44 protein-coding genes and 1 pseudogene (1 of these 45 running past the window's edge) are annotated in these 57,671 nt (G+C 71.6%); 29 read left to right on the forward strand and 16 right to left on the reverse strand.

The features are described from left to right. The first annotated feature begins 886 nt into the window (after window positions 1-886). Together ACBR40_RS30875 and ACBR40_RS30880 are read left to right on the forward strand one after the other, a co-directional pair. On the forward strand, window positions 887-1,306 hold the full coding sequence (locus tag ACBR40_RS30875; RefSeq protein ID WP_371251033.1) for a hypothetical protein: 420 nt from the start codon (window positions 887-889) through the stop codon (window positions 1,304-1,306). A gap of 112 nt (window positions 1,307-1,418) precedes the next feature. After that, on the forward strand, window positions 1,419-2,741 hold the full coding sequence (locus tag ACBR40_RS30880) for a glycoside hydrolase (protein ID WP_371251034.1): 1,323 nt from the start codon (window positions 1,419-1,421) through the stop codon (window positions 2,739-2,741). A gap of 50 nt (window positions 2,742-2,791) precedes the next feature. Here the strand turns inward: ACBR40_RS30880 and ACBR40_RS30885 are convergent, their stop codons facing one another. From ACBR40_RS30885 to ACBR40_RS30900, 4 genes are all read right to left on the reverse strand, one after another. Further along, window positions 2,792-3,607: a carbohydrate ABC transporter permease gene (locus ACBR40_RS30885; protein ID WP_344204662.1), complete on the reverse strand. Its 816-nt coding sequence runs from the start codon at window positions 3,605-3,607 to the stop codon at window positions 2,792-2,794. Then, complete coding sequence (locus tag ACBR40_RS30890; protein ID WP_344204664.1) at window positions 3,600-4,502, reverse strand: sugar ABC transporter permease; 903 nt, start codon at window positions 4,500-4,502, stop codon at window positions 3,600-3,602. The genes ACBR40_RS30885 and ACBR40_RS30890 overlap by 8 nt, the downstream gene beginning before the upstream one ends. A gap of 1 nt (window position 4,503) precedes the next feature. Continuing rightward, window positions 4,504-5,757, reverse strand: coding sequence for a sugar ABC transporter substrate-binding protein (locus tag ACBR40_RS30895; RefSeq protein ID WP_371251035.1), 1,254 nt, complete (start codon window positions 5,755-5,757; stop codon window positions 4,504-4,506). A 70-nt stretch (window positions 5,758-5,827) separates the two neighbouring features. Continuing rightward, window positions 5,828-6,958 (reverse strand): ROK family protein, encoded by a 1,131-nt coding sequence (locus ACBR40_RS30900; RefSeq protein WP_344204666.1) that lies wholly within the window; start codon window positions 6,956-6,958, stop codon window positions 5,828-5,830. A gap of 72 nt (window positions 6,959-7,030) precedes the next feature. On the opposite strand from ACBR40_RS30900, the gene ACBR40_RS30905 reads away from it, so the two are divergent. Then, window positions 7,031-8,278 carry a Gfo/Idh/MocA family protein gene (locus tag ACBR40_RS30905; protein WP_371251036.1) on the forward strand — a complete coding sequence of 416 codons (1,248 nt, stop codon included), beginning with the start codon at window positions 7,031-7,033 and terminating at the stop codon, window positions 8,276-8,278. 6 nt (window positions 8,279-8,284) lie between these two features. On the opposite strand, the gene ACBR40_RS30910 is transcribed toward ACBR40_RS30905, so the two are convergent. After that, window positions 8,285-9,718, reverse strand: coding sequence for a long-chain fatty acid--CoA ligase (locus tag ACBR40_RS30910; protein WP_371251037.1), 1,434 nt, complete (start codon window positions 9,716-9,718; stop codon window positions 8,285-8,287). 65 nt (window positions 9,719-9,783) lie between these two features. Continuing rightward, on the reverse strand, window positions 9,784-10,641 hold the full coding sequence (locus ACBR40_RS30915) for a PaaX family transcriptional regulator C-terminal domain-containing protein (protein ID WP_364451523.1): 858 nt from the start codon (window positions 10,639-10,641) through the stop codon (window positions 9,784-9,786). Window positions 10,642-10,730: 89 nt separating this feature from the next. On the opposite strand from ACBR40_RS30915, the gene ACBR40_RS30920 reads away from it, so the two are divergent. The 7 genes from ACBR40_RS30920 to ACBR40_RS30950 all read left to right on the forward strand — a co-directional run bounded on the left by ACBR40_RS30920 (window position 10,731) and on the right by ACBR40_RS30950 (window position 17,559). Then, window positions 10,731-11,924, forward strand: coding sequence for an ABC transporter substrate-binding protein (locus tag ACBR40_RS30920; RefSeq protein ID WP_344204672.1), 1,194 nt, complete (start codon window positions 10,731-10,733; stop codon window positions 11,922-11,924). A gap of 3 nt (window positions 11,925-11,927) precedes the next feature. Continuing rightward, complete coding sequence (locus tag ACBR40_RS30925; RefSeq protein ID WP_371251038.1) at window positions 11,928-12,638, forward strand: ABC transporter ATP-binding protein; 711 nt, start codon at window positions 11,928-11,930, stop codon at window positions 12,636-12,638. Beyond that, window positions 12,635-13,297: an ABC transporter ATP-binding protein gene (locus ACBR40_RS30930; RefSeq protein ID WP_371251039.1), complete on the forward strand. Its 663-nt coding sequence runs from the start codon at window positions 12,635-12,637 to the stop codon at window positions 13,295-13,297. The genes ACBR40_RS30925 and ACBR40_RS30930 overlap by 4 nt, the downstream gene beginning before the upstream one ends. Beyond that, on the forward strand, window positions 13,294-14,154 hold the full coding sequence (locus ACBR40_RS30935; RefSeq protein ID WP_344204676.1) for a branched-chain amino acid ABC transporter permease: 861 nt from the start codon (window positions 13,294-13,296) through the stop codon (window positions 14,152-14,154). Before ACBR40_RS30930 ends, ACBR40_RS30935 begins: the two co-directional genes overlap by 4 nt. Next, window positions 14,151-15,125 (forward strand): branched-chain amino acid ABC transporter permease, encoded by a 975-nt coding sequence (locus ACBR40_RS30940; protein WP_344204678.1) that lies wholly within the window; start codon window positions 14,151-14,153, stop codon window positions 15,123-15,125. Before ACBR40_RS30935 ends, ACBR40_RS30940 begins: the two co-directional genes overlap by 4 nt. A 186-nt stretch (window positions 15,126-15,311) precedes the next feature. Continuing rightward, window positions 15,312-16,685: a hypothetical protein gene (locus tag ACBR40_RS30945; RefSeq protein ID WP_371251040.1), complete on the forward strand. Its 1,374-nt coding sequence runs from the start codon at window positions 15,312-15,314 to the stop codon at window positions 16,683-16,685. Window positions 16,686-16,713: 28 nt separating this feature from the next. Then, on the forward strand, window positions 16,714-17,559 hold the full coding sequence (locus ACBR40_RS30950; RefSeq protein ID WP_371251041.1) for an FkbM family methyltransferase: 846 nt from the start codon (window positions 16,714-16,716) through the stop codon (window positions 17,557-17,559). On the opposite strand, the gene ACBR40_RS30955 is transcribed toward ACBR40_RS30950, so the two are convergent. Both ACBR40_RS30955 and ACBR40_RS30960 read right to left on the reverse strand, forming a co-directional pair. Continuing rightward, window positions 17,536-17,805 (reverse strand): hypothetical protein, encoded by a 270-nt coding sequence (locus ACBR40_RS30955; RefSeq protein ID WP_344204685.1) that lies wholly within the window; start codon window positions 17,803-17,805, stop codon window positions 17,536-17,538. The two genes, ACBR40_RS30950 and ACBR40_RS30955, sit on opposite strands and share 24 nt — an antisense overlap. After that, a complete protein-coding gene (locus tag ACBR40_RS30960) occupies window positions 17,802-18,074 on the reverse strand; it encodes a hypothetical protein (RefSeq protein ID WP_344204686.1) in 273 nt (90 codons plus the stop codon). Before ACBR40_RS30960 ends, ACBR40_RS30955 begins: the two co-directional genes overlap by 4 nt. 232 nt (window positions 18,075-18,306) lie before the next feature. Between ACBR40_RS30960 and ACBR40_RS30965 the strand changes: the two genes are divergently transcribed. Continuing rightward, complete coding sequence (locus tag ACBR40_RS30965; protein WP_371251042.1) at window positions 18,307-18,777, forward strand: lamin tail domain-containing protein; 471 nt, start codon at window positions 18,307-18,309, stop codon at window positions 18,775-18,777. A 4-nt stretch (window positions 18,778-18,781) separates the two neighbouring features. Here ACBR40_RS30965 and ACBR40_RS30970 read toward each other — a convergent pair whose 3' ends face one another. Beyond that, entirely contained in the window at window positions 18,782-20,011 is a 1,230-nt protein-coding gene (locus ACBR40_RS30970; protein ID WP_371251043.1) for an MFS transporter, read from the reverse strand. 86 nt (window positions 20,012-20,097) lie between these two features. On the opposite strand from ACBR40_RS30970, the gene ACBR40_RS30975 reads away from it, so the two are divergent. The 3 genes from ACBR40_RS30975 (at window position 20,098) to ACBR40_RS30985 (ending at window position 24,530) form a co-directional block, all read left to right on the forward strand. Beyond that, a complete protein-coding gene (locus ACBR40_RS30975) occupies window positions 20,098-20,550 on the forward strand; it encodes a helix-turn-helix domain-containing protein (RefSeq protein WP_344204690.1) in 453 nt (150 codons plus the stop codon). 187 nt (window positions 20,551-20,737) lie between these two features. Continuing rightward, window positions 20,738-23,542, forward strand: coding sequence for a LuxR C-terminal-related transcriptional regulator (locus tag ACBR40_RS30980; RefSeq protein WP_371251044.1), 2,805 nt, complete (start codon window positions 20,738-20,740; stop codon window positions 23,540-23,542). A 97-nt stretch (window positions 23,543-23,639) separates the two neighbouring features. Next, complete coding sequence (locus tag ACBR40_RS30985; RefSeq protein WP_371251045.1) at window positions 23,640-24,530, forward strand: alpha/beta hydrolase family protein; 891 nt, start codon at window positions 23,640-23,642, stop codon at window positions 24,528-24,530. Window positions 24,531-24,583: 53 nt separating this feature from the next. Here ACBR40_RS30985 and ACBR40_RS30990 read toward each other — a convergent pair whose 3' ends face one another. Further along, on the reverse strand, window positions 24,584-25,306 hold the full coding sequence (locus ACBR40_RS30990) for a class I SAM-dependent methyltransferase (RefSeq protein WP_371251046.1): 723 nt from the start codon (window positions 25,304-25,306) through the stop codon (window positions 24,584-24,586). A gap of 336 nt (window positions 25,307-25,642) precedes the next feature. Between ACBR40_RS30990 and ACBR40_RS30995 the strand changes: the two genes are divergently transcribed. Next, on the forward strand, window positions 25,643-26,887 hold the full coding sequence (locus ACBR40_RS30995) for a hypothetical protein (protein ID WP_371251206.1): 1,245 nt from the start codon (window positions 25,643-25,645) through the stop codon (window positions 26,885-26,887). Between the two features lie 5 nt (window positions 26,888-26,892). Here ACBR40_RS30995 and ACBR40_RS31000 read toward each other — a convergent pair whose 3' ends face one another. Continuing rightward, the gene (locus ACBR40_RS31000; RefSeq protein ID WP_344204693.1) at window positions 26,893-27,357 is read right to left on the reverse strand and encodes an Lrp/AsnC family transcriptional regulator; all 465 of its coding nucleotides are present in this window, start codon (window positions 27,355-27,357) and stop codon (window positions 26,893-26,895) included. A 175-nt stretch (window positions 27,358-27,532) separates the two neighbouring features. On the opposite strand from ACBR40_RS31000, the gene ACBR40_RS31005 reads away from it, so the two are divergent. From ACBR40_RS31005 to ACBR40_RS31040, 8 genes and pseudogenes are all read left to right on the forward strand, one after another. Beyond that, on the forward strand, window positions 27,533-30,958 hold the full coding sequence (locus ACBR40_RS31005) for an indolepyruvate ferredoxin oxidoreductase family protein (RefSeq protein ID WP_371251047.1): 3,426 nt from the start codon (window positions 27,533-27,535) through the stop codon (window positions 30,956-30,958). Then, window positions 30,955-32,094, forward strand: a complete 1,140-nt coding sequence (locus ACBR40_RS31010) for an acyl-CoA dehydrogenase family protein (RefSeq protein ID WP_344204695.1) — start codon at window positions 30,955-30,957, stop codon at window positions 32,092-32,094. Before ACBR40_RS31005 ends, ACBR40_RS31010 begins: the two co-directional genes overlap by 4 nt. 213 nt (window positions 32,095-32,307) lie before the next feature. Continuing rightward, window positions 32,308-33,127, forward strand: a pseudogene (locus ACBR40_RS31015) (transposase family protein). A gap of 179 nt (window positions 33,128-33,306) precedes the next feature. Beyond that, a complete protein-coding gene (locus ACBR40_RS31020; protein WP_371251048.1) occupies window positions 33,307-34,206 on the forward strand; it encodes a hypothetical protein in 900 nt (299 codons plus the stop codon). A 7-nt stretch (window positions 34,207-34,213) separates the two neighbouring features. Next, on the forward strand, window positions 34,214-34,636 hold the full coding sequence (locus ACBR40_RS31025; RefSeq protein WP_371251049.1) for a hypothetical protein: 423 nt from the start codon (window positions 34,214-34,216) through the stop codon (window positions 34,634-34,636). Continuing rightward, the gene (locus ACBR40_RS31030) at window positions 34,633-35,151 is read left to right on the forward strand and encodes a hypothetical protein (protein WP_371251050.1); all 519 of its coding nucleotides are present in this window, start codon (window positions 34,633-34,635) and stop codon (window positions 35,149-35,151) included. Before ACBR40_RS31025 ends, ACBR40_RS31030 begins: the two co-directional genes overlap by 4 nt. A gap of 30 nt (window positions 35,152-35,181) precedes the next feature. Next, entirely contained in the window at window positions 35,182-36,897 is a 1,716-nt protein-coding gene (locus ACBR40_RS31035) for a hypothetical protein (RefSeq protein ID WP_371251051.1), read from the forward strand. Window positions 36,898-36,905: 8 nt separating this feature from the next. Then, window positions 36,906-37,454: a nucleoside 2-deoxyribosyltransferase gene (locus ACBR40_RS31040; protein WP_371251052.1), complete on the forward strand. Its 549-nt coding sequence runs from the start codon at window positions 36,906-36,908 to the stop codon at window positions 37,452-37,454. A gap of 5 nt (window positions 37,455-37,459) precedes the next feature. Here the strand turns inward: ACBR40_RS31040 and ACBR40_RS31045 are convergent, their stop codons facing one another. Further along, on the reverse strand, window positions 37,460-38,068 hold the full coding sequence (locus ACBR40_RS31045; RefSeq protein ID WP_371251053.1) for a hypothetical protein: 609 nt from the start codon (window positions 38,066-38,068) through the stop codon (window positions 37,460-37,462). Between the two features lie 385 nt (window positions 38,069-38,453). Between ACBR40_RS31045 and ACBR40_RS31050 the strand changes: the two genes are divergently transcribed. Continuing rightward, entirely contained in the window at window positions 38,454-41,177 is a 2,724-nt protein-coding gene (locus tag ACBR40_RS31050) for a hypothetical protein (protein WP_371251054.1), read from the forward strand. Window positions 41,178-41,195: 18 nt separating this feature from the next. Here the strand turns inward: ACBR40_RS31050 and ACBR40_RS31055 are convergent, their stop codons facing one another. Next, complete coding sequence (locus tag ACBR40_RS31055; RefSeq protein ID WP_371251055.1) at window positions 41,196-41,822, reverse strand: hypothetical protein; 627 nt, start codon at window positions 41,820-41,822, stop codon at window positions 41,196-41,198. Window positions 41,823-42,078: 256 nt separating this feature from the next. On the opposite strand from ACBR40_RS31055, the gene ACBR40_RS31060 reads away from it, so the two are divergent. Then, window positions 42,079-42,372, forward strand: a complete 294-nt coding sequence (locus ACBR40_RS31060; protein WP_371251056.1) for a hypothetical protein — start codon at window positions 42,079-42,081, stop codon at window positions 42,370-42,372. 183 nt (window positions 42,373-42,555) lie between these two features. Further along, a complete protein-coding gene (locus tag ACBR40_RS31065; RefSeq protein ID WP_371251057.1) occupies window positions 42,556-42,903 on the forward strand; it encodes a hypothetical protein in 348 nt (115 codons plus the stop codon). Here ACBR40_RS31065 and ACBR40_RS31070 read toward each other — a convergent pair. Beyond that, window positions 42,893-43,555 (reverse strand): adenylate kinase family protein, encoded by a 663-nt coding sequence (locus ACBR40_RS31070; RefSeq protein ID WP_371251058.1) that lies wholly within the window; start codon window positions 43,553-43,555, stop codon window positions 42,893-42,895. The two genes, ACBR40_RS31065 and ACBR40_RS31070, sit on opposite strands and share 11 nt — an antisense overlap. A 128-nt stretch (window positions 43,556-43,683) precedes the next feature. Between ACBR40_RS31070 and ACBR40_RS31075 the strand changes: the two genes are divergently transcribed. Then, entirely contained in the window at window positions 43,684-44,931 is a 1,248-nt protein-coding gene (locus ACBR40_RS31075) for a C39 family peptidase (protein WP_371251059.1), read from the forward strand. A gap of 152 nt (window positions 44,932-45,083) precedes the next feature. Beyond that, window positions 45,084-49,583, forward strand: coding sequence for a hypothetical protein (locus tag ACBR40_RS31080; RefSeq protein WP_371251060.1), 4,500 nt, complete (start codon window positions 45,084-45,086; stop codon window positions 49,581-49,583). Window positions 49,584-49,586: 3 nt separating this feature from the next. Here ACBR40_RS31080 and ACBR40_RS31085 read toward each other — a convergent pair whose 3' ends face one another. Then, entirely contained in the window at window positions 49,587-52,511 is a 2,925-nt protein-coding gene (locus ACBR40_RS31085) for an endo-1,4-beta-xylanase (RefSeq protein ID WP_371251061.1), read from the reverse strand. Window positions 52,512-52,705: 194 nt separating this feature from the next. Here ACBR40_RS31085 and ACBR40_RS31090 point away from each other — a divergent pair, with 194 nt between their 5' ends. Beyond that, window positions 52,706-54,964 carry a pectinesterase family protein gene (locus ACBR40_RS31090; protein ID WP_371251062.1) on the forward strand — a complete coding sequence of 753 codons (2,259 nt, stop codon included), beginning with the start codon at window positions 52,706-52,708 and terminating at the stop codon, window positions 54,962-54,964. A 47-nt stretch (window positions 54,965-55,011) separates the two neighbouring features. On the opposite strand, the gene ACBR40_RS31095 is transcribed toward ACBR40_RS31090, so the two are convergent. Beyond that, window positions 55,012-57,671 carry the 3' portion of a hypothetical protein gene (locus ACBR40_RS31095; RefSeq protein WP_371251063.1) on the reverse strand. The gene runs 574 nt beyond the window's last position, so 2,660 of the gene's 3,234 nt are visible here — the last part of the coding sequence; its start codon lies off the right edge, out of view; it ends in the stop codon at window positions 55,012-55,014.

A 57,671-nucleotide genomic window follows, 5' to 3' on the forward strand; every position in this document is an offset into this window, starting at 1 on the left:
GCCCAGCCCTCCGTCTCAGCCCAACCCTCACCAGCCCAGTTCCCCACCTCAGCCCGATCTCCGCCTATCCGAACCACCGCCGCAGCCCAGCCCTCGCCACCCCAGTCCCCGCCAGCCCGGATCACTGCCGCAGCCCGGCCCTGGTCAGCCCGGTCCGCCGCCGCCTGAACCCGACGACCCCCGTTGGTTCGGGCCGCCCCCGTCCGGGCCGCGCGCCTCCGGGGCGGGCGGGCCTCGGTCCGGCACGCCGTCGGTGGAGCCGTCACCGCCTGGAACTCGGCCCTTGGCGGGCGGCCTCGGCCCGTCGCGGGCCGGCTCGCCTCGGCCGGGTCCGTACCCCTTCCAAGGGGCGCCTCGGTCCGGGCTGTTCGAGGCCCGGCCGGCCGCGCCTGGTCTCGGGCAGGCTGATGGGGGCGCGCCTCCGGACGATCCCCGCGAGGCCGAGGAGCCGGTGGAGGGGCAGCGAGGGTGGTGGCGGCGGGCGTCCGTGCTGGTGAGTCTGGCTGCGGCGCTGGTCGCGGCGGCGCTCACCTGGTGGGTGGTCACCGAGGGAGGGGCCGCCCCGAAGCCGATGATCGGTGCTGGGGACTCCAGCACCATCGCGTCCCAGCCGGGCGAGGGGGCCGCGGCTCCCGGCGCGACCGCGCCCGCCGCACCCACGGCATCGGCCGAGCCCAGGGCATCCGCCGACCCGGCGGAACCCACGGCATCCGACGAACCCAACGAACCCACCGAATCCGCACAGCCGGCCCAGCCCGCCCGGTCCGCAGAAGCCGCCCCATCCGCACAGCCCACCGAACCCGCCCAGTCCGCCCGACCTGACCAATCCGACGGTCCCGTTCAGCCCTCCCAACCCACCGGGCCCGCCGCCGCGCAGGCGCGGGCCATGAACGACGTGCTGGCCAGTAGCAACGCCTCCCATTCGGGTCTCACCGACGCCATCGTCGCCACCTCCCAGTGCCGCCGCAGCGGCCTGGACAGGATCGTGGACATCACGGCGGGCCGCCGCGACCAGCTCGCCGCCGCCCGCGCGCTCGCCGTGGACGCGCTCCCGGACGGGGCCGCCCTGCGGAAGTCCCTGGTGGCCGCGCTGGACGCCTCGTTCGACGCCGATGCCGCGTTCCTGTCCTGGGCGCGCCGCCACCTCGCCGGCGACTGCTCGGGCCCGGTGGCCGAGGACCGTGACTACCGGCGCGGCCTGGCCCGCTCGGAGGACGCGCGGAAGGCGAAGGCCCGCTTCGCCGACGCCTGGCGGACGGTCGCGAAGCGGCACGACCTTCCGGCGTGGCGCCCGGACCAGATCTGACCGCGACCCCAAAACCATGAGATGGGTGTTGACGGGAGGTGTTTGCGACATCTAGCGTTCCGGGCGGATCGGTGAAACATATCGCCATATGTCCGAAACTTTCGGAGTCGCCATGTTACGCGGGATTGTCGCGATCGCCCTGCTCGGCCTCCACCCTGTCCACCCCGCGCCGCCCCCGGCCGTCACCCTGGACGAGCACGTACGCCACCAGCAGATCGACGGCTTCGGCATCTCGCAGGCCTTCCGCCGCAACGAGCTGCTCAAGGCCCTGCCTGCCGAGCAGCAGCGGGAGATCCTCGACCTGTGGTTCGACCGCAAGAAGGGCGCCGGGCTGAGCATCCTGCGCCTCGGCATCGGCTCCTCCCCGGCCGGCAGCCCGTACGACCACATGGTCTCCATCCAGCCGGAGAACCCCGGCGGCCCGGACGCCCCGCCGAGATACGTGTGGGACGGCGACGACAACAGCCAGGTCTGGGTGGCCAAGGAGGCCCAGCGCTACGGCGTGCGGCGTTTCTTCGCCGACGCATGGAGCGCCCCCGGCTACATGAAGGACAACGGCGACGACAAGAACGGCGGCACCCTGCTGCCCGAGTGGCGGCGGGCCTACGCGAACTACCTGGTGGCGTACACGAAGTTCTACGCCAAGGAGGGCATCAGGATCACCGACCTGGGCTTCACCAACGAGCCCGACTGGACGGCCACGTACGCCTCCATGCGCTTCACCCCGGAGCAGGCCGCCGAGTTCGTCAAGGTGCTCGGGCCGATCGCGCGCGACGTCGACGTGGCGTGCTGCGACTCCTTCGGCTGGAACGAGGCCAAGGCGTACACGGCGGCGATCGAGGCCGACCCCGAGGCCCGCCGCTGGGTGAAGACCCACACCGGCCACACCTACGCCAGCCCCGTGGACGCGCCGCTGCCGACCGGCCGCAGGACGTGGATGTCGGAGTGGAACCCGAACGGCGACCGCTGGAACACCTCCTGGGACGACGGCAGCGGCTTCGACGGCTTCACGATCGCCTCGGCCGTCCATGACGCGCTCACGCTCGGACAGGTCAGCGGCTACGTCTACTGGCTCGGCGCGTCGCGCGGCGCGACCAGGGCGCTGCTGCAGATCGACGACGTGGCGAAGACGTACAGCGTGTCGAAGCGCCTGTGGGCCCTGGCCGCCTACAGCAGGTTCATCAGGCCGGGCGCGGTCCGGGTCGGCGCCTCGGCGGCCGACCCGGCGCTCAAGGTGTCGGCCTTCCGCAACCCGGACGGCTCCCGGGTGATCGAGGTGCTCAACACGGGCACGGCCGCGGTCGCCTGGAAGGGCGTGCCTGGCCGGGCCACCGCGTACGTCACGAACAACGACAACTCCCTCACCCCGTCACCGGTGGCCGGCCGCACGGTGACCCTGCAGCCGCGGACGCTGACCACGGTCGTCGTCCGCTGACGGACCGGCGAGGGCCCGGACCCGGGTCCCCCGGGCCCTCGCCGCAACACTCAGCCCTTGCTGCCCGTGTGGGCGATGCCCTGGATGAACTGGCGCTGCAGGAAGACGAAGACGGCGATCACCGGCAGCGACGCGATGAGCGAGCCGGCCATGAGCACCGGGTAGTCCGTCTGGTACTGCCCCTGGAGCGAGGCGAGCCCCGCCGACAGCGTCATCTTCTCGGGATCGGTGTTGACCACGAGCGGCCAGAACAGGTCGTTCCACGCCCACAGCAGGCACAGCACGGCCAGCGCGACCAGCCCGGGTCGGGCCAGCGGCAGCATGATCGACCAGTAGATCCGCACCGGCCCCGCCCCGTCGAGGCGGGCCGCCTCCTCCAGCTCGCGCGGCAGCGCGAGGAAGAACTGCCGCAGCAGGAACACGCCGAACGCGCTGAACAGGCCGGGCACGATGATCGCCTGGAGGCTGTTGAGCCAGCCGAGCCCGGACATGATCTGGTACTGCGGGATCACGAAGAGCTGCGGCGGCACCATGAGCACCGACAGGAACACCGCGAACAGCACGTTCTTGCCGGGGAAGCGCAGCCGGGCGAAGGCGTAGGCGGCCATGGAGCAGAACAGCACCTGCCCGGCCACCCGCCCCGCGGCCATGACCGCGGTGTTGAGGAACTGCTCGCCGAACGGCAGCAGCTCGAACACCTTCGCGTAATTGTCCCAGCGCCCCTCGGGCAGCAGCGACGGCGGCACCCGGGTCGCGGAGCTGAGCGTCTTGAGCGAGGTGATCACCTGCCAGGCGAACGGCGCCACCATCGCCAGGGAGGAGGCGATGAGCACCGCGTGCACCCCGAGCGGCCCGCGTCTAGACATAGTGCACCCACCTGCGCTGGAGCCGGAACTGCAGGATCGTCAGCGCCGCGATGAGCACGAGCAGCGCGATCACGACGGCCGCCGCGTAGCCGCGGTCGTTGGTGACGAAGGCCCGCTCGTAGAAGAGCTGCACGACGGTCTGCAGCCGCCCGTAGGCCGGGTTGGCCCGCGCCGCCTGCCCCGACCCGGTCATGACGAAGACCAGGTCGAACAGTTGCAGCGAGCCGATCACCGAGACGATGGAGATGAAGAACGCGGTCGGCGACAGCAGCGGCAGCGTGATCGAGAAGAACTGCCTGACGCGGCCCGCGCCGTCCAGCGCGGCGGCCTCGTACGTCTCCTTGGGGATGGCCTGCATCCCGGCGAGGAAGATGATGAGGTTGTAGCCGACGCTGGTCCAGACGCCCACGACGACCAGCGCGTACAACGCGGTGTCGGGGTCGGCGATCCAGTTGGGGCCGTCGATGCCGACGACCGCGAGCACCTGGTTGACCAGGCCGTAGTCGCCGTTGTAGAGCCAGCGCCACAACATCGCGACCGCGACCGGCATGGTCACCACGGGCAGGAAGAACGCCGTCCGGTAGATCCCGGCGCCGCGCAGCCCCGGCACGTTCATCAGCGCGGCGAACACGATGGCGACCGGGATGCCGAGCAGGCCGAGCACGGTGTAGGTGACCGTGTTGAGCACCGCCTGGCGCACCTCGGGGTCGGCGGCGAGGCGGGCGTAGTTCTCCAGCCCGACCCACGTGTGCCCGCCGAACACCCCCCACTCGGTGAAGGAGAAGTACGCGGTCTGCAGCACCGGCCACAGGTAGAAGACCGCGAGCCCGAGTCCTGTGGGGGCGATGAACGCGTACCCCCACAGGGCCTCGCTCCTCGGCTTGCGCGTGGTCACGTCACTCCTTGGCCAGCAGGTCGTTCATCCCGGCCGCGAGGTCGGCGGCGGCCTTCTCGACGGGCACCTCGCCGGTCCACGCCTTGGTCAGGTGGGTGAGCTCCTGCTCCTGCCAGGCGGCGGTGTTCTTGGAGACGGGGTACGGCACCGCGTACGCGACCGCGTCCAGGAAGACCTTCAGCTTCAGCTCGGGGTGGGCGGCCACCCAGTCGTCCTGGGTGCCGTTGTAGGCCGGGATCGGGCCCTTCTTGCCGAGGATGTCGGCGGCCTGCTTCGAGCCGAGGAACTTGACGAACTCCCACGCCTCGGCCGGGTGCTCGGTCTTGGCGGACATCACGTTGGCCACGCCGTGGATGATGGTGGCCTGCTTCTCGCCCTTGGGCAGCGGGGCGACGTCCACCTTGTCCTTGGTGTAGTCGTTCTTGGTGAACTCGGCGACGTCCCAGGAGCCGCCCCAGTACATCGCGAGCTTGCCGGCCTCGAAGAGCTGCAGCGGCGCGGTGTCGGTCATGGTCTTGAGGTCGGGCGAGTGCCCGGCGGCGATGAGGTCGGTCCAGAAACGCAGGCCCTCGATGGTCTTGGGGTCGTCGTAGCCGGACTTCTTGCCGTCGGGCGAGATGACGTGACCGCCGGCCTGGTAGATGGTGTTGTACTGGTATTCCTGGAAACTCGTGAGCTGCGCGCCGATGGCGTGGACGCCCTTGGCGGGGTCGGTGAGCTTGGCGGCGGCCTTCTTGAAGTCGTCCCAGGTCCAGTCGTCGGCGGGATAGGCGACCTTGGCCGCGTCGAAGAGCTCCTTGTTGTACCAGACGCCGACCGTGTCCATGTCCTTGGGCAGGCCGTACAGCTTGCCCTCGTAGGTGTAGAGGTCGACCAGCGCCTTGGGGTAGACGGAGGAGTCGACCTGCTCCTCGATCGGCTTGATCACGCCGTTGGAGGCGTAGAGCTGGAAGTTGGGGCCGTTCATCCAGAAGACGTCGGGCGCGGCGCCGCCGCTGACGGCGGCCTTGAGCTTGGTCCAGTAGTCGGCCCAGGGGGTGAGCTGGACGTTCACGGTGATGTTCGGATGCGTCTTGGTGAACTCGGCGGCCAGTTCCCGCATCGCGTCCTGCTGGGTCGCGTCCCAGACGCCGTACGACAGCGTCACCTTCCCCTGCGCCTGAGCGCCCGTGCCGGCCTGCTCACCACCCGCGCAGGCGGAGGCGAGCAGCGCCGTGCAAAGGAGCGCCACGACGCTCCGTGCCGACTTCCACATCTCCCAGTCCTCTCCTCGAACGTGGGAGTAATCATGGAGTCCACGATAATTTTCTTCAAGGGGCCCTTTGTTACAGATGGCTCACGAGCGGTGTGCGGCCGTCGAGCACGCGCTCCTCGACGTGGTCGAGCGCCAGCCGCACCGCCCCGAGCACCACGGCCTCGTCGCCGAGCGCCGACATGCGCACCTCGGGCGTGCGGATGCACCAGCGGTCGAGCTCGCGCCGCAGCGGCTCGATGAGCACGTCAGCCGAGCGCGAGTAGCCGCCGCCGACCACGACCATCTGCGGGTCCAGCGCCAGGACCAGCGCGGACGCGCCGAGCGCGAGGTCCCTGACGTAGCGGCGCACGGCGGTGACCGCCGCCCGCTCGCCCGCCCTGGCCGCGGCGAACACGTCGCCGGCCTCCCCGCCCGCGGCCTTGACCAGGTGCTCCTGGGCGCGGATCCAGCCGAGCGCGGGCAGCGCGCCGATCTCTCCCGAGGCGCCGGCGAAGCCCCGGTGCAGCTTGCCGTCGATCACCAGGCCCGCGCCGGTGCGCAGGCCGGCCAGCAGGAACACCATGTCCTTGGCGTAGCGGGCCACGCCGCGCCAGCACTCGGCGAGCGCCGCGAGCTTGCTGTCGTTCTCCACCAGGACGGGCGCGGGGGCCAGCCGGCGCACGTGCGCGGCCAGGTCGACGCCGGTCCACTCGGGCAGCGCCTCCGACAGCATGACCTTGCCCGCGCCGTCCACCAGCCCGGTGGTGCCCACGCCGGACGCCCACACGTCCGCGCCGGTCAGCCCGGCCTGCTCCAGGCAGGCCAGCACGGCCCGGTCCACCGCCTCCAGCCGCTCGGCGCGGCCCATCTCCGGCGTGACGGCGACCCGGACGGCGGACGCGACGTCGCCGTCCAGGTCGGCGAGGGTGGCGCGGACGTTGTGCCCGCCGATGTCGAGACCGAGCACCCGGCCGGCCTCGGCGCGGAAGCGGTAGCGGCGGGCCGGGCGGCCCACGCCGCCGGGCGCCGGCTCCGCCTCGGCCAGCCAGCCCTTGCGCAGCAGCTCGCGGGCCACGTCCTCGGTGGAGGCGCGCGACAGGCCGGTGCGCCTGGCCAGCTCGGTGAGCGTCAGCGGCGGCCGCCCCTGCAGCGCCCTGATCACGGCGAGCGCGTTGAGCTGCCTGAGCCGCGACAGGTCGCCGCCGCTCACGTCCTCGGCCATCGGCCCCCCTTGCCGTCGACTGTCCAGAGCCGAATAATGATGGTCTCCATGAAATATAGCGGGGAAGGTTCCATGACTGAGGTGACTCTAGCCGTCGTGGGCGGCGGCCTGCGAGGGCTTACCTACGCGCGCCACGCGCACGCCACGGGCGCGGGGCGCGTGGTGGCGGTGGCCGAGCCCGACCCGGAGCGGCGCGCCGCGTTCGCGGCGGAGTTCGGCCTGGAGCCCCGGCAGGCGCACACGGACTGGACGGAGCTCGTGGCGGCCGGGCGGGTGGCCGACGCCGCGGTCGTGGCCACCCAGGACCAGCTGCACACCGGGCCCGCGGTCGCGCTGGCGGACCTCGGTTATCACATTCTCCTGGAGAAGCCGATGGCGACGAGCGAGCCCGAGGCGACCGAGATCGCCGAGGCCGCCCGCCGCAACGGCATCATGCTGGCGGTCTGCCACGTGCTGCGCTACACGCCGTACACGCGGGCGGTCAGGAAACTGCTGGACGAGGGGCGGATCGGGCGGCTGATCGGCGCCCAGCACCTGGAGCCGGTCGGGTGGTGGCACCAGGCGCACTCGTTCGTCCGCGGGCACTGGCGGCGGCAGGACACCTCGGCGCCGATGCTGCTCGCCAAGGCCTGCCACGACGTGGACTGGCTGGTGCACCTGTTCGGCAGGCCGCCCGCACGGGTGTCGTCGTTCGGCTCGCTGTCGCACTTCCGTCCCGAGGAGCGGCCCGAGGGGGCGGCGGACCGGTGCCTGGACTGCCCTCTGGAGCCGTCCTGCCCGTACTCGGCGCCGCGGCTCTACCTCGGTTGCCTCGGGGACCCCGACCGGGAGTTCTGGCCGCTGTCGGCGGTCACGCCCGGCCGGACCGAGGAGGAGGTGCGCGAGGCGCTGCGCACCGGTCCTTACGGGCGGTGCGTGTACGCCTGCGACAACGACGTCGTGGACCACCAGGAGGTGACGATGGAGTTCGACGACGGCGCGACGTGCTCGTTCACGATGAGCGCGTTCACGCCCGTGGAGCACCGCCGCACCCGGCTGTTCGGCACCCACGGCTACATCGAGGGCGACGGGCGCACGCTGCGCGTGGTCGACTTCCGCACCGGCGGCGAGGAGACCGTGGACACGGTCGGCCAGGCGGGCCCGTCGGCGGCGGACGGGCACGGCGGGGGCGACGAAGGGCTGGCCGACGCGTTCCTGGCCGCCGTCGCCGCGGGCGATCCGTCCCTGCTGAGCACCGACGGCGCCGAGAGCCTGATGACGCACCGGGTGGTGTGGGCGGCCGAGCGGGCCCGCCTCACCGGCACGGTCGTCACGCTCTGAGCGCTGCTATCCGTACATCTTCCTGAGCGGGGCCTTGAGCAGCTTTCCGGCCGCGTTCTTGGGCAGCTCGGGCACGATCTGCAGATATTTCGGGATCTTGTAGCGGGCCAACCGCCCGTCCAGGTGCCGCAGCAGGTCGCCGGGCTCGGCCGCCGCGCCCGGCCGCGGCACGACGAGCGCCTTGCCCACCTCGCCCCAGCGCTCGTCGGCCACGCCGATCACCGCGCACTCGGCGACCGCGGGATGGCCGTAGAGCACGCTCTCGACCTCGGCCGGGTAGATGTTCTCGCCGCCGGAGATGATCACGTCCTTGATGCGGTCGGAGATGGTCACGTAGCCGTCCTCGTCGGCGATCCCGACGTCGCCGGAGCGGAACCAGCCGTCCGCGTCGAGCACCTCCGCGCTCTCCTCGGGGCGGCGCCAGTAGCCGGGCATGACGTTGGGGCCCTGGACGTACACCTCGCCGGGCTCGCCCGGAGCGGCGGGCGAGCCGTCGGGCGCGACGAGGCGGACGTCGGAGAAGAAGCACGGCACCCCGGCGCTCCCCGCCTTCTCGACCGAGCGCTCGGCCCCGAGGAACAGCGCGCCGGGCGCGGTCTCGGTCATGCCGTACCCCTGGAGGAACGTCAGCCCGCGCTCCTGGTACGCCCGGATCAGCGGCAGCGGCACCGGCGCGCCGCCGCACAGCAGGTGGCGCAGGCTCGACAGGTCGGCCCCGGCCCAGCGCGGTGAGCGCGTGAGCATGCCGAACATCGACGGCACCCCGAACATCACCGTCACCCGCTCGCGCTCGACCAGCTCGAACGTGCGCTCCACGTCGAACGACGGCTCCAGGACGCACCGGCCGCCCTTGAGCACGGTCGGGACCAGCGTCTGGGCCAGCGCCGCGATGTGGAACAGCGGCGCGCTGACCAGCGTCACCTCGTCGGGCCCGAGCGGCACGTCGACCAGCAGGTTGACCGCGTTCCAGGTGAGGTTGCCGTGGGTGAGCATGGCCCCTTTGGGGCGGCCGGTGGTGCCCGAGGTATACATGATCAGGCAGACGTCGCCGCGGCTCACCGGCTCGTCGATCGGGGCGGCCGAGCCGGTGGCGAGCAGGCTTTCGTACGCCGCCGCCGGCACGTGCCGGCCGGGCAGCCCGTCGCCGTCTCGGCCGGAGCCCAGCAGCAGCGCGGCCGGGTCGGCGTCCTCCAGGACGAAGCGCAGCTCGGGGACGGTCAGACGGGTGTTGAGCGGCACGAACACCGCCCCGAGCAGGCCCGCCGCGAAGAACGTCTCGACCAGCGCGGGCTCGTTCGGCCCGAGGTAGGCGACCCGGTCGCCGCGCCGCACGCCGAGCTCGCCCGCCAGGGCGGAGGCCAGCCGGTAGGCGCGCTCCCGCAGCTCGCCGTAGGTGCGGTCACGTCCCTGGAACGACAGCGCGACCCGATCGGGCGTCATCCTCGCCCTGCGCGCCGGCCACGAGCCAATCCCCTGATTCCGCATCGGGCCTCCTCGACCTCAAGTTAGGCCACGATGTGATCGCTGTCACCGTCCCGCCCGCGATCGAGACCCGCCAGGGAGTCGTCGGGGACGGTGTCGAGCAGCCGCTCCGCGACCGCCGTCGCCTCCGGCCTGAACCGCTCGTGCAGCGCGTGGCAGACCCGCTGGGCCTGCTCGGCCGGCCAGTCGCCGGGCAGGTGGCGCAGCGGCAGCCGGGGGTCGGTCCTGATGATCTGCAGCCAGCCGGTCAGCAGCGTCAGCGAGCGGGCCAGGTCGTCGGGGGCCTCCGGCGCGGGGTCGGGCCGGTCCCAGCGGCGCAGGAACTCCCGGTAGCGGCGGCCCAGGCCCTCCAGGTCGTACGCCTCCCGCACCAGCGCCTGCATGTCCGTGGGGCGGCGCGGCTCGGCGGCGAACACCTTGACGTTCGCGCCCAGGTCCGCGCGCAGGTCGTCGATCACCTCCGTCACGTCCACCTCGCCGGGGGCGATCCACAGGCCGTTCTGCAGCGGGCCGAAGCCGGACCAGACGAGCCGGGAGCGCAGCTCGTGCCGCTGCCGCTGCCACGACTCGGGCAGCGAGAAGCCGATCAGCGTCCAGCGGTCCTCGGCGGCGTCGTTGACGACCCCGCTGTGCCAGATGCGCCGCTCACCGTCCCGCAGCACCTCGTCGCTGGTGGGCGTGAGCCCGAAGTACATGCGCCGGCCGGAGCGGCGGCGGCGCAGCAGACCGCGCCGGACCATGCGGGTCAGGGTCGAGCGGGTGGCCTCCTCCGAGATGCCGACCTTGGCGAACGCCTCGATGAAGCTGCGTGAGGAGACGCAGATCCCGCGCCGGTACACGTGATCCCCCAGGAAGGTGAGCATCACCGACTGAGGCCGCATGGACCCCTCCCCCACATCTTGGGCACTCTCTTGACAGCCGTAATGTACCTGCCTACATTCAGGGCCTCATCGCAGTCAGGAGGTCCTGAATGCGCAAGGTGCTGCCCGCCCTGATGGGCGTGGTCCTGGCCGTGACCGCCTGCGGCTCCGGCGGCTCAGGCTCCGGAGGCGGCGGCGGGGATCCGATCAAGGTGGGGCTCATCGTCTCGCTCACCGGCAACTACACGCCGCTCGGCAGCGAGGACAAGAAGGCCGTCGAGCTCGCGGTCGAGCAGGTCAACGCGGCCGGCGGGCTGCTCGGGCGCAAGGTCGAGCTGGTCACCCGCGACGACAAGACCGCCCCCGACCAGGGCATCGTGGCCTACAACCAGATCAAGGGCGACATCGACGCGCTGATCGGGCCGGTCTTCTCCAACGCGGCGCTCGCGGTCGAGCCGCTCGCGCAGCGCGACAGGATGCCGTACCTGTCGCTCGCGCCCGCGCAGGAGCAGGTCGAGCCGATCAAGTCGTACGTCTTCGTCACCCCCGCGCTGTCCAGCATGTACGCCGAGCGCTACCTGCAGTACATCCAGGCCGAGGGCATCAAGACCATCGCGGTCGCCTGGGACTCCAAGAGCGCGTACTCGGTCTCCGGCCACCAGGCGATGACCGCGCTCGCCGGCAAGTACGGCGTCACGATCGCCGTCGACGAGCCGTACGAGACCACGAACTCCGACTTCAGCGCCCTGTTCCAGCACGTGCGCGACTCCCGCGCCGAGGCGCTGGTGTTCTGGGGCTCCGGCGCGCCCGGCGTGACCGCGGCCAAGCAGTACGTCGCCTCCGGGCTCAAGACGCCGCTGTTCCTGACCGCGTCCCAGGCCAGCAAGCTGTGGCTGGAGCCGATGGGCGCGGCGGCCGAGGGCATGACCGTGCAGAGCGCGATCGGCGTCATCGGCGAGCACCTCCCGGCCGGCAAGCAGAAGCAGGTCATCGAGCAGATGGCGGGGCCGTACCGGCAGAAGCACGGCTATCCGCCGCCGCAGTTCGCCCAGGACGGCTACAGCGCGAGCCTGCTGCTGTTCGAGGCGATCAGGAAGGCGAACAGCACCGACAAGGAGAAGGTGCGGCAGGCGCTGGAGTCGATGGACCTGGTCACGCCGAACGGCCGCTTCCGCTACTCCGCCACCGACCACTCCGGGCTCTCCCCCGAGTACATCTCCGTCAACACGGTCAAGAACGGCGCGTTCGTCCCGACCCCGTGGGCGGCCGAGCAACTGGCCAAGACCGTCGGCGCGCTGGGGTAGCGGGTGCTGGCCGTCCAGGGGGTCTCGCGTTCCTTCGGGGGCGTCTACGCCGTCATCGGCCCGAACGGCGCCGGCAAGTCCACGCTGTTCAACCTCATCACCGGCCACCTGGCCGCCGAGCGGGGCGAGATCTCCTTCCTCGGCCGCCGGGTGGACCGGCTGGCCCCGCACCGGCGGGCCAGGCTCGGCATGTCGATCGTCTTCCAGGCGGCCCGCGTCTTCCGCGGCATGACCGTGCGCGAGAACGTCATGGTCGGCCTGCACGGCGGCACCTCGGCCGGGTTCGTCGCGGCGGCACTGCGGCTGCCCCGCCACCGGCGCGACGAGCGCGAGATCGCCGCGCGGGCCGGCGCCGCGCTGGAGCGGGTCGGCCTGGCCGACTGGGCGGACCGGCCGGCCGACCGGCTGCCGATCGGGCAGCAGCGGGCGCTCCAGCTCGCCCGCGCGCTGTGCGCCCGGCCCCGGCTGCTGCTGCTCGACGAGCCCGCCTCCGGGCTGCGCGGCCAGGAGCGCGAGCGGCTGGCGGAGCTGGTGGAGGAGCTGCGCGCGGACGGCCTGACGATCCTGCTGGTCGAGCACGACGTGGCGTTCGTGACCCGGCTCGCCGACCGGATCGTGGTGCTCGACCTCGGCCGGGTCATCGCCGACGGCCCGCCCGCCGAGGTCAGGAACGACCCCCTCGTCCTCGCCGCCTACCTGGGACAGAGCGCATGATGATCGAGGTGACGGACCTCGTCGTCGCGTACGGCGCCGCGACCGCGCTCGACCGCGTCACCCTCAACGTCGCCGAGGGCGAGATGGTCGCCCTGCTCGGCCCGAACGGCGCGGGCAAGTCCACCCTCGCGGGCGCCCTCGCCGGGCTGCTGCGCCCCGCCTCCGGCACGGTCACGGTCGGCGGCCGGCTCGCGCTGATCCCCGAGGGACGCCAGCTCTTCCCCGACCTGTCGGTCGCCGACAACCTGGCGCTCGGCGGCTGGCGCTCCGGCGTCCGCGACCCGTCCGCCGTCTACGACGTGCTCCCCCGGCTGGCCGAGCTGGCGGACCGGCGGGCCGGCGTGCTGTCGGGCGGCGAGCAGCAGATGGTGGCGTTCGGGCGGGCCCTCATGTCCCGGCCCGACGTGCTGGTCGTGGACGAGCTGTCGCTCGGCCTGGCCCCGAACGTGACCGCCGGCCTCGCCCGGCACCTGGCCGAGCTCAACCGCTCGCGCGGCCTCGCGGTGCTGCTCATCGAGCAGAACGCCCGGCTGGCCTTCGAGCTGTGCCGGCGGGCGTACGTGCTGGAGTCCGGCCGGCTGGTCACCGAGGGCGAGTCGGCCGCGCTGGCCGGCGACCCGCGCGTGGCGGGCGCCTACCTGGGCGGGGCGATCACGTGAGCGCCTTCCTCACCTACCTGCTGAACGGGCTCGCGGTCGGGTGCGCGATCGCGCTCATCGCGAGCGGCCTGGTCGTCATCCACCGGGTGACCGGGGTGGTGAACTTCGCGCAGGGGACTTTCGCGGTGGTGGCGGGGTTGTGCGCGTCCTCGCTGCTCGGGCTCGGCCTCCCGCACGGCGCGAGCGAGCTGGCCGCCGTGCTCGCGGCGGCCGTCGCCGGGCTGCTGACCGGTCTCGCCGCCGTCGGGCGGCCGGGGACCACGCCGCTGTCGTCGCTCATCGTCACGCTGGGCGTGGGCGTGCTGGCGTACGCGGTGGAGATCGTGCTCTGGGGCGACCAGCCGCGCTCCGCGCCCGGCCTCGCCGGGTCCGTCACCGTCGCGGGGGCGCGGATCCAGACCCAGCACCTGCTGGTGATCGCGGTGACGGCGGTGGCCTTCGTCGCGCTCGCGCTGTTCTTCGGCCGGACGTACCTGGGCAAGGCGCTCACCGCCTGCGCCTCCAACCCGTACGCCGCCCGCGTCGTCGGCATCGACGTGCGCCGGATGGGGCTGCTCGCGTTCGCGCTGGGCGGGCTGCTCGGCGGCCTCGCCGGGGTGCTGGTGACGCCGATGCGGCCGATCTCGTTCGACACCGACGTCACGCTCATCGTCAACGGCTTCGCCGCGGCCGTGTTCGGCGCGCTGACCCGGCCGGTGATCACGCTGGGGGGCGCGCTGCTGCTGGGCGTGGCCGAGACCATGGCCGCCGGCTACGGCTACGGCTCCCACCAGCTGGAGATCGCCCTCGGGCTGATGCTCGTCGTCATGATCGTGCAGGCCGGCCGCCGCCCGGCGATCTCCCAGGAGCCGACATGATCGTCCGACGCGCCCTGGGGCCGCTGGCCGCCGCCGCCGTCACGCTCGCACTGCCCGCCGTGCTCGACGACAGCGCACTCGCCGTCTACGTCCTGCTCGGCCTCGCCGCCATGGTCACGGTCGGGGTGTCGCTGCTCATGGGGTACGCCGGGCAGGTCTCGCTCGGGCAGGGCGCCTTCTACGGCCTCGGCGCGTACACGGCCGCGCTGCTAGCGCTGAACGGCCTGCCGCCGCTGCTCGGCCTGCTCGCCGCGCCCGTGGCGGCCGCCGCGTTCGCCCTCGTCGTCGGCCTGCCGCTGCTGCGCCTGCGCGGCCACCACCTGGCCTTCGCCACGCTCGCCATGCAGCTCATCCTGCTCTCCCTCGCCGGGCAGCTCGAATTCACCGGCGGGGACATCGGCCTGCAGGCCATCCCGCCGTTCTCCGCCTGGTCGTTCGAGGCGGGCGGGGTGACCGCGTACGCGTATCTGACGTGGGCCGGGCTGGCGCTCGTCATGCTGGTCACGCGGAACGTCATCGCCTCCCGCCCCGGCCGCGCCCTGCGCGCCCTGGCCACCAGCGAGACCGCCGCCGCCTCGTCCGGCATCCCGGTGGGCCGCTACAAGCTCGCCGTCCTCGCCCTGTCCGCCGCCTTCGCCGGTCTCGCCGGGGGCATCTACTGCTTCTACACCGGGTACGTGGCGCCAGGGTCGTTCCCGGTGCTGATCTCGATCCAGTACATCGTCATGGCCGTGGTCGGCGGGCTCGGCACGATCTGGGGGGCGGTGGCGGGGGCGGCCGCCATCACCCTCCTCGTCCAGGGGCTGGACCAGCTCGCGAACCTGCCGGGGATGCCGTCGTACGCGCCGGGCGTGCTGTCGTACGCGGTGTACGCCCTCGTCCTGATCGCCGTGGTCCTCTTCCTGCCGAACGGCCTCGTACCGGCGATCAGAAGACTGCTGTCCAGGGAACGCCCCGTGCAGACCCGCTGACCTGGCACTCCACGTCTCCCGTCATACCGCACTACCAGGTCACCGCCGACGTGGCCGCTGGGACACGGTCAAGGCGCCGGCTTGAGCTGATTCAGGCGTCCAGATCCGGGACACCCTCCGCCCGCTGAGCCGATCCTTCCCCTGGGGCGCTCGCTTGTGCTTCCCTTGAGAGGTGAGGCTGGTCCGATGAGGCGCGGTGACGACCGCTCCATCCACGCCCTGCGCGCCACGTCGCAATTTGCCGCTTTGGAACCCATATGGGCCGGCATCAGCTCGACCATCCAACTGCGCGCACTGCTCGTCTTCGGAGCGCTCTTCAACGAGCGCGTCTACGTGCACGACACGCAGCTCGTCGACAACCCCCGCGTGGTGGGCGACTTCAGCAGGTCCGACCTGCGGGAGAGCAACTTCTACCGGCTCCTCAGGGAGCTCATCGCGGCGGGCGTCGTCGCGGTCGGGCTCCGGGAGCACAACTACCTCTACCGCGAGGACCGGCTCGATCCCTGCGACTCCCTGGCCGACGTGCTGGGGAGCTGGAAGAAGAACAGCCCGGACGGCAAGGGCTGGGTCATCTCGCCGATCTCGCAGGCACGCGACCGGATGATCACCGAGCTCGACGGCGTTCTCACCGGCGACGGTTCCGTCGTCGTCCGCTACGACTACGCGCGGACGAAGGACGGATTCATGCGGCAGGTCCGCGACGCCGCGAACTCGCCGGACTCGGTGCTCGCGGGCCTGCTGTCCCAGCAGCCCGCCGAGCTGCGCAGACGGTACGACGCCATTCTCGCGAGGCCGCGTTTCTCGCACACGCCGATCTTCGCGTTGCTGCACGATTCCGGTCTTCCGGTGAACGACCAGCTGATCCAGATCCACGGCCTCTTCGACGAGATCGCGCACGCGAACGCGTTCAACGCCCGGCTGCTGGGGTCCGACTGGGACTCCGGCCCAGGCACGGGCCTCGCCGAAGCCGTACTCAGCGATGGGCCGTTCGAGCAGAGGGATGCCACCCCACGGTTGCGGGCGGAAGAACTCGTGGAGGCGGCCTATCGCATGGTCGAAGGGCCGTCACCCGACCTGCTCGCCATGCTGCGCTTCGAGGAGATCCTGGAGCTGCGCGGGCGGGCCAGAGAGCTGTTCGAGATCCAGTCGTACCTCGAACTGCCCGACACCCGCGACCCCGACGACGCGCTGTCCGCCGCCCTGGCCGACTGCGCGGCCGACTACTGGCAGCACATCTGCGACCACATCCGATCGACGCGCCCGCACCTGACGGTGAAACCCTCCAAGATCGGCATCTTCCTGCGCAGAAGGATGCCGAAGCTCGCCAGGGCGGCCGAACGGTTCGCCACGACCGGCCTGTCCACGCTCACCGAAGTGGCCTTCAACGCCGTGCCCCTCATCGGCGGGATGGTGAGCGAGGAGTCGAAGCACAGCATGCTGCGGCGGGCCAACCTGGAGTTCGTGTTCTTCACGGAGTCCGCGCGCATGCGCGAGCTGCGGGACTTCCTTCCGCACCGAGGCTGGATCTCCTCCGACATGAGATCGAGCACGAGCCGATGAGGGCCGCGTTCACCTTCTGGGGGCTCTGATGCCCGCGGCAGCTTCTCTCCTCGAGCGCGACGGGCTCACCTGGTCCGTGAGGGCCGGCAGCGGCGACCGCGTCGGCCCGGGCCCGCACGAGCAGGACATCTGGCGGCTCGCCCGGTCGTTCGGTGGCACCGGGGCGGCGTTCGTGGACGTCGGGGCGCACGTCGGGCACTTCGCCCTCCGGCTGGCCGCGACGTTCGCGAAGGTCATCGCCATCGAGCCGAACCCGGCCGCCCTGACCACGCTGCGGACGAACCTCCGGCTCAACGGCATCGGCAACATCGATGTCCAGCCCGTCGCGGCGCACGACCGCACGGCGCGGCTGCGGCTCTGGGACCCCTACGACGTGGTCGCCGGCCCCTGCACCCGCACCCTGGACCTCGACGAGCCGGTCACCGTGCCCGCGGACTGCGAGGTATCTTTGCTCCACTGTGGACCGGACGGTTACGGCGCCTTCCTGGGCGACGTGGACGCGCTCCCGATCGACCTCATCGCGTCCCGGTCCGAGGAGACCGTCCGGCTGATCAAAATCGATGTCGAGGGGCACGAGGACAGGACGCTGGCGGGCGCGAGCGAGACGATCCGGCGCCATCAGCCGGCGATCCTGATCGAGATGCACGACTCGATGTACGGCGAACGGATCAAACAGGAAGTGGTGCGGCAACTGTCGCACCACGGCTACCTGTGGTGCGACTTCTCCCTCTATCAGCGATCGAAGATGACGACGTCGGACATGTGCCCGTACATCTACGCCGAGCCGGAAAGCATCGGCCGCCGACAGGAATTCCTCGATTACGCCGAGCAGGTCAACGTGGACGCCGCCTCACGCTGGCTGACGGTGCCGTGAAACAGTCAGTATCACCACGTCCATCTCCTCGCGCCGAACCCAGCACAACGCCTCGAAGTCACCCACCGCCGCCTTGAACACCCCCGCACCCTCGTCGATGACCCGCAGCGCGCCGGACTCCAGATCGGTGGAGAGGTATTCCAGCGAGTCGACGATGTGCTTGGCCGCCACCGGATCGTCGGCGTGAATCGCCCGGATCTCCCGCACGGCGGGCGCGGCGAGCAGGATCTCGTAGTAACCCTTCACAGGGCGATCTCGCGCCGCAGATCACCGAGCCGCATCGTCTCCATCCCCGCGCCGAGCTCCGCGATCAACCTCACTCCCAGCAACCGGTCGGCGGCATCCTCGGTCGCGGCGAGCGCGCTCATCCCTGCGGCGGCCACCTCGTAGGGAACCATGGCGGCCACCACCTCACGGCCGTCCTCCAGGAGAACGACCTCTCCCGCGACCGCTTGCTCGACCGCCTCCTGGACCGCGGCGGCGGTGGCGGGAAGGCGCAACGTACGGTTTCTCATGCCCAGGCGGCTCTTCCTGTCCGAGAACGGCGCGACTTCCCCAGCCTAAAGCCCTTTACCCTGCCACGACCTCAGCAACCCAGCAGGTCAACGGCGACTTTCCTGTCACCCTGAGGTCACCGGGACGCAGGCGCGACAGGCGGTGCGCATCTTCCGCGAGGGAGGCGTGAACGCCAGCCATTCATGAGGCGTCATACACACGAACTGCACATCAAACCTCAAAGGATTACAAGTGCGCCTCGTCGCCCCTGTCGCCGCCCTGGTGGCCGCCGCCGTCGCTCTCACGCCGGCGGCTCCCGCTCAGGCCGCCGCCCCCACGGTGAAGATCTCCCGGATCTGGTACGACTCGCCCGGCTCACCGGACTTCGGCGCGAACAGCAGCCTCAACGGCGAGTACGTGCAGATCGAGAACACCGGCCGGAGCGCGGTCAAGCTCAGCGGCTGGACCGTCCGCGACGAGACGGCCCGAGCGGACCACGTCTACACGTTCGGCGATGTCACCCTCAAAGCGGGCAAGACGGTCACCCTGCGGACCGGCAGGGGCCGCGACACCGCCACCACGCTGTACTGGGGCCGGAGCGGCGGCACCCTCGCCTACATCTGGAACCAGGTCAAGGACACCGGATACCTCCGCGACGCCCGAGGCCGGCTCGTCCACAAGTGCTCGTACAACAGCAGCCGCACCGCCTACAAGGACTGCTGATCGCTCATCCACATCGGGAACCCGTCCGGGGCGGAGACGACCTGGACGTTGCCGCCGTGGCGGGAGGCAGAGCGGTGAGACGTCGGGTCGAGATGGCGACGAGGAGCCCGAGTGCGGCGTAGGCCGCGCCGAGCAGGCTGGCGGCCGGCCATCCCATGGCGCTGTAGGCCCAGGTGGTGGTGATCGCGCCGAGCGCGGAGCCGAGGGAGTAGAAGGCCATGTAGGCGCCGATGACGCTGCTGCTCCGGTCGGGGCGGGCGGTGGTGAGCAGGTGCTGGCTGCTGACGTGAACGGCTTGCACGGCGAAGTCCAGGACGATGACGCCGGCGATCAGCGGCCACAGCGATGACCGCGCTTGAGCGATCAGCAGCCAGGAGACCGTGAGCAGGGCCAGCGACCAGCCGGTAACCGAGGGCGCCAGGCCCCGGTCGGCCCATCGGCCGGCCCGGGCCGCGCCCAGCGCCCCGGTCAGACCGGCGAGTCCGAACAATCCGATCTCGCCGGTGCCGAGGTGCCACGGCTCGTCACCGAGCGGGAGCGCCAGTCCGCTCCACAGCGTGCCGAAAGAGGCGAACAGGAAGAACGCGACCAGTCCCCGGCTGAGGAAGAGCCGGTCGCCGACGACCAGACGACCCAGCGATGACAGCAGGTGCCCGTACCGGGCTCGGGGGCGGCGGATGTCGGCCTCCAGGGTGAAGCGGGCGGCGAGCGCGAGCATCGCGCAGAACCCGGCGATCACGAGGTAGACCGTGCGCCAGCCGGTCAGCTCGCCCAGTGTGCCCGCCACCACCCGTACGCCGAGTATCCCGATGACCACGCCCGAGGTGACCGCTCCGATGTTGCGGCCCCGCTCGCCGGCCGGTGAGACGGCGGCGACGTAGGCCACCGTGATCTGGACGACCACGGCGAACAGTCCGGCCAGGGCCAGGCCCGCGATCGCGATGCCACCGCTGGGTGCGGCGGCAGCCACCCCCGCACCTCCTGCGGTGAGCAGCAGGTGCACCGTGATGAGCCTGCGGCGGTCGAACAGGTCGCCGAGCGGGACGAGCAGCACCAGCCCCGCGAGATAGCCCATCTGGCCGGCGGCGACCAGCCACCCCAGCGCTCCTTCCCCCAGTCCGAGGTCCTCGCCCGCGGCCTCGAGGACCGGCTGGATGCCGTAGATGGTCGACACCGCCACCGCGCACACCAGCGCGAGCACGATCCGCTGCCTCCCGGTCAATCCTGACGGCACATCACCCTCCAATAGGTTTCAAAATGCAACCTATCCAGGATAAGGGCATAATGGTTTCAGATTGCAACTCATCTACGGAGGGGTCAGTGGACGTCACACTCGCCGCAGGAGGCGCCTGGACCGACCCGGCCTGCCCGGTCGCGCGGACCGTCGACCTGATAGGTGACCGATGGAGCCTGCTGATCATCCGCGACGCGATGGACGGGGCGACGACCTTCACCGAGTTCCATCAGCGGCTGGGGATCGCCCGCAACATCCTCGCCGACCGGCTCCGCAAACTCGTCGAGCACGGCATCCTCGACAAGAGCGCCACCGCCGACGGCAGACGGCACACCTACCGGCTCACCGCGGCGGGGCAGGATCTCTTCACGGCCGTCGTCGCCCTGCGTCAATGGGGCGAGCGCCACGCCTTCGCCCCGGACGAGCCGCACTCCGTTCTCGTGGACGGCCGGGGGCGGAAGCTTCCCGAACTCCACCCACTCGACCAGGACGGCGCGCCGCTCTCCGCCGAGGCGTCGCACGTCCGGAAAACCGCCTGAGCCCAGCCGCGCCAGTCGCCCCGGCCGGACGAGTCCTGGCATGGACGTGCCCCTGCGGCGACACCGTCCACGAGCTCCGTCAGGTGAGCTGATGGGGCACCTGCGCTGACGACGCATATCCGGAAATCACCAGCCTCCTGACCGGGGGCCCTTTCAGAGATGACATGTCCGGGTAACACTGGTGGGCGTGTCATCGGGCCAGGATCATCCGCGCCTGCCCCTGCCCCTGCTGCGCGGGCGCGACGACGAGGAGAGCGTGCTGCTGCGGCTGCTCGGCGACGCCCGCGACGGGCGGGGCGGCGCGCTGCTGCTGACGGGCGTGGCGGGCATCGGCAAGACGGCGCTGCTCGACCTGGCCGTGGCCCGCGCCACACCCGATTTTCTGGTGCTGCGGGTGTCCGGTGTGACGGCGGAGTCGCGGCTGCCGTACGCGGGGCTGCACGGCCTGCTCGGCCCGATCGCCGCAGCGGCGGACGGGCTTCCCGAGGCGCAGGTCCGCGCTCTGCGGGAGGCTTTGGAGTGCGGTACGACGGCTCCCGGCCTGGCGCTGCCCGCCGCCGTGCTCGGGCTGCTGTCGGCGGTCGCCGCCGGCAACAGCCCAGTGCTCGCGTGCGTGGACGACGTGGACCGCCTCGACGCGGCCAGCAGGGACGCGCTCGCGTTCGCGGCCCGCCGCCTGGGCCGGGCGCGCGTCGCCCTGCTGTTCGCCGCCCGGTCCCCGTCCGGGCTCGACGGGGTGCCGGCGCGGGCCGTCGGAGGGCTCGGGCAGGACGCCGTACGGGAGCTGGCCTCCGACCTGACCCCCGAACGGCGGCTGCCGGAAGACCTGGTCGCGGCCCTCGACGCCGTCGCCCGCGGCAACCCGCTCGCGCTCACGGAGCTCGTCGGCTCGCTCACCCCCGACCAGCTCGCCGGGGTCGCCGCCCCGCCCACGGCGCTCCCGCGAAGCGGCCTGCTGTGGCGCGAGCACGCCGCGCTGCTCGCCGCGCTCCCCCGCGAGACCGGCCGCCTGCTGCTCCTGATCGCCGCCGACCCCGCCCTGGACGTGGCCACCCTCCTCCGGGCCGCCCGCCCCGCCTGCGCGCTGACCGCGCTCGAACCGGCCGAACAGGCCGGGGTCCTGCTCGCTGACGGCGACCGGTACGCCTTCCGCGACCCGGCCGTACGCGCCGTGGCCTACCAGGACGCCTCCCTGTCCGAGCGCCGGCACGCCCACCGCCTTCTCGCCACCCTGCTCACCGAGCCCCCGTCCCTCCACACCGCTGACCCGTCCTCCGGCATGCGGCTGCGCCGGGCCTGGCACCGGTCATGGGCGCTGGACGCCCCCGCCGCGCGCGTCGCCGACGACCTGGCCGCCGCCGCCCTGGCCGCACGCCCCCTGGACGACCATCCGGAGCCGTACCTGGCGCTGGAACGCGCCGCCGACCTCACCACGCACCCCATGCTCAAGGCCGAACGCCTGGCCGCCGCCGCCCGCCTCGCCTGGACCTCCGGCCGCCCCCAGGCCGCCCGTTCCCTCCTCGCCCGGCTGCGTGCCCTGCCCGCCCCCGGCCTCGCCCCGCCCGACGAGCTGCGTGGCCGCGTACAGTTCCTGAGCGGCAGCCTCGAACTGCTCGGCGGCGAGACGGGCAGCGCCCGCGAGGAGCTGCTGGCCGCCGCCGGCCGGCTGCTGGACGGCGAGCAGCGCATGCTCGGCGTCCGCGCCCTGGTCCGGGCCGCCGACGCCAGCTACCGCGCGGGCGACATCAGGGCGTTCATCGCGATCGCCCGCCACGCCGCCGCGCTCCGCCGCCCGGACGAGAGCGCCCCCACGGAGCTGATGTTCGAGTACCTGGCGGGCATGGCGGCCACGCTCAGCGGCTCGCACGAGGAGGCCGCGGGCCCGCTCCGGCGCGTGGTCGAGCTGGCCGGATCCGTACAGGACCCGTCCGTGCTGGTCTGGGCGTGCGTGGCCAGCATGCTGCTCGGCGAGGGCGCCATCGCCCACCGCCTGTCGGCGCGCGCCGTCGAGTCCGCCCGGGTCCGGGGCGTCGCCTCCGCGATCCCCCAGCTCCTGGAGTACATGATCTACCCGGACTACTGGACCGGCCGCTACGCCTCGCTCGCCGAGACCGCCGCCCGCGGGCTGCGCCTGGCGCAGGAGACCGGGCAGCTCAACACGGCGGCCCAGCATCTCGCCTGGCTGGCGATCACCGCGGCCGTGGAGGGCGACCAGGAGGCCTGCCGGGTACGCGCCGACGCCGCCATCGACCTCGCCGACGCCCACGACCTCGGCCTCGCGGGCGCGATCGGCAACTGGGCGCTCGCCTACCTCGACCTGGCCGCCGGCCGCCCCGCCGACGCCGCCCAGCGGCTGCGCGCCGAACGCCGCAACAGCCACGTCGTCATCCGGGTCATGGCGACGCCGCACCTGATCGAGGCGTGCGCGCGTACCGGCGACCGCGAGCGGGCCTCCGCCGCGCTGCGCGTGCTCGAACGCTGGGTCGGCAGCACCCGCAGCCCCGATTTGCGCGCTCTCGTGGCCCGCTGCCGCGCGCTGCTCGCCCCGGCGGGCGAGGGCGACGAGCTGTTCCTGGAGGCGCTGGAGCTGCACGGGCAGGGGTTGTGCGAGTTCGAGACGGCCCGCACCCGCCTGCTGTACGGGAGCGCGCTGCGCCGCGAGCGCCGCCCCGGCGCGGCCCGCACCCATCTGCACGCCGCCCTGGAGACGTTCGAACGGTACGGCGCCCGTCTGTGGACCGGCCAGGCGCGGGCCGAGCTGCGCGCCTCCGGCGACACGACCCACCCCACCGCCGCCGCCCCGGGCACGGCCGCTCCCCTCACCGCGCAGCAGCTCCAGATCGCCAGGATGGTCGCCGGGGGCGCGACCAACAAGGAGATCGCCGAGCAGCTCTTCCTGAGCCGCCGCACCGTCGAGCACCACCTGCGCAACATCTTCAGCCGGCTCGGCGTACGCTCGCGGGTCGAGCTGACCCGCCTGTTCATTTCCTGAACGTGAACCGGTGATTACACCGATGCGCGCCTGACTGCCGCTCCCAACAATGACGAGGTACGGCAGTAACCCCCCGACGAGCAGGGAGTATGACGACGTGCAGCTCTCCACCCCCCACCGCGGCGCGCGAACGTTGACCAAACTCGCCCTCGCCCTCGCCCTCGCCGCCGGCGGCGTCGCGACCGCCGCGCCGGCCCAGGCCGCGAGCCCGTACGAGCGCGGCCCCAACCCCACGGACTCCCTGCTGGAGGCGAGCCGCGGCCCGTTCGCCACCGCCCAGCAGAGCGTCTCCTCGCTCAGCGTCAGCGGCTTCGGCGGCGGCGTGATCTACTACCCGACGGACACCAGCCAGGGGACGTTCGGCGCGATCGCGATCTCCCCCGGCTACACCGCCACCTGGGCCAGCCTGGCCTGGCTCGGCCCGCGGATCGCCTCGCACGGCTTCGTGGTCATCGGCATCGAGACCAACACGATCTACGACCAGCCCGCCAGCCGCGGCCGTCAGCTCCTCGCCGCGCTCGACTACCTGACGCAGCGCAGCTCGACCACGATCCGCAGCCGCATCGACAGCTCACGCCTGGCCGTCGCCGGGCACTCGATGGGCGGCGGCGGCACGCTCGAAGCCGCGAACAGCCGCCCGTCGCTGCAGGCCGCCGTACCGCTCGCGCCGTGGAACCTCACCAAGTCGTGGAGCGGCGTCCGCGTCCCCACCATGATCATCGGCGGTCAGGCGGACACCGTCGCCCCGGTCGCCACCCACTCCCAGCCCTTCTACACCAGCATCCCGTCCTCGTCCGAGAAGGCGTACCTGGAGCTGGCCGGCGCCAGCCACTTCTTCCCGCAGACCACGAACACCACCATGGCCAAGTCGATGGTGGCCTGGCTGAAGCGCTGGGTGGACGACGACACCCGCTACGACCCGTTCCTCTGCCCGGCCCCGCGCGGCCTCGCCATCTCCGAGTACCGCGACACCTGCCCGAACGGCTGACCCGCCGAAGAACGACGACGGCCGCTCCCGGCGACGGGGGCGGCCGTCCGCCGTCAGTCGCCCTTGACGCACCTGGCGACGAGGAAGACCGGGTGCCGGGCGGCGTCCCGGCGTTCGGCGGTCCAGGTCTCGGGCGGCTCGGGCTCGGCGAGGACGTCCAGCCGAAGTCCGTGGCGGCGGAACGTGTTGAGGTAGGTGGAGAGCGTCCGGTGATTGGCGCCGACCTGGCGGCGGAGCGAGGAGAGCTCGCCGTCCGCCCGCCACCAGCCCTCGTCGTGGTAGCGGCCCCCTTCCGGCCAGGACCCCGAGACGTGGTGGCCGCCGGGGAAGCAGGGATGCAGGATCGAGCAGACGAACGTCCCCCCGGGGCGCAGGGCGCGGGCCGTCGCGTCGAGGGCGGCGTCGAGGTCGTCGATGTCGGAGAGGCCGAAGTTGCAGGTCACGACGTCGTACGGGGACGCGGACAGCCAAGGCTGGTCCGGCGCCGTGAGGTCGGCGTGTACGTAGGTGATGCCCAGGGCGGATTCGCGTTCGGCCTCGCGGGCGACGGCGAGCAGGGCGGCGGAGACGTCCACGCCGGTGACGGTGGCGTGGCGGCGGGCGAGCTCGCGGGTGACGCGACCGTGGCCGCAGGCGAGGTCGAGGGCCCGGCGGCCGGCGATGGGCTCCGCGAGGGAGAGCAGGCGGAGTGAGGCCGGGTCGTCGATCGCGTCCGTCCAGCCGGACGCGTAGAAGTCGGCGACGGCGTCGTAGCGGGCGGCCTGGCGGGGCGACATGCGTACGACGGTATGCGCCGGCCGGCGGGGCGGGCCAGGGTTGTTCACGCTCGGCAAAGAGTGCTTCATGGCGGGGCACCGATCGGGTCTCGGCGGGGGTGGGGGCGGGGCCGGTTGGAGGAGGATCGCCAGCGGGTCGGGCACGTACGCCACGTTCGTGCGGGGGGACGGGACGGAATGGGCATGCCGGGGATCGCGGCGGTCGTCGCGCTCGCAGTGCTGGGGGTCGGGGGCGGCGACTGTGGTGAGCGGCCGGCCCGGCCGGGCCGGATCGGCGGTGAGTGGTCCTGGACGGCTGATCGGCTGGGACCGCTGGCCGCGGGAGAGCCGGAGGAGATGGACGACCTCACCGGCGAGCCGGGAGCGAGCGGACCTCAACCGGCCGGGCCGCAACCAGCCGGGCCGCAACCGGGCGGGCCTCAACCGGGCGGGCCTCAGCCCGGCGGATCAGGGCCAAGCGGATCAGGGCCAAGCGGGTCAAGGCCAAGCGGGTCAAGGCCGAGCGCGTCAGGCGCCGGCGCGCCGGGGACCGAACGCGAGGTCCGGTTGCGCGTCCGGCAGGAGGCGATGCCCGCGACGCTGCTCGCCGGGGAACGGGCGACACTGCGGGTGACCGTCACCAACACCGGCCCCGCCGAAGCCGCCGACGTCACCGTCACCGACACCCTGGACCCCGCCCTCACCCCGGACCTCGCCGCCCTCCCCGACGGCTGCGACCGCGCCGGCCGGGCCGTCACCTGCGGCGGACCGGGCACGACCCTCCTCCCCGGCCAGAACCTGACCTACGACCTCCCCATCACCGTGGACCCGTCGCTCCGGGACGGGGTGGAAGTCGTCGCCCGCGCCGAGGCCGCGGCCGGCCCCGAGACGGCGGAGGTCGCGCTGCTGGCCGCCCCGGTACGGTCGTTCGCCGACGTGGAGCTCGTCCTGGCCGCCCCGCCCGCCGTGCACGCCGGCGACGTCATCGGCTACCTGCTCACCGTCACCAACCACGGCCCGGCCAAAGCCGCGGACGTCACGGTCCGGAGCCGGAACCGCGACCCAGGGGCCACGGTCACCGACCGCCCGGCCGCCGAGTGCCCCGGCAGCGGCCGTACGGTGGCCTGCGACCTCGGCGACCTGGCTCCCGGCGAGGTGCGCACGCTCGCGCTCGCCATCGCCCCCGGCCCCACGGTCCCGTTCGAGAACTGCGCCACGGTCCGTACGGCGGGCCGCGACCGCGACCGCGCCGACAACCGCTCCTGCGCGTCCACCACGGTGGAGCCCGCCCCCGCGCCCGCGGAGCTCCCTGCTCCCCCGCCCGCCCGGCCGGAGCGCCCGGACCACCCGGAGCCGCTCGCGGAGGCGTCGTACGACGAGCCGCCACGGCAGATGGACGAGCCCTTCGCACCCGCAGCGGCGAAGGGCGGCCACGTGGTGATGGAGGAGGAGCCGGGGCCGGCCGGCGAGGAGGTGCCGGCCGGCCTCCCGATGACGGGTGTGTCGTTGTGGATGCTGGTGCTCGGTGTCCCGGTCCTGCTCGCGATCGGCCTGATGGTGCGCTTCCTCGACAGGCAGGGGCGCGCGGGAAGGGCCCGCTGAGCCCGTCAGCGAGGAGTACGCGGCGGCGCGAGGGCGTCGCGCGTCCACGACCCGAGCACCAGCAGCGTCTTGGTGCCCGTCACGTCCCCGGCCCTGCGCAGCCGGTCGATGACCTGCTGGAGGTGGCCGAGGTCGCGTACCCGGACGTGGATCAGCGCGTCCGGGTCGCCGGCGATCGTGAAGACCTGCACCACCTCCTGCACCTCGGTCGCGGTCCTGACGATCTCGCTGACCGGCGTCGTCCCCGGGTAGCGCAGCTCGGTGAACGCCTCGATGCCCCAGCCGAGCTTGGCGTAGTCGATCTGCACGGTGAACCCGGTGATGACGCCGAGGTCGCGCAGCCGGTCGACGCGCCGCTTGACGGCGGCCACGGACAGCCCGACCAGCTCGGCCATCTCGGAGAACGTCCTGCGCCCGTCCTCCCTGAGCAGCCGCAGCACGTGGTGGTCGATCTCGTCCACCTCAGGCACGCCCGATCCCCTCCCTACGGCGCAAAGATGACCCGCTCTACGGGCGGTCTCCCTCATATTGTTTGCGTCTTCGGCGCACCTTCTCATCTAATACTTGCGCATACCAGTCCAGCTTGCTGTGCTGGGCGTCACAGCTGGGCATCACAACAGAACGGTTCAAGCCAGGAGGTAGCGCGTGGGCGCGAGCGTGACTCCCACCCCGGTGTCGCTCGACGACAAGTACACGGCGCGGGACGGCCGGGTGCTCATCTCGGGCGTCCAGGCCCTGGTCCGCCTGACCCTGGAGCAGCGGTGGCTGGACCGGGAGCGCGGGCTGGACACGCGGGCGTTCGTCTCCGGCTACCAGGGCTCGCCGCTGGGGGGCGTGGACCTGGAGATGGGGCGGGCCGCGCGCTTCCTGGACGAGGCGGGCGTGGTCTTCCGCCCGGGGCTGAACGAGGAGCTGGCCGCCACGTCGGTGGCCGGCACCCAGTTGCTCGGTCAGGTGCCGGGCCGCCGCCACGAGGGCGTGACCGGCTTCTGGTACGGCAAGAACCCCGGCCTCGACCGCGCCGCCGACGCCCTCAGGCACGCCAACGTGGCCGGCACCGCCCCGCTCGGTGGCGCCGTGGCCTGGATCGGCGACGACCCCGGCTGCAAGTCCTCCACGCTGCCCAGCTCGTGCGAGCCGATGTGCCAGAGCCTGTCGCTGCCGCTGCTCGCGCCCGGCTCGGTCGCGGAGATCGTCGAGTTCGGGCTGCACGCGGTGGCCATGTCCCGCGCCACGGGCCTGTGGACGGGGCTGAAGATCGTCGCCGACATCGCCGACGCCTCGGCCACCGTGGACCTCGGCCCGCTGCGCGCGGGCGTCCCGGTGCCGGAACGCGTACCGGCCAAGCCCGCTCCCCTCCTGCTCGGAGCGGCCGCGCTGGACGCCGAGCACGACATGCTCACCCGCCGCCTCGACCTGGCCCGCGCCTACGCCCGCGAGCACGGGCTCAACCGGGTCATGTCGGGCGCGAACCAGACCCGGCTCGGCATCGTGGCCTCCGGCACCACGTACGCGGTGGTGCTGCGCGCCCTGGCCGACCTCGGCCTCGACGAGCGGGCCCGGGACGACCTGGGGCTGCGGCTGATCCGGCTGGCGATGCCGTTCCCGCTGGCGTACGACGACCTGGCGGCCATGACCGCCGGGCTCGACCGGGTGCTGGTGGTCGAGGACAAGGTCCCGTTCCTGGAGGGGCAGGTCAAGCAGGCCCTGTACGACGTCGAACGCCCCCCGGCGGTCTCCGGCCGCGACCTGCTGACCGCGCGCGGCACGCTGACCGCCGACGACGTGGCCGAGGCGATCGCGACCTGCGTGGGCCCCGACCGGCTGCCCCGGCAGGCCGTCACCATCCGGAAGGCGGGCCTCGCCGGGACGCGGCTGCCGATGGTGGCGGCCCGCACGCCGTACTTCTGCTCGGGCTGCCCCCACAACACCTCCACCCGCGCCGCCGACGACACGCTGGTCGGCGTCGGCATCGGCTGCCACGCGATGATCGCCCTGGACGGGCACGGGCGCGGCACCCAGGTCGGCCTCACCCAGATGGGCGGCGAAGGGGCGCAGTGGATCGGGCTGGCGCCGTTCACCGAGGACCGGCACTTCGTGCAGAACCTCGGCGACGGCACCTTCCACCACTCCGGCTCCCTCGCGATCAGGGCCGCCGTGGCGGCCGGGGTGACGATGACGTACAAGTTGCTCTACAACGACGCCGTCGCCATGACCGGGGGCCAGCGCGCCGAGGGGCGGCTGGACGTGCCGGCGCTCACGCACGAGCTGGCGATCGAGGGCGTACGCCGGATCGTGGTCACGACGCCGGAGCCGGAGACGTACAAGGGGGTGCGGCTGGCGGGGATCGCCTCCGTACGGCACCGCGACGAGCTGGCCGCCGCCGAGCGCGAGCTCGCGGCGCTCGACGGGGTGACGGTGCTCATCCACGACGACCGGTGCGCCGCCGAGGAGCGGCGGCTGCGCAAGCGCGGCAAACTGCCCACGCCCACCCGCAAGGTCGTGGTGAACGAGCGGGTCTGCGAAGGTTGCGGCGACTGCGGCGAGGCGTCCACCTGCCTGTCCGTGCAGCCCGTCGAGACCGAGTACGGCCGCAAGACCCGCATCCACCAGGCGTCCTGCAACTCCGACCTGAGCTGCCTGAAGGGCGACTGCCCGTCGTTCCTGCTGGTGGAGCCGGGTGCCGGGCCCGCCGCCCGTGAGCTGCCCGCGCTTCCCGTCGATCCGCCCGAGCCGGACCGGCCGCATGGCGATGTGCTGATCAGGATGCCGGGCATCGGCGGCACCGGCGTCGTCACCGTCTCGCAGATCCTCCAGATGGCCGCCCACCTCGACGGGCTGCACGCGGCCGGGCTGGAGCAGACGGGCCTGGCGCAGAAGGGCGGGCCGGTGGTGAGCGACGTACGCATCTCCGCCCGCCCGGCGGAGGGCTCGGTACGCGCCTCGCGCGGCCTCGCGGACGTGCTCATCGGCTTCGACGTGCTCGGCGCGGCCTCCGAGGCGAACCTGGCCGTGGCCGCCCCCGACCGTACGGCCGCCGTGCTCAACACGGCCGTCGTGCCCACCGCCGCCATGGTGACCGGCCGGCTGCCGGTGCCGGGCCACGCCGCCGCCGTCGCCCGCGTGCGGCAGGCGGCCCGCGAGGTCTTCTGCCTGGACGCGCACGAGCTGGCCGAGGCGCTGTTCGGCGACCACATGCCGGCGAACCTGCTGCTGCTCGGGGCCGCGTACCAGCGGGGCCTGCTGCCGGTCTCCGCCGAGGCCATCGAGCGGGCCGTCACGCTCAACCGGGCCGCGGTCGAGCAGAACCTCGCCGCCTTCCGCTGGGGCCGGGCCGCCGTCACCGACCCCGAGGCCGTCCGCCGGGCCGCGCTGCCGCCCGCCGAGGAGCCGGTCGAGAAGCTGGAGGAGGTGGTGGCCGTCCGCGCCGCCGACCTGACCGGCTACCAGAACGCGGCCTACGCCCGCTCGTACGCCGACGAGGTCCGCAGGATCGCCGAACGGGCCACCGAGCGGGCCGGCGAGGAGGCGGGCACGGCGATCGCCCTCGCCTACGCGCGCGGCCTGCACAAGCTGATGGCGTACAAGGACGAGTACGAGGTCGCCCGCCTCCACCTCGACCCCGCCGAGCGGGCCAGGCGTGAGCGCGAGCACGGCGCCGACGCGAAGGTGTCGGTGCTGCTGCACCCGCCGGTGCTGCGCGCGATGGGCATGAAGCGCAAGATCGAGCTGCGCCGTACGGCTCCGGTGCTGTTCCGCGGGCTGCGGGCGGCGCGGGTGCTGCGCGGGACGGCGTTCGACGTGTTCGGGCTGGCGAAGGTGCGGCGCGTCGAGCGCGAGCTGGTCGGCGAGTACCGCGAGCTGGTGCGCGCCGCCCTCGACCGGCTCACCCCCGCCACCGCCGCCGCGGTCACGGAGGTCGCCGGGCTGCCCGAGCTGATCCGCGGGTACGAGGACATCAAGCTGGCCCGCGTCGCCGAGTTCCGCGAACGCGCGGCGGCCGCGCTGGCCCGCCTGCGGGAAGCACCCGTCCCGAGCCAGGATTCCGCCCCTCGTCAGGAGGAAGTGTGACAGTCGAGCGCCTGCTGCCGAACCAGGACGCCGAGGACCTCATCGAGCTGACCCGCGAGATCGCCGACAAGGAGCTCGCCCGCCGGGTCGACGAGCACGAACGCGCCGAGACCTACCCGGAGGGGCTGTTCGCCACGCTGGGCGAGGCGGGGCTGCTCGGGCTGGCGTACCCGGAGGAGCAGGGGGGCGGCGGCCAGCCGTACGAGGTGTACCTGCAGGTCATCGAGGAGCTGGCGATGCGCTGGGCGTCGGTCGCGGTCGCGACCAGCGTGCACACGCTGGCCTGCTTCCCCGTGGCCACGTACGGCAGCGCCGAGCAGCGGGCGCGCTGGCTGCCCGACATGCTGGCCGGGCGGATCATCGGCGGCTACAGCCTGTCGGAGCCGCAGGCCGGCTCGGACGCCGGCGCGCTCACCTGCAAGGCCGAACGGGTCGCGGACGGCTACCGGGTGACCGGCAACAAGGCGTGGATCACGCACGGCGGCATCGCCGACTTCTACGCGCTGTTCGCCCGCACGGGGACGGGCTCGCGCGGCGTCTCCTGCTTCCTCGCGCCCGGCCACGCCGACGGCCTGACCTTCGGCCGGCCCGAGGAGAAGATGGGCCTGCACGCCGTACCGACCACCGCCGCCCACTACGACGGCGTCCTCCTGGAGCCCGACCGGCTGATCGGCGAGGAGGGCCAGGGGCTGCAGATCGCCTTCAGCGCCCTCGACAGCGGCCGCCTCGGCATCGCCGCCTGCGCGACCGGCCTCGCCCAGGCCGCCCTGGACGAGGCGGTGGCCTACGCCAAGGAGCGCCACACGTTCGGCAAGAAGATCATCGACCACCAGGGCCTGGGCTTCCTGCTCGCCGACATGGCGGCCGCGGTGGACAGCGCGCGCGCCACGTACCTGGACGCCGCCCGCCGCCGCGACGCCGGCCTGCCGTACAGCCGCCAAGCGAGCGTCGCCAAGCTGGTCGCGACGGACGCGGCGATGAAGGTGACGACGGATGCGGTGCAGGTGTTCGGCGGGTACGGGTATACGCGGGAGTTCCGGGTCGAGCGGTACATGCGCGAGGCCAAGATCATGCAAATCTTCGAGGGCACCAACCAGATCCAGCGGCTCGTCATCAGCCGCCATCTGGCCAAGTAGCCTCTGACGTGCGCGAACTCCGCTTCCCAGTGCTGGGAAGCGGGGTTCTCCAGGGGCTCGTTGCCGCCCGCTCCAGGCCGGACAGAGGTGCAAGCTCATCGCCGTCCCACTGACTGCCGAAGTCGCGAAAGACAGGATCAGGCTCAAAGCAAACAAAGCGACTGCCTATCCGCAACTCACAGAGATCACATCACAACCGCCGAAAGGCCGCACGTGATTGCTCATCGCGCCACGCTCGACGTCTCCCGCGCGCTGATACACCACGTTGCCGGGTCGCTGCGGGACGAACGGCGCCGTCTCGGCACCCCGCAGGGCAGCCGCGCCTTACTCCGTTCTGGCAAGCGGTGCTGATCCTGCGCTGGTTCCGGGGCGAGCACGACATCCCCAAGCTCGGCCGCGTTCACCGCATCTCGCGGGCCACCGCCTACCGCTACATCGCCGAGGGCGTCCTGGCAGCTCAGGTCCCTGACCTGCACGAGGCGCTCGACCGTGCCCACGCCGAAGGGCTGGCCTTCGTGACCCTGATCCCCATCGATCGCTGCCCGCCGAGCAGAGCCTCAGCGTCAAGGGCGAGATCATCGACGCCTGGTATCCGGGTAAGGCTCGCCGGCACGCCGGCAACCTGCGGGCCCTGTCAGCCCCCAACGGACTGCCGTTGTGGATCGCCGACGTCGAACCCGGCTCCGTCCACGATCTGACCGCCGCCCGCGCCCACGTCATCGGCGCGCTGTACGCCGCGGCCGCAGCAGGACTGCCCACCCTGGCCGACGGTGGCTACGAGGGGGCCGGGATCGGCATCCACATGCCGATCAGACAACCCGACGAGGGCCAGGTCCTCAGCCCGGACAACCGCACCTACAACCGGCTCCTCCGAGCCCTCCGCTGCCTCGACGAACGCGGCTTCGCCCTGTTCAATGGCCGCTGGCGAACCCTTCAGCACATCACCGTCAGCCCCAGCAGAATCGGCGACATCGCCCGAGCAGCGCTTGTCCCCACCCATTTCGAGCATGACTATCTACAAAGACTTCGCTGAGATCACGTCATTGACATCCCGCGCGCACGCACGATATGGACGCGCTTATCAGAGCGTGCTACACCTGAAGACACCGATGATGCACGGGAGCATCTATGCCCGAAAATATCTGGACTGACGTCCTTAATTTGGTACGGCAAGCATGTGATCGCTTTCACCTTATCCCGCAGCATCGGCCGGTGGCTGTGGCCTTCTCCGGCGGCAAGGACTCGTTGCTTCTTTCCCTTGCCCTTCGGGAACTTGGCGTGCCGATCGTCTGCATCGCGGTGGACATGGGTTATGAAGCAGATTGGGGACGCCGTGTCGCCGCATTGGGCGAGCGATCTCATCTGCCTGTCGAGGTGATTGACGTACGGCGTGGAATCGTCGCCGAGGAGCAAGAAGATCGGCAGCGAATCAGCCGGAGCCTGCGCGCACTCGAGGTCATCCAGCCTGGCGCGACTCCATGTACGCACTGTTACAACGTGAAGGTCGCCGCGCTGGAGAACGCCGTACGCGCCCATGACGTATCGACCGTCGCCTTCGAGCATCACCGTACGGACGCCATGGCCTCGCTGGTCAAAGAGGCGCTCATGTACGTCGACAGATGGGACCGCGGCCACCCGGTGTTCGTCCGGGATCACTTCAGTGAGCTGGTGGCACAGCTCAGGAGAGAGGCGGAGGCCCCGCCTGACGCGGAGCACGCGCTGACCGACAGGATCACCGAACTGGTCCACACGGACATTGTTGACACAGACGAACCGCCTCGGCAGCCGTTGAACAGAGATAATCCGGGTATCACTGCCGTCAGACCACTCTTTTTCGTCGATGAGATATTGATCGCCGAAATGGTGGCGAACCGGCTGGCCGACGTCGAGGGACCAGGGTGTGGACACGGTTTGACGGCGAACTACCTGACGCCGCGAGAGATGGTCCACTATCGTGTGCTGCAAGCCGCTCACCATCCATGGTTCGATGCGCATTTGCAGCGCTTGCTGATGCATGGGATAGATGCGCAAGGCAGGGCGCGCCTGGAGGCGCGACGTCGCCGGATCGCGTTGCTCGGCGACCAATACAAGCCAGGTATCAACAAGTCTTAGGATTGCCGTGACCACCGTAACCATTTGCGGAAGCGCAAGGCACCGCGACGCCATTTATCAGACCGCCGAGCTCTTGGAGGAAGCGGGATTCATCGTCCTCAAGCCTCCGTTGCACCGCATCGACGAACTCACGGGCGACAGCTCGTCCGAGGTCAAGGAACTGGCCTGGAAAGGCGCGACCTTCGCGCATCTCAACCGCATACTCAAGGCCGATGTCGTCTTCATCGTCAATCCTGACGGCTATGTCGGATCCAGCACCACCCTTGAGCTGGGGTACGCGGTGGCACATCGCAAGCTCATCGCCGCGATGATGCCCGACGCCTACGAGCTGGCCAGAAGCGTTCTCTTCGACCTGCTGCTGCACTGCACCGACGTCGAGAAGGCCGTGAGCGGCCTGTCGAAACGACTTGCACCCGTGGCCGGATCATGAAGGGGGATCTCGGCTCCGGGTTAGCCGACAGGTGGAACGACCTGCGAGACGATCCGTCCGCGGCGCCGGCGGATTTCGCCCCGGTCCTGAGAATTCTGGCGGACGCGGGACTCGTCAAGGGCGACGAGGAGGCACTGACGACGCTCCAGGTTGGACCGTTCCGCGTCGCCGCGACGCCGTATGAGACTGCCACCAAGGACTTCGTCGACGTCCTGCTCCCGTCGCTGATCGTAGGACTCGGGGACGGGATGCCCGTCCACGGCGCTGTCGCCGGGACGCTGGCCGGAGCCACCCGGTGCTTCATCAATGCGCTGCGCTGCGGAGTCGTCTTCGGCCGGTCGCCGGTCGATCGCCTTCGGTGGGCTGTGCTCATGCACATCAAACAGCGGCGCCCGACTGTGGCGGAGACGGCTGCGGCGTTCGGGGAGGAGCCTGTCACCGAGGCGGTCGCGTGGCTTGAGGCCGCATCGTTGATCAGGCGGAGTCCCGACGGAACGCTCGAGAGCCTGGCGTGAGGGCCCATGCTCGGCAGCGCTACTCACCTCATGACCGATGGGGACGGCGCGGTGCTCGGTGTCGCTTTTCAGGTGCCCGTGCTCGACGCGCAACGCCCTGGCAGCTTCCTGCTCACCGCCGCGCACTGTGTGAGGCCGTTGTTCGACCGGTCGCAGCATGTGCGGATCTGCTCGCCGAACGGCACCGAAAGCGATTGCGGCATACTTTTCTGCGCCGCCGAGGATGTCGCGCTTCTCTACCACGCCGATCGGCTCGGCGAGCCCCTGCCCTGCGTCGCGGACCGGACAGAGGGCGACGTGCTCGTACGAGGCGCCCCATACGGGGTGGCCAGCGGCCAGGCCACGTTCGATGCCTGCCTGGCCGGCGTCGAGGGGGGTCTGCTCGATATCGTCCTGAGATCGCTGACGTACGTGGAGCCGGAAGCCGGGCACGATCCGCTCGTCCCGCTTCCAGGCAGCCCGGTCTACCGGGCGCTCCGCGGGCTCTCAGGCGCACCGGTCATGCGCGTACGGGCCGATCGAAGCGTGCAGGTCATAGGACTTGTCACACACCGCAACACGAGAGGCATCGCCAATCGGATCTACGGGATCCCGACGGATCGGCTCGTGGAAATCTTGGCGGCCCAGAACTTCACCCTGCAGGTGACGACGGATCCCCGGCAGACGAGCTCCGACAGGACCATCCTCACTGGCCTGCTCCGCGAGTTGATCACGGAGCCGGGCGGTGACCTGATGCTGTGGACACGACTGTCGGGGCTGTTCTACTCCGGCGAACCGATCGACCGCATCCTCGAGGCCATGCTGGCGGAGCCGCAGCGCTACGGCTTGGACGACCTCGCGCTGGCGCGAGCCGGGTTCGTACACGCTCGGCTGCGGCTCAAGCGCGAGGCGGGCGCCGCGTCGCTCGTCCGGTTGCGAGAGGCCAAGGCGCGTGCTGACCGGGCCGACCCTCAGGACGAATCCGGATTGTCCGCCCTGATGGGTCTCAGATTGCTGATGGAAAGCTCTCGAAGTGGCGACCCGAAGAACCACGCCTATCTTTTCGAGCAGGCGATCGGGAAAATCTCCGGGGCGAGTTCCTTGACGGACCGGCAGAAAGCCTATGAGATGGCCTCCGCTTTGGGCAGGGAGGCCGTGCTGGCGTATCTCAGCGATCCGCCGCCCTGGCCTGCGGACAGCGTCACCGCCGGCTACTACAAGCGGCTTGAGAACCAGCACCTGTCACTTCTCCAGGAGTACGGCGCGGCGCTGCGGGACAAGCAGGAAGTGGTTCACATCGGGCTGGCCATCGCGCCGGCCATTTGGGAGGTCTCGACCAAGGCAGAACAGGTCGATGCATTGGTCATCACGGGCAAGAACGCTGCTACACAGCGATCGAACGCCATTTTCTACTGCCAGATGCTGCTCGTCGAGGCGATGCTGTGCCGACGAAAGCAGAGTCATCTCCGCGCGTTCACGCTAGCCTGTCTGACCACGCAGGCTCTCAACAACGCCGGACTGCTGCTCTCCCATGAGGGTGTCGCCGCGATTCTTCGATGTGTCGAGGTCGTCGACCCCTCGCTCCATCGCCTGGTCACACTGGTGCACAAGTTCGGCATCAGGAAGGGAGTCGAGATAGTGAAATGCGTGTCGACCGAGAACGTGGAGGTCATCGACAGGGCCGGCCGGATCGCCGTGCCCTACTCCGAACAGGTGCGGGATCTCAAAGACATCATGACACTTCAGTTGGACGTGCTGGGGGAATAGGGGGAACGATGACGATCAGGGTCTATCTCGCCGGCCCCTTCACGGCCGTCGCCGCGTCGGCTTCCGGCATCATCGATGTCCACTCTCCGTGGCGTCACGTGTTGGAGGACACGGAACGGGCGCTGGTTGATCGGGGATGGCAGGTGTTTCTTCCGCATCGTGACGTGAGCGACTGGGGGCTGCGTGAGGCGCCTCCCGAACAGATCGCCACGGAATGTCTGGAAGCGGTGCTGAGAAGTGACTGCGTCGTCGCTGTCCTGGGCGAGAGCTTCGGGACGCACGTCGAGGTGGGGACGGCCATCGGCCGGAACATCCCGATCATCGTCATCGACGCGACCGAAGAGGCGAGCAGCTTTTTCGGCAAGGCCGTGACGGCATCCAGGCTGGTCACCGCCATCCGTCTGGACAACCTGTGCGAGTTGCCGGCCGCCGTGGCGAGCGAGCGGTTCGACCAGGCCGTGCATCGTGCGGGGGTCCTGCCCCGCCGGTCCTCCGGCTCGCTCCGAGGGAGACCAGCGGCCGGTGGTGACATGGCCCCCAGCCTCACCTCGTCGTGAGGCTGTCAGCCGCGTCGGCATCTCGGCTCAGGCGCCGAGGCGCCCAGCGCCTTCTCGAGCGTCTCGATGACGCTTCGCCTCAGTGCCGAGAAGGTACCGGAATTGTCGATCGAGCCGTCCGGCTCGATCACGTGCAGATTGTTCTCCGTCACATGGGTCGCCGACGCCAGGGACAGGTCTCCTCGCCCGCGGCGCCGCGACAGGCAGACCTCGTCGGGGGCGAAGACCCGGACGAGAGTGAAGCCGATGCTCCGCATGAACACGTGGTCCGGGAACCGCATGTCGTCACAGACGATCAATGAGGGCACGTCTCCCAGAGCATGTCGGACGTCGTGAAGTCTCGCCAGGAATCGGTCATGGAGCAGCATGGGATTTATTCTTCTCATGTGCCTGCCCAGAGAGTTCAGCAGTTCGCCGTCCTTCTGGTAGAAATCATCCAGACTCGCGCCGGCGATACGATAGACGGCCGATTGGGCCTCGTAGAGCGGGTCGGCGAGTTTGATCACGGCACAGGGCAGGCCAATAGCGCCGCAATAATCTTCCAGGATTCCGGCGGCCGAGCTTTTTCCGGAGCCAGGCGGGCCGTAAAGAGCGATTTTGACCGAATCATCCACCGATCCTCCTCGTTCTCCCCCAGGGCACCACACAAGCGGTCCGACATTGCAGGAGTTACGCGGGGAGAGCCAACGTACAAAACACAGGTCGCCGCTTGCGGGATGCTTGCGACCATCATCCATCGTTGACACACGGAAAGCTACACATTCGACAGGAAATGCGTTTGGAGCGAATGCCTTCACCATACTGTCTTTCGACAGGGCGCCTTCTGCGACGGGCGCGGTCGCCCCCTGCCCCGCCGGAGATCAGCAGGCTCGTCGTCGATCAGCAGCAGCGGCACGCACGGTGGCATGAACCTGGCTTTTCCGTCAGTAAGTGTGGCGCGATGATGACGTGGTGGGGATCAGGCGAACATTATGGTGGCTGGGCGGCATCGCGCTCATAGTGGCAGTGATCACCTGGGGCAATGCCCTGGACTGGTGGAACATCCTGGTTGACCCCAAGCATAAGAATTACCCGCACCTGGGGACGCTCAATCAGGTCGCCGGCATTTTGAGCTTGTTGACCAGCGTCTTCATCGGGCTCTACCAGATCCGCCTCGCCAAGAAGCCCGTCATCCAGGCCCCTCGCGCGGAGGAGCAGCCGCAGCGCGAGCAGCCTCACGAGACCGCGTCTCAGCCCGCGATCATCCCACGCCGATCCCCCGGCATCGTCGATCGCACCGAAGAGATCTCTGTTCTGCGAGAGCGACTGATGGGGGGCGCGTCCGGCGTCATGATCGTTACCGGCCCGGCGGGGGTCGGGAAGGCGGAGCTCGTGGAAGAGGTCCTGTGGCATCTGGAGCACGCCGTCCCCGGCCCGCCCCTAACGTCGCGGCCGCGGGTCGTCCGCCACGAGGTTGTCCCGGACCTGGGCCAGGACGCGGGCATCGACGTCGGCGTACTCGTCGCCGACATCGAGAACCTGTCCGACGACGACGCGGCGTTACGGAAGGCGATCGGCCTCCAGCATTCCCCTCTCGACCAGCTCACGGCCGCCCTGGAGAAACACCGGGACACGCCCGTGGTGATCGCCCTCAAGCACGCGGAGTGCCTCTTCGATCCCGTCACCAGGCAGTTGCGGGACCCCGAGCTGGACGAGGCGTTCGAGATCCTCACGAAGAACACCCAGCACCAGGTCAGCGTGGTCCTGACGATGCGGCACCCGCCGAAGTCCCTCGGGCGGGGCACCTGGCCGGAGCGCTGGCAAATCGCCGTCAAGGGGCTCAGGCCCGGCGACTTCCTCGAATACGTCAAGCGGCTGGCCGGCGAGGAGACGCTCGTGAGCAACGCGGTGGCCGGGCTCCACGGCCTGCTTCAGGGCAACCCCCGCAACACACAACTGGCGTGCGCCGCCTTCCGGTTCGCCCGGGAGGCCCCCCACGAGCTCGCCGCCGAGATCAGCCATCGCAAGAGCAGAGATGGTGTGCTCGGCTTCCTCATCCAGCGGCTCATCGCCGGTCTCAATCCCCTGGAGCGCCGTGCGCTCGAGGCTCTGGACGCGTACGGAACCTCCGTCCGCCTCGACGCGGTATGCGCACTCGTCGTCGAGGAGCACCACGAGCCGCATCCCTCTGACGACGTGGAGAACGCGCTGACGAAGCTGGTGGAAAGGCACCTGGCCGTGAAGACGGCCCAGGGTGAATACCGCCTGTCCCTGTCGGAGGCCGAGCGGAAGTGGGCCGGCTTGCCGAACGGGACCGGACCCGCGGACGACAGGTCGTACGAGCTGCTGCGCCGTGCCGGTTACGAGCTCCACGACCGGCGTGTCACCCGGCCACGTTCCCTCGCGGACCTGCGCGTCGCTCTCGCCGAGCTCAGGGCGTTGATGCGGGCCGGCGATCTGTGGGACCGCGCCTACAACCGTGTTGAAGACGAGCTCGACCCGGAACTCCGCAAGCGTAACTGCGTGTCCCTTCTGCTCGAAACGCGCGAGAAGCTGCGCGGAAAGCTTGGCAGTGAGAGGCGTGAGATGGCCAACCACAACGCCCTCGGTGAGCTCTACGCCTCCAGAGGCGACTTCACCAACGCCAATCAGGCCTACGGCCAGGCCCTCGAATACGCGAACCTCCTGCAGAGCCTGCCCTGCCAGACGGTGATCCGCGCCAACTGGGCCGGAGCGTACTGGAGGCACTTCGAGGTCGAGACCGCGTACGGATACTACGAGCTCGCCCGCGACGATCACGACAAGCTGCTCCACAGCGACCCGGAGGTCTACCGCGACCTGCTGCCCCTGCGAATGAACATCTTCGAGGGGCTGGCGGACTGCCATCGACACTGGGGCGAGTACACCAAGGCCATCGAGTTCGCCAGGAAAGCCCGCTCCGTGCCGGAGTCGGAGGGATATCCCCGCACCCCGGAAGTGCGGGACCTCAGCAATCGCAGTCGCGTCGGCATCGGCATGAAGCTGGCCCGCTGGCATCTCGAGCTCGGCGACCGGGAGGGCGCCGAGCGCCTCGACGAAACCGTGCGGCTGGAGCTGAACGGGCACGGCCAGGACTGGCTGGAGAGCGTCTATCAGGACGGGCACGCCTACCTGCTGCTGGGCCGCGACGTCGAGGAGGCGACACGGACAGCGCAGCGGGCGGTTGAGCTCGCCAGGGAATTCACCGATCCCGTCATCCTGCTGCAGGCACGTACCACTCTCTGCCTGGCATACCTCGAGAAGAACGATCTCGACGCCGCTGCACGGCAGATCGAGGCCGCCATGCCGTACCGGCACCGCGGCGGTTCGCTTCTGCCTCCAGCCCTTCACGCGCTGGTCGCGGCCGGTCTTGATCCGGACAGCGGCGGCGACCAGGCCGACGAGCGATTTCGGCTCCTGCTCGCCGAGACCGAAGAGCGCATACAGCAGGACCGGCACGACGTCGCCGCCTGGGATTTCAAGGGCTTCGCCGGCTGCGGCCTGTTCCTGTACGGCGAAGGCGAGCTCAAGGACGCGATCGCGGCCTTTCTGACGGCCCGCACCACGACCCGGGACGTGCTCGGGACCAGAGAGCCGACCCCTGGCCTGGTCGAGCAGTGGATCTCGCTGCTCGAACGACTGGACGCCTACGGCCGCCCGCCGGGGTTGCTCCGGCCGGTCATCGACGTTCTCTGCGTGATGCAGGCGCGTACCAGCGGAGCGTGAGCACGGCGGAGGGTCGTCTCAGCGCCGGGTGCCGCGGAGTCCGTCCTCGGCGTCCTCGTGGGAATCGGTCACGGCGGCGAGCCAGCCCCGTTCCTGGGCGCGGACGATCGCCTGGATGCGCGTAGCGACACCCATCTCCCGATAGAGCGCTTGGAGGAGCCGGAACATCGCGCGTTCCGAGTAACCGGCCCGGTCGGCGAGGTCAGCCACCGTCACACCCTCGGCGAGCTGTCTCAGCCACGAGAGCTGCTGTGGGCTGAGCGTCTCCGGGCTCGTCTCGACCCGGTGTGTCCCGGTGGCGAGCGCGGTGACCACGTCCGCCGGCAGCACCGCCTGCCCGTCGAACGTCGCCTCCACCGTGCGCCGCAGCACGGCCGCCGTCACCTCGCGCGGCAGCACGGACCGGGCGCCGGCCCGCACCGCTCGCGTCCCGAGCACGACGGACTGCTCCGCGATGAGTGCGATCACCCCGTGCCCGCCGCCTGCGTCGCGCAGCCGTCCGAGCAGCTCCCAGTCCTGCTCGCGTACGAGGGTCAACAGGATCACGCCCCGCTGCTCCTGGCGCACCCATGCCAGCACGTCGGCCGGGGACTCGACCAGATGACCCGCCGTGGACAGGACCGCATCGACCCCCTGGCGATACATAGGCAGAGGGTCGACAACCGCGACATGGACGGCCACCGGTGGCAGGATGTCCCTTCTCCACGACTACAGCGGCAGCCTGCGGGCAGCCGATGCAAACGGGCTTCAGCCTAGATATCAGGATCGCCAGGTTCCCAGGAGCGCTGGGCGGATTGGGCAGGCTCCTGCGGCCCGTCGCCATGATCCCGCCAAGGACCGGTCATGGACCTGCGGTGCGAGACCTTCCTAGCGTCGAAGCCACCTACGCCAGGAGGTCTCAATGGACAGGGGTAACTCCACGCCGTTCTACATGATCTTCACCGACGACTCACGCACCTTCAGAGCGTTGCGGCCGACCGAGACGCGCGGTGTGGTCTGGGAGCGCGAGCGGCTGGCCATCCTGGAACAGGCCAGGAAGCACCCCCACTGGGCTCCGCTGGACATCAGGAAGGAGCTCATGCGATCCGAGCGCGAAATGGTCCGCCAACTCGGAGGCGAGTTGTTGCTGCGCCTGATCGAGGTGGTCATCGGCAAGAAGGGCCCCGGCACCGCGGACCGGGTTCCTCTCCCCTGAGAGCCCTTGATCGTTACAGCTTCCCGCGGCATGGGGGACGCTTGGGCGTCATGGTGGGCTCATGACGAGGGATCTGGTTCGGGGTGGCTGGGTCGGGCTGGTCGTCGCGGCCGTGGTCGGGTAGTCGGCGTCGCGGCTCTACGCCGAGGACATCGATGCGTACACCGACCACCCTTGTTGGTCGTGGCTGTCGCGGTGGCCGTGCCCGTCGGGGTGTTGCTGGCCGTGTGGCTGAGGATCACCCGGCCGGTCCGCAGTGGGCTGCTCGCGGTCGTGTTGCTGGTGGTGTCGAAGAACGCGGTGGATCTGGTCGTGCCGAGTCCGGGTCCTCGGCTGGCGTTCGCGGAGTTCGTCGTGCTGGCGATCGTGAGTTGCGCAAGCGCGGCCGCGTTGACGGAAGCACTCTTGCCGCGGGTCGCCGCGGCCGTGGCCGTGAACGGGCGCGTGATCATGACGCGCGGGAGGCGTGCGTGGCGTGGGAGCGGAACTCCGGGTCCTGTGAGCGAGCGGCAGATGATCGTCAGCCCGTGACGGGGGGCGGCTCGTACGGGGGGAGGTTGAAGCGGGTGCGGATGGCCTGTTGGACGGTTGTCTTGTCGGCGCGGGCGTCCACCGTCATGACGTACTCCTTGCGCCGGAACAGCTCCAGCACCGGGTCGGTCTTGTCGTGGTAGTCGCGCAGCCGGCGCGCCAGCGCGTCCGGGGTGTCGTCCGCTCTGGTGACCAGTTCGCCGCCGCACACGTCGCAGCGGCCCTCGGCCTCGGGGCGGTGGGCGATGAGGTTGTAGTCCATGCCGCAGCGGGAGCAGAGCCGGCGGGCGAGGACGCGGCGGCGGACCTCGTCGTCGGGCAGGTCGAGGTGGATGACGCCGTCGATGTCGTAGCTCTCCAGGAAGAACTCCGCCTGCCGGCGGTTGCGGGGGAAGCCGTCGATGACGAAGCCGAAGTTCCAGTCGTGGAGCTGGAGCCGGTCGCGTACGACGGACTCCACCAGGTCGTCGCCCACCAGCTCGCCGGCCGCGACCAGGCGGCGGACCTGGGCGCCGAGCTTGGTGTGGTTCTTGACGTGCCAGCGGAAGATGTCGCCGACGCTGATGTGCGTCAGGTCGAGGTCGCCCGCCAGCAGCGCGCTCTGGGTGCCCTTGCCGCTCCCCTGCACGCCCATGATCACGTACTTCCGCATGGCTCACGACCCTATGCGGCAGGCGGGGCGGGCGCGGCGATACGTAGATTTCCGGATGACCGGCGGGCGGCGCTTGCCTAGGGTCGGGCGGACCGTACCGAATGTACGCCTCGCGAGAAGGTGGGCACATGCGCGCGCTGACCGTGGTCCTGTCGTCCCTCCTCGTGGTGACGACCTTCGCCCCGCCCGCGACCGCGAAACCGGCCCCGGCCGGCCTGGCCGACGTCGTCTTCCAGCGGGCCGACTTCACCGCGGGCACGGCCGAGGGCACCGCAGCGGGTGACGGGCTGTCGTTCGTCTCGCCCGCGGGCACCACCTCCTACACCGACGCCCTCGGCACCAGGACCTGGGAGTACGCCCGCTGGACCGGGCCCGAGCGGGCGATCGGCTTCCCCGCCACCGAGCTGATCGCGTCCTGGACCGCCGACCTGCCGCCGGGGAGCTGGCTCCAGGTCGAGGCCCGCGCCAGGAACGCCGAAGGGCTGACGAAGTGGTACTCCCTCGGCCGCTGGGCCTACGCCGAGGGCGACATCCGCCGCACGTCGGTGGGCGGCCAGGGCGACGACGACGCCAGCGTGGCCGTGGACACGCTGGTCGCGGCGGCGGGCAAGCAGATGAGCGGCTACCAGCTCCGGCTGACGCTCTACCGGACGCCGGGCTCGTCGCTCACGCCGCGGGTGCGTACGTCCGGGGCGATGGCCTCCAACGTGCCCCAGCGCAAGACCGTGCCGGTCAGCCCCGGCGGCGGCGCCTGGGGCGTCGAGCTGGACGTGCCGCGCCGCTCCCAGAACGTCCACGTCGGCCACTACCCCGAATGGGACGGCGGCGGCGAGGCGTGGTGCAGCCCGACCTCCACCACGATGGTGCTCGGCTACTGGGGCAAGTGGCCGAGCGCGCAGGACACCGCGTGGGTGGACCCGTCCGACCCCGATCCCGAGGTCGACTACGCGGCCCGCTACACCTACGACCACGCCTACCAGGGCGCCGGCAACTGGCCGTTCAACACCGCCTACGCCGGCCGCTACGGCCTGGACGGCTTCGTCACCCGGCTGCGTTCGCTGACCGAGCTGGAGCTGCTGATCAAGGCGGGGGTGCCGGTCATCACCTCGCAGTCGTTCAAGAAGAGCGAGCTGCCCGGCGCCGGGTACGGCACCAACGGCCATCTCATGGTGGTCGTCGGCTTCACGGCGGACGGCGACGTCATCGCCAACGACCCGGCCTCGTCCAGTAACGCCGCGGTGCGGCGCGTCTACCCGCGCGCCGACTTCGAGAACGTCTGGCTGCGCAGCTCCAGCAGCGGCGGCGTCGCCTACGTCATCCACCCGGCGGGCCACGCCCTGCCCGCCACGACGCCGGGGCTGCCCGCCAACTGGTGAGCCGGTCCGGGAGGCAGAGGGGTCCGTCCTCCGGGCCCCTCGACGCCGGCCGGAGACTTCCGTACCGTTACAGCCCTCAGTGGCCACCCCCGACTGCCCGCCGTGGAGCTCCGATGACAGAGGACGATTCGGCGATTTCGGAGAGAACCCGTGTGGTTCGTTCCCGTTGGAACGGTCCACCGCTGCTGCTCGCCTCCGACGGGGCGAGGGCCGTGGTGGCGGGCACCGGGGCGCACCAGCCGGCCTCCCGGCTGCCCGTGGCCCCCGCCGTTCCCGCCACGGTCGGCGACCTCGGCCGGTGCCTGGTCGAGCGGGCCGGGCTCGCGCCCGCCCATCTGACCGTGCTGGTCGATCCCGCCACTCCGGCCGTCCTCGGCGAGGCGCTGGAGGGGGCGGCGCGGGAGGCCGCCTCGGTGCTGCTGTTCCACTACTCCGGGTACGGGATATTCGCCCCGGACGGCGAGCTGTACCTGGCCACCCGCGCCACCGTCGACCTCGCGCAGGGCGAGCCCGGTCGTCAGGCGCTGCCCTTCGGCGTCGTACGGCAGGTGCTGGCGGGGGCGGCGGCCGAGCTGGCCGTCGTGGTGCTCGACTGCTGCTTCACCGGGGGCGGCCGGCCGGTGCCCGGCAGGGCGATGGACCGGGTGTTCGAGGGGATGGGCGGCCGGGCGTACGTGCTGGCCTCGGCGAGCAGGGACGCGAACGGGTGGGCGCTGCCCGGCGTACGGCACACCGCGCTCGGCGGGGCGCTGCTGCGGCTGCTGACCGAGGGCGACCCCGACGGGCCGGCCGCCTTCACCCTGGACCAGGTTCATCATCGGCTGGCTCGCGCGTTGCCCGCCGCCGGTTTCTCCCGGCCGCGCCGGATCGCCGGGAGCGTGGGGTCCCCGGCGCCGCTCGCGCCCAACCCGGCTCATCGGCCGGGGCCGGTGGTGCCCGTGCCCGCCGGGGGTCCGCCGGCGAGCCCGTACCGGGGGCTGGCGGCGTACGGGGTGGAGCACGCGGAGCTGTTCTTCGGGCGTGAGGCGCTGGTCCGGTCGCTGATGGAGCGGGTGGGCGGTGGGCCGGTCGTGGTGACCGGGCCGTCCGGGTGCGGGAAGTCGTCGGTGTTGCGGGCCGGGCTCGTCCCGGCGTTCCTGGCGTCGCGGTCCCCGGGCGGGGAGGCGGCTGGTGTCGTCGTGTTCGCGCCGGGCGCCGACCCGCTCGGCGCGCTGGCCCGCGAGCTGGGCGCGCTCGGCGGCGGCGATCCGGTACGGCTGCGCGCGGTCATCGAGTCCGATCCCGGAGCGGCGGCGCGTGCCCTGCCGGCCGGGCGGGTGCTGGTGGTCGTGGACCCGTTCGAGGAGGTGTTCACCGAGTGCGGCGATCCGGCCGGGCGGCGGCGGTTCGTGGCGGCGCTGGGCGAGCTGGCGCGGGCGGCGGCCGTGGTGGTCTCGGTGCGCAGCGAGCACTTCGGGGCGTGCGCGGCCTATCCGGAGCTGGTGGCGGCGCTGGGGCGGCCCGAGGTCGTGCCGCCGCCTGGCGAGGCCGAGCTGCGGGCCATGATCGAGGAGCCGGCGGCGCGGTGCGGGCTCCGGCTGGAGGCCGGGCTGGCGGAGCTGGTGCTGGAGGAGCTGCGGGCGTACGAGCCGGAGCTGGAACGGGCGGGAGGCGCGCTGCCGCTGCTGTCCCACGCGCTGTTCGCGACCTGGGAACGGCGGTCCGGTGACGTGCTCGCCATGGCCGACTACCGGGCGGCCGGCGGGGTCGCGGGAGCGGTGGCGGGGAGCGCGGAGGAGGCGCTGCGGGCGCTCGGGCCGGAGTTCGAGGGGATGGCGCGGGAGCTGCTGCTGCGGATGGTGCGTACGGACGGGGCCGCCGGAGCCGCCGGGCGCCGGGTGTCCCTCGCCGCGCTGACCGGTGACGGGGCTGGGGAGGCGGCGTCCGTACGGGCGCAGGTGCTCGCGGGGCTGGCCCGCTCGCGCCTGGTCACGGTGGACGGCGGGGAGGCGGGGCTGGTGCACGACGCGCTCATCCGCGCCTGGCCGCGGCTCGGCGGGTGGGTGGACGCCGAGCGGGCCGCCACGCTCGTGCGGCGGCGGCTCGCGGAGGACGCCCGGCGCTGGGACCGCGAGGGCCGCGACCCCGCCCAGCTGTACGCCGACACCCGCCTCGCCGCCGCCATCGCCCTCACCGGCGCTCCGCCCGGGCCCGCATCGCCGGACGCCGCGGAGGGGCGGGTGGACGACGGTGGAGCACTTCCCGCCGTGGGCTCGATGACGGTGCACGGCAAACTGGTCGCCGCCGGCCGGCGCCCGGCCCGGCGTCTCCCACTTACGCGCCCCCGCCCGGATGCGGCGGGTGAAGGGCTGTCGGGGGTTGAGCGGGCGTTTCTTGCGGCGTCCGGTCGGCGGCAGCGGCGGCGCGCGCTGGCGGGCCGGGTCGTGATCGTCGCGCTCTCCGTTCTCGTGCTGGCCGCGGCTACCGGCGCGGTGCTGCAGTGGCGGGCGGCGGGGCAGGCTGGGCGGCAGGAGCGGCAGGTCGGTGCGCAGCGGGACGAGGCGCTGTCCAGGCAGGTCGCCGCCTCCGCTGCCGCTCTGCCGGACGCGGCGCTGGCCGCGCAGCTCGGGCTTGCCGCCTACCGTCTCTCCCCCACCCCGGAGGCGAGGGGCGCGCTGCTCGGGGCGCTGTCGCGGCCGATCCCGTCGCGGCTGATCGGTCACGCGGCCCCGGTGGAGCGGGTGGTGTACCGCCCGGACGGCCAGGTGCTCGCCACGGTCTCAGGTGACCGGACCGCTCGCCTGTGGAACGTCGCCGATCCCTTGCGGCCGAAGAGCGCGGGCGTCGTCACGGGCCATACGGCGGGCTTGACGGCGGCGGCGTTCAGCCCGGAGGGGAAGGTGCTCGCGACGGCGTCCGCCGACGGCACCGCCCGCCTGTGGGACGCCGCCGACCCCGCGCGGCCGAAGCCGCTGGCGACGCTCAAGGGTCACGTGGGGCCGGTGCTGTCCGTCGCGGCGGCCCCCAAGGGCGGGCTGCTCGCCACGGCCGGCGCGGACCGGACGGTGCGCTTGTGGGACGTCGCCGCCCCCGCCGCGCCCAAGGCGGTCGCCGTGCTGAGGCAGCCGGGCGAGCCCGCCGACGTGGCCTTCAGCCCGGACGGCCGCATGGTCGCCGTCACCTCCGCGACCGGGCTCACGCTGCTCGACGTGCTGACGCCCGCCACGCCGGCGACCCTGGCCGCGTTCACGTCACCGGACGGCGGCGCGGTGCGCAGTGTCGCGTTCAGCCCCGACGGGCGGAGTCTCGTCGCCGGGGCCGCCACGGGCGCGCTGCACCTGTGGAACATCGCGGCGGCCACGCTGACCGGCACCGCCGCCGGGGCCGGCGTCGCCGTGGAGGACGTGGCGTTCGGCCCGGACGGGGACATTCTCGCCGCGGCCTCCGCCGACGGGGTCGTTCGCCTGTGGGACATCGCGACGCCGGGCGAGCCGCAGCCCGCCGCCGTCCTCACCCCGACGGTGAGTACGGCGACGGGGGTCGCGTTCAGCCCGGACGGCCGGACGCTCGCGACGGCCGGCGGCGACGGCGTGGCCCGGCTGTGGAACGTGGCCGATCCGGCGCGCGTGGCCGCCCGCGCCCGGCTGGGCCGGCACACGGCGCGGGTGAACGCCCTGGCCGTCACCAAGGGCGGCGGCACTCTCGCCACCGTCTCCGACGACAAGACCGTGAAGCTGTGGGACATCGGCGACCCGGCCGCCGCCGTGCCCGTCTCCACGCTGCGCGGGCACACCGGCGCCGTGGTCGGGGTGGCGTTCAGCCCCGACGACCGGTACGTGGTCTCGGCCGCGCTCGACGGCACGGCCAGGCTGTGGGAGGTGGCGCGGCCGGCGAACCCGAAGGCCGTCGCGACGATGCGGGGACCGGCGTCGGGGCTGCGGTCGGTGGCGTACGCCCCCGGGGGCAAGCTGGTGGCGGCGATCGGCGGCGACGGCCGGACGCAGCTCTGGGACGTGTCCGCCCCGGCCGCACCGCGGCGGGTCGCGACGCCCGGTGCGGCGGCGGACGGCAGGCTGGACGCGCTCGCGTTCCGCCCGGACGGGAAGGTGCTGGCGACCGGGTCAGGCACCGCGTCCGTACGCCTGTGGGAGGTGTCGAAGCCGGCCGCGCCGCGCCTGCTCGCCGACCTGGCCGCGCAGCCGGGCGGCGTGCTGGGCCTGCGGTTCGCACCCGACGGCCGGACCCTCGCGACGACCGGCGCGGACGGCGCGGCCGCCTTGTGGGACGTCGCCGCCCCGGAGCGGCCGAAGCGGCTGGCGCTGCTGCGCGGGCACACCGGCCCGGTGACGGCGGCGGCGTTCGGGGCGGACGGCCGGACGCTGGTGACCGCCTCCCGCGACCGTACGCTCCGGGTGTGGAACGTGGCCGACCGCGCCCGCCCGTCCCTGTGGGCGGTGCTGGCGGGTCCCGAGCCGGTGGACGACGTGGTGGCGACGCCGGACGGCGCCACGCTGGCCGCCACGTCGGGCGCGGCGGTCCAGCTCTGGGGTCTCGACGTCGAGCAGGCCGCCGCCACGGTGTGCGAGCGCGCGGGCAGCGCGATCACCCGCGAGGAGTGGGCGCAGTACGTCCCCGGCCGCCCCTACGCCCTCCCCTGCCCGGCGACGGGCTAGGGCTCAGGTCAGCCGCAGCACCCCCCAGTGGCTGGTGTCGAGGTAGCTGCGCCCGGTGGCGTCGTTCCAGGTGGCGGCGGCGGTGCGGGCCGCGCCGGTGGCGTCGTTGACCTGCACGTCGAAGCCGAGCAGCGTGCCGGGCCGCAGCGTCGCGGTCGGCACCGCGATGGCGGCCTCGACGACGTAGCCGCCGGGGACGGTGCGGGTCACGGCCTTGAGGTTGTCCTTGACGCCGGCCGCGTCGAAGGTGCCGCCGACGGTGAGCCGGCCGGAGAAGCTGACCCGGTACTGCCCGTCGTCGTCGGTGTAGCCCTTGGTCTTGCCGTTGCCGGGGTCGACGAAGATCTCGACGGAGTCCTGCTCCCAGGCGTTCGGCGACTCCTCGCTGAGCGCGGGGTCGGTGACCTGGGCGAGCACGTACAGCGTGGAGCCGTTCCACAGCGACCGGACCGTGGCGGTCGCCCCTGACGTGCCCTGGATCCAGGTGCCGGTGCGGATCTCGGGCGCGGCCTGCCAGGCCGGCTCCGCCACGCCGTCGAGGACGGGCGCGCGGTGGGTGGCGGTGGTGAGCTTCACGGCGGGCGCGGGGGTGACCTTCCCGGTCCAGGAGACGGCGGTGCCGCCGTCGCGTACGGTGACGTCCACGTCCGTGCCCTTGGGGACCAGGGCCTCGACGCGGTAGCCGGTGGGGGTCGGCCGGGCCGCGGCCTTGTGCCCGCCCGACCGGGTGACGGTCCGGGCGACGCCGTCCACGGTGAACGTCACCCGGTCGGCGGCCGAGACGCTGCGGTCGGCGACCTCGGCGAGCACGTACATGCCGGCGGCCGTGGTGCGGGCCTGGAAGCCGGCCGACACCTCGCCCACGCGCGCGATCGGGGCGTCGGGCAGCAGGTCCCACTGCTGGTCGCGCTTGCCGTCGAGGACGACCTCGCCGGCCGGGGCCTCCAGGCGGCGCACCCGGGGCGGCAGCTTCGACGGGTTGGCCACGCCCCAGTACGCGGGCTTGGCCTGGAGGTCGCGGTCGAACAGCAGCGGCGCGTTGAGCCGGTTGATCGGCCAGGTGTTGAGCCAGCTCACGTCGTCGGACTCGCCCCAGACGGTGACGGAGGTGAGGTGCGCGGCCTGCCGGCGGAAGACGTCGAACAGCTCCATGTAGCGGTGGCCCTGCTCGGCGATCAGCTCGCCGGGGATGGGGTCGTAGGAGGAGACGAAGTCGGTGTAGACGCTGACGTCGAGCTCGGTGACCTGCTGCTCGACGCCGAGGCCGGCGAAGCGCTCGATGGTGTCCTCGACGGAGGAGGCGGGCGGCTGCTCGATGTTGAGATGGAGCTGGTGGCCGACGCCGTGGATCGGCACGCCCTCGGCCTTGAGCCGCTTGACCAGCGCGTACAGGGCCTCGCGCTTGCGCGGGAACTCGGTGTTGTAGTCGTTGATGAACAACTTGGCGGCCGGGTCGGCCTCGTGGGCGACACGGAAGGCGGTGCGGATGAAGTCGAGGCCGGCGATCTCGTACCAGGGCGAGCGGCGCAGGCCGTCGGGCTGGTTCTCGTCCACGACCTCGTTGACGACGTCCCAGGCCGCGATCCTGCCCTTGTAGCGGGTGACGAGGGTGCGGACGTGGCTCTCCAGGCGGTTCAGCAGGGTCTGCTTGTCGGCCCCCTCGAACACCCAGGCCGGGGTCTGGCTGTGCCAGGCGAGGGTGTGGCCGCGGATCGTCATGCCGTGCCGCTCGCCGAAGGCCACGAGGTCGTCGGCGTCGGCGAAGGCGTACTCGCCCTCGCGGGGCTCGGTGGCGTCCCACTTCAGCTCGTTGCCGGGGGTGATGCCGTTGAAGTGCCTGGCCAGCAGCTCGCCGTGGACGCCGAAGGTGTCGGGGCGGGTGAGCGCGGAGCCCAGGGTGAAGGGCACGCGGTCCTTCAGCGCCGGGATGTCGGTCTGGATCGGCTTGGGCGCGACGTAGGTCAGCGCGAAGTCGTCGAGGTGGAAGGGGAAGGTGCCGGTGTCGGACTCGACGTACAGGCTGAGGAAGTCGACGTCGCGCGAGAGCGTGTACGTCCCCGCGAGCCGCACCCACTCCCCCGCCGGGACGTCCGTGGGCGGCACGATCTGCTCGTAGCTGGGCGTGCCCGCGGTGCGCCGCTCGATCGACAGGCCGAGCCGGCCGGAGTCCACGCCGGCGCCGAGCCTGACCCACACCGACACGTCGTACTTGTCGCCCTTGCCGAGGCGGCCGAGGACGTTGAGCGCCGGGCCGTCCCAGGAGGCGGAGCGGCCGGTGACGGCGAGGCTCCGGGCGCCGCCGTGGGCGGCCTCGGCGGTGGCGGCGAGGGCGGCGGAGGCGCGCGGCGACCAGTCCTGGGTGGTGCCGTCCTCGAAGTCGGCGGCGATCGGCTCGCGGGTGGGGTCGCCCTGCGGGGCGAGCACGACGTCGTCGAGGTGGTAGCGGCCGGTGGCGTCGTCGCTCTCGGCGTAGAGCTGCAGGTCGGTGGAGTCGGCGGTGAACAGGTACGCGCCGGCCAGGCGGACCCACGCCCCGTCGGTGACGGTGGCGGCGGCGACCCGCTCGTACGTGGTCTCGCCCCCGGCGGGGGTGCGCTGCACGGTGAGCGCGATCGTCGCGGCCGGCTGCCCGGCGGCGAGCCGGGCGTAAGCGCTCACCCGGTAGGTGACGCCCTTGACGAACGGCGCGGCGAGCGAGGCCCCGTGCCAGTTCGCGGTGCGGCCGGTGACGAGCAGCGAGGCGGCGCCGCCGTGGGCGGCCTCGGTCGTGGCGGCCACGGAGACGCCGTCGCCGCGCGGGCTCCAGCCCTGCGTGGTGCCGTCCTCGAAGTCGTAGACGTGATCGGCGGCGGCCCGCGCGGGCGCGGCGGCCGCGAGGAACAGGACGGGCAGGAGTAAGGCCACCAGGGCCCGGAGGAGGGTGCGCACGGCGCTCCTGAAAGTTTCAGAAATCTCCCGATAAATGGCAGGCGGACTGTAGAGCCGGACGGCAGGGCGGTCAACACTCCTGCAACCGCTTGTTGCAGCAAACATGCAGTTTTACTGCATCCATTGACGGGTCAGCGGGGTTACGCGAACGTTTCATGCAACCGATTGCCGCACCACCCTCTGCGAGGTTGCGCATGCGACTTCTGTTACTCCTCCCCCTGCTGCTGACCCTCACCGCGACCCCCGCCGAAGCCCAGGGGCGGACCACGATCGTGGTCGCCGCCGACGGCACCGGCGACCACACCACCGTGCAGGCCGCGGTCGACGCCGTCCCCTCGGGCAACAGCCGCCCGGTCACGATCCTGGTCCGCAAGGGCACCTACCGGCAGCAGGTGGTCATCCCGCCCGACAAGCCGTACATCTCCCTCGTCGGGGACACCCGCGACCCGCGCGAGGTGGTGCTGACCTTCGACGTCTCCGCCGCCACGCCGAAGCCGGACGGCTCGGGCCCGTACGGCACCTCGGGCAGCGCGTCGTACGTGATCAGCGCCCCCGACTTCACCGCACGCAACCTCACCTTCGAGAACGCCTACGACGAGGCCGCGAACGGCCCCAGCCAGGCCGTCGCCGTCCGCACCACCGGCGACCGCCAGGTCTACGAGAACGTACGTTTCCTCGGCAACCAGGACACCCTCTACGCCAACACGGCCTCCGCCACCACGACCGCCCGCCAGTACTTCCGCGACTGCCACGTGGAGGGCGACGTCGACTTCATCTTCGGCCGCGCCACCGCCGTCTTCGACAACTGCGTGATCAGATCGCTCGACCGGGGCAGCGCCGACAACAACGGCTACGTCACCGCCGCCAGCACCGAGCTCGCCAACCCCTACGGCTTCCTCATCTACCGCAGCCACCTGGTCAGCGACGCCCCGGCGCGCAGCGTGCACCTCGGCCGCCCGTGGCCGGCGGGCGGCTCGGCGACCGCGCGCGGCCAGGTGCTGGTGCGCGAGTCGTGGCTGGGCCAGCACGTCAAGGACGCCCCTTGGACCGACATGTCCGGGCTGAGCTGGCGGGACGCCCGCCTGTCGGAGTACCGCAACGAGGGGCCCGGCGCGTCGGCCGGCGCGGACCGGCCGGCGCTCACGCCCGCGCAGGCCGCCGCCTTCACCCCGGAGCGCTACCTCGCGGGCGCGGACGGCTGGAACCCGGTGCGCCGCACGCCGCCGCGCCCCGGCCCGCGCGAGCTCCGCGAGCTCGGCCGCCAGGTGCTGCCCGCCGACGACGGCTGGGCCGCGGCCACCACGGGCACCACCGGCGGGTCGGCCGCCCGCCCCGAGAACGTGCACGTGGTCACCACCCGCGCCCAGCTCAAGGCCGCGCTCGGCGACCCCGCCGACAACACGCCGCGCATCGTCTACGTCAAGGGCGCCATCGACGCCGACACCGACGACTCCGGCCGCCCGCTGACCTGCGCCGACTACGCCGTGGACGGCTACAGTCTCGACGCCTACCTCGCCGCCTACGACCCGGCGGTGTGGGGCAGGACGAGCGTGCCGTCCGGGCCGCTGGAGGAGGCGCGCAAGGCGTCGTACGCCAAGATGGCCGAGCACGTCACCGTCACGATCGGCTCCAACGTCACCCTGGTCGGCCTCGGCCGCGACGCCGCGCTGAAGAGCTTCGGCCTGCGGATCAGCGGCGCCGACAACGTCATCGTCCGCAACCTCACCATCACCGACACCTCCGACTGCTTCCCGCAGTGGGACCCGACCGACGGCGCGGAGGGCAACTGGAACGCCTCGTTCGACAACGTCGAGGTCTCCGGCTCCACGCACGTCTGGCTGGACCACAACACGCTGAACGACGGCGACAACCCCGACTCGGGCCAGCCGCTGCACTTCGGGCGGCCGTACCAGGTGCACGACGGGCTGCTCGACGTCGTGCGCGGCTCGAACTACGTGACGCTGTCCTGGAACCACCTCAGCGGCCACGACAAGGTCATGCTCATCGGCAACACCGACAACCCGGCGCGTTACGCCGAGGAGGACAAGCTCAAGGTCACCCTGCACCACAACTACTTCGAGGGCCTCGGGCAGCGCACGCCCCGGGTGCGCTTCGGGCAGGTGCACGTCTACAACAACTACGTCACCGGCGGGCCCGGCCACGTCTACAGCATCGGCGTGGGCGTCGGCTCGCGGGTGTACGCCGAGGCCAACGCCTTCGACGGCGTCCCGGCGGCGAAGGTGCTGACCGTCTTCGGCGGCACGGCGATCACCGCGCGGGACAACCTCGTGGACGGCCGGCCGGCGGACCTGGTGGCGGCCTACAACGCGGCCAACGGGGCCGCGCTCGGCGCCGACGCCGGCTGGACGCCCGCCCTGGTCGGCCGGAAGCATCCGGCCGGGGCGCTCAAGGCGCTGGTGCCGGCCGGCGCGGGCGCGGGACGGCGGCTGTAGGAGCGGGAGGGCCCGCCGGTCGGCGGGCCCTCGTCAGTCAAGGGAACTCAGGATCCGTACGCCTTCACCTCCAGGAGCCCGACGCTGCTGGAGCCGTTGCCGGTGAGCAGCACCCGCAGGCGCGTGGTGCCGGTCGCGGTGAAGGTCACGTTGTTGTAGGCGTTCTTGGTCAGCGTGTACGCCGACGCGCCGGGCACGTCCACGTACGCGCTGCCGTTCCAGTACTGGAGCTTCCACGACGCCGGCATGTCGATGCCCTGCTCGTCGTCGAAGAAGTACACCTCAGCCCGGTTGAGCGTGCGCGAGGAGGACCAGGTCAGGTCCACCCACTGTTGCCCGGTCTCCGGCCAGCAGCCCCAGCGCGGGTTGACGGTGTCGTTCGACGAGGGCGGGTCGATCCCGTCGTTGACCGCGGCCACGCTCTCCCAGGAGGAGGTGTTGGACGCGCTCGCCGTGGCGGAGGTCGCGAGGTTGGCGGACGGCTGGACGCCGCCCCTGTTGTGCACCTTGATCTCGGTGAGGCCGGTCCGCGCGCCGGAGGCGGCCGTGGCCAGCACCCGCACCCGCTGCGCGGTGACGGCGGGGAACTGCACCACGTTGTAGTTGGCGCGCGGCGTGGCCGGGTTCTTCGCCTGGGAGGGCACGCTGACCCAGGCGCTGCCGTTGTGGTACTGGATGTCGTAGGAGGCCGGGGCCCGGTAGGTCGTGCTGGCCGGGCGGCTGTCCTTGAAGTAGAGCCGCACCTCGTTGAACGTGCGGGCGGTGCCGAAGTTGAGCTCGTACCAGTCCTGGCCCGCGGTGGTGCCGCCCCAGAACGGCTCGTTGATGGGATAGCCGTCCACCGCGCCGGCCGTGGTGCTGCCGGAGGCGGTGGTGGAGGCCGTGGCGGTGGCGCCGGCGGCCAGGTTGGCGAGGTCGGCGGTCAGGTCGACGCCGGCCTTGGCGAGCAGGTCGACCATGCGCGCGCTGGTCTGGCTGACCTGGGCGGGAGCCTGCAGCCCCGGCACGGCGACGTTGTAGGAGACGGTGCCGGAGGTGGTGACGGCCCCGGTGGCCGGGTCCCAGGTGAACGGCACCAGCGACGACACGGTGGCGACGCGGCTGCCGTTGATGAAGATCGAGTAGCCCTGGGGCACGCCCGGGTAGCGGACGACGCCGTCGGCCGGGTCGTCCCAGACGATGGTCAGGTCGGCGTTGCGGTAGCGCAGGTTGTTGACGGTGAAGTGGGACCAGCCGATGTTGATCGGCGACAGCTCCACCTTGGCGTCGTTGCGCGGGCGCAGGCCGGCGACGTCCTCGATCACGGTCCAGTTGCTGCTGCCCAGGATGTTGTGGTGGATCCAGGAGCGGTAGGTGATGGACGAGCCGTTCCAGTCGGCCCAGAACTCGTTGGCGTCGGGCCACTGGGTGTTGCCGCCGACGTACTGGGCCCAGGCGTTCCAGTAGAGCAGCTTCTTGTACCAGGTCGGGTCGATCCACTCGTTCGGGTAGTTGCGCAGCACCGAGGAGAGCAGCCGGAACTGCACGGTCGAGTTGATCGTGGAGAAGTTGTTGCTGCCGGTGCCCGAGGCCGCCTTGTCGGCCTGGTTCGCGGTGTAGAAGGGGAAGATCGGGTACTGCGCGGGGTCGTCGAACAGGCGCAGCGCCTGCTTGTACGTCGCCGTGTTCGGGATCGCGCCGACCGCGAACGGGTAGTAGTTGTTGATCTCCTTCCACGGCACCCACTCGTTGGTGGACTTCAGCCGGTGCTCGAACAGTTGCCGGCTCGGGTTCCACAGCACGCCGACGATGGCGTTCTGGATCTGGGTGGCGAGGTTGCGCATCTCGGTGGCCTTGGCCGTGTTGCCGATGGCCTCGTACGCCTGCGCGGCGGCGAGGGCGCCGCTGTACTGGTAGGCGGACTCGGCGCGGTCCATGCGGCCGGGCTTCCAGTGGAAGGAGACGGCGTCGGCGTCGTTGCCGGTGAGCGCGCCCCAGTCGTACTCGATGAGCTTGTTGTTGTCGGTGTCGTAGTAGGAGAGCTGGCCCTTGACGTCCTGCTCGGCGTAGCGGGCGAGGTTGGCGGCGATGCCGGGCTGGCCGCCGTGGATCTGGTAGCTCTTCCACGCGGCCTCGGCGATGTACTGGGTGTAGCTGTTGGACCAGTTCTCGGGGTCGCCGGGGTTGTCGAGGAAGCGGCCGTTCTTGGAGGTCTGGCCGACGCTGAGCCAGTCGCCGTAGGCGTAGGCCGGGTCACGCAGGTATTTCAGGTCGTCGATGTGCATGGGCTGGGTCAGCGCGATGGCGTTGTTGTAGCCGAGCACGCCCTCCATCGACGTCGGGAACTGGAAGGTCTGTCCGGGGATGTCCGCGTCGAGGTGGTTGTAGCGCATCAGCCACCAGCGGTAGTAGATGTTCTTCTTGATGCCGGGCTCGGGCACGTCGATGTAGGGGACGTTGTCGGCCCACCAGCGGTTGTACGCGCGCACGTGCGTGGCGAACGCGGTGGCGGGCGTGTAGCCGGCGTAGGCGTCGTACTCGGTGCGCGAGGCCGGGATCTCGTTGGTGACGAAGCCCATCACGACCTTGACGGTCACAGTGGCGCCGGCGGCGACGGTGACCGAGCGGTTGAGCCCGCCGCTGGAGACCGTGAAGCCGTCGCCGGTGAGCCTCGGGTAGAGCGTGGTGAGGTTGTTGTAGGCGTTGACCTGGCCGGTCAGCTCGCTGC

It is taken from the genome of Nonomuraea sp. AD125B (genome assembly GCF_041402765.1).
Classification (GTDB): Bacteria; Actinomycetota; Actinomycetes; order Streptosporangiales; family Streptosporangiaceae; genus Nonomuraea; species Nonomuraea bangladeshensis.

Coding starts and splice junctions, on each gene's coding strand:
- ACBR40_RS30875 (WP_371251033.1), top strand. CDS start 887: ATGAACGACGTGCTGGCCAGTAGCAACGCCTCCCATTCGGGTCTCACC.
- ACBR40_RS30880 (WP_371251034.1), top strand. CDS start 1,419: ATGTTACGCGGGATTGTCGCGATCGCCCTGCTCGGCCTCCACCCTGTC.
- ACBR40_RS30885 (WP_344204662.1), bottom strand. CDS start 3,607: ATGTCTAGACGCGGGCCGCTCGGGGTGCACGCGGTGCTCATCGCCTCC.
- ACBR40_RS30895 (WP_371251035.1), bottom strand. CDS start 5,757: ATGTGGAAGTCGGCACGGAGCGTCGTGGCGCTCCTTTGCACGGCGCTG.
- ACBR40_RS30900 (WP_344204666.1), bottom strand. CDS start 6,958: ATGGCCGAGGACGTGAGCGGCGGCGACCTGTCGCGGCTCAGGCAGCTC.
- ACBR40_RS30905 (WP_371251036.1), top strand. CDS start 7,031: ATGACTGAGGTGACTCTAGCCGTCGTGGGCGGCGGCCTGCGAGGGCTT.
- ACBR40_RS30910 (WP_371251037.1), bottom strand. CDS start 9,718: ATGACGCCCGATCGGGTCGCGCTGTCGTTCCAGGGACGTGACCGCACC.
- ACBR40_RS30915 (WP_364451523.1), bottom strand. CDS start 10,641: ATGCGGCCTCAGTCGGTGATGCTCACCTTCCTGGGGGATCACGTGTAC.
- ACBR40_RS30920 (WP_344204672.1), top strand. CDS start 10,731: ATGCGCAAGGTGCTGCCCGCCCTGATGGGCGTGGTCCTGGCCGTGACC.
- ACBR40_RS30930 (WP_371251039.1), top strand. CDS start 12,635: ATGATGATCGAGGTGACGGACCTCGTCGTCGCGTACGGCGCCGCGACC.
- ACBR40_RS30940 (WP_344204678.1), top strand. CDS start 14,151: ATGATCGTCCGACGCGCCCTGGGGCCGCTGGCCGCCGCCGCCGTCACG.
- ACBR40_RS30945 (WP_371251040.1), top strand. CDS start 15,312: ATGAGGCGCGGTGACGACCGCTCCATCCACGCCCTGCGCGCCACGTCG.
- ACBR40_RS30950 (WP_371251041.1), top strand. CDS start 16,714: ATGCCCGCGGCAGCTTCTCTCCTCGAGCGCGACGGGCTCACCTGGTCC.
- ACBR40_RS30960 (WP_344204686.1), bottom strand. CDS start 18,074: ATGAGAAACCGTACGTTGCGCCTTCCCGCCACCGCCGCCGCGGTCCAG.
- ACBR40_RS30990 (WP_371251046.1), bottom strand. CDS start 25,306: ATGTCGCCCCGCCAGGCCGCCCGCTACGACGCCGTCGCCGACTTCTAC.
- ACBR40_RS30995 (WP_371251206.1), top strand. CDS start 25,643: ATGGACGACCTCACCGGCGAGCCGGGAGCGAGCGGACCTCAACCGGCC.
- ACBR40_RS31030 (WP_371251050.1), top strand. CDS start 34,633: ATGAAGGGGGATCTCGGCTCCGGGTTAGCCGACAGGTGGAACGACCTG.
- ACBR40_RS31035 (WP_371251051.1), top strand. CDS start 35,182: ATGACCGATGGGGACGGCGCGGTGCTCGGTGTCGCTTTTCAGGTGCCC.
- ACBR40_RS31040 (WP_371251052.1), top strand. CDS start 36,906: ATGACGATCAGGGTCTATCTCGCCGGCCCCTTCACGGCCGTCGCCGCG.
- ACBR40_RS31055 (WP_371251055.1), bottom strand. CDS start 41,822: ATGTATCGCCAGGGGGTCGATGCGGTCCTGTCCACGGCGGGTCATCTG.
- ACBR40_RS31060 (WP_371251056.1), top strand. CDS start 42,079: ATGGACAGGGGTAACTCCACGCCGTTCTACATGATCTTCACCGACGAC.
- ACBR40_RS31070 (WP_371251058.1), bottom strand. CDS start 43,555: ATGCGGAAGTACGTGATCATGGGCGTGCAGGGGAGCGGCAAGGGCACC.
- ACBR40_RS31075 (WP_371251059.1), top strand. CDS start 43,684: ATGCGCGCGCTGACCGTGGTCCTGTCGTCCCTCCTCGTGGTGACGACC.
- ACBR40_RS31090 (WP_371251062.1), top strand. CDS start 52,706: ATGCGACTTCTGTTACTCCTCCCCCTGCTGCTGACCCTCACCGCGACC.